Here is a 57,250-nt window from a genome sequence, read left to right on the forward strand (position 1 = left end):
TGACGTGGTGGACGACTGACCGGGCGCGACGGGGATCGGGGCGGCATGGATTCGTACGACGACGAGGCTGCGAAGGCGGGACCGCGGCCACCCGGGACGGGCATAGTCGGGCTCTCCCTTCCGTACCAGGTGGTGGCCTCCGTCGCGGTCGCGGTCATCGGGCTGCTGGCCTGCCTCCATGTGGGCATGGTGTTCCTGCACGTGGCCCCGTCCAACACGATCACCAAGCAGCACGGCAAGGCCGTCGACGCGTGGATCTATCCCGAGTTCGAACAGAACTGGAAGCTCTTCGCGCCCAACCCGCTCCAGCAGAACATCGCCGTCCAGGCGCGCGCCGAGGTCGAGTCCGGCTCCACGCGGACCGTCACCGGCTGGATCGACCTCTCCGCCCAGGACGGCGCGGCGATCCGCGGCAATCCGCTGCCCAGCCATGTCGATCAGAACGAGCTGCGCCGGGGCTGGGACTTCTTCGTCGGGTCGCACGACAACCAGAACCGCCCCAACGGTCTGCGCGGGCAGCTCTCCGAGAGCTATGTCCGCCGCATCACGATGCTGCGCCTCGCCGACATGGAGCTGGGCGGTTCCGTACAGCGCATTCAGCTCAGGTCGGCCACCAGCGCCGTCGCCTCCCCGCCCTGGAGCAAGGAGAAGGCCGGCACGCGTCCGGTCTACCGCGTCCTGCCCTGGTGGACGGTGAACGCCACGGATCTTCCCGGAGGCGTACGGAACGGCCGTACGGAGGCGGGCACATGAGCGAATCGGTCCAGCGTACGAACGTGGAGCGGCGGGCCGCTCTCGCCCTTCAGCGCGTCACCTCCACCGCCCTCGGCCGCTACCAGAGCGCCATCATCCGCATCGGGTTCGCCGGCACTTGGCTGCTCTTCCTGCTGCGCGAGCTGCCGCACCGCCGTGAGCTGTACGGGCCCGACGGGCCGTGGAGCTGGGACATGGCCCAGCAGCTCATCGCGAAGAACGGCGCCTTCACCGCGCTGATGTGGTCCGACAGCACGGTCTGGTTCGAGATCGTGTACGCCGTCGCCGTGCTCTCCAGCGCCCTGCTGCTGCTCGGCTGGCGGACCCGGACGATGTCCGTGCTCTTCATGGTCGGGGTGCTGTCGCTCCAGAACCGCTCGATCTTCATGGGCGACGGCGGCGACAACGTCATCCATCTGATGGCGATCTATCTCGTACTGACCCGGTGCGGTCAGGTCTGGTCGCTGGACGCCCGCCGCGCGGCACGTACCGCCGCCTCCGGTGCCGACGCCGCCGGCGCCGAGGGGGAGGGCGTTGTCGTACGGGACCGGATCGGTCCGGTGCTGTGGGCCGTTCTCGGGGTGCTCCTCCTTGTCGGGACCGTGCTCGACCAGGTCCGGGCCGAGAGCTGGCTGCTCGCCCTGTTCTGGGGGATGTGGGCCGCGCAGGGGCTGTGGTGGGCGGCGAACCGGTACGCGCCGGGCGGCGAGCCGCGCGCCCTGCTCGATGTCCTCGCCAACCTCGTCCACAACGCCGGGCTTCTTGTGATCATGGCCGAGGTCTGTCTCGTCTACGCCACCGCCGGCTGGTACAAGATCCAGGGCTCGCGCTGGCAGGACGGCACCGCGCTGTACTACCCGCTCAAGCTGGACTACTTCGCGCCCTGGCCCGGTCTCTCGGCGCTGCTCGCCTCCAGCGGTGTCATGGTGATGCTGCTCAGCTACGGCACGGTCATCGTGCAGGTCGCCTTCCCGTTCACGCTCTTCAACCGGCGCGTCAAGAACGTACTGCTGGTGGTGATGATGCTGGAGCACGCGGGCATCGCCGTACTGCTCGGGCTGCCGTTCTTCTCGCTGGCGATGATCGCCGCCGACGCGGTCTTCCTGCCGACGAACTTCCTGCGGTGGCTGGGCGCCAGGGTCGTCCTGCTGCGTGACCGGTCGCGCGATCTGCTGTTCTCCCGGGGCCGGCCGGACGGGCCGTCGAAGGAGCGGAGCGAGAGCCCTGACCAGCCACGTACTCTCGTGGGGTGAGCAGCGAGACACCGGCCGAGCAGCTGGAACCGGTCCAGTACGACGACGGCTTCGGCCAGCCGATCGGCGTCGGCCCGCACAGCGAGCCCTGGCCGACCGACGAGCGGTACGACCCCGAGCTGCTGGCCGCCGGTGACCGGCGCAATGTCGTCGACCGCTACCGGTACTGGACGCGCGAGGCGATCGTCGCCGATCTGGACACCCGGCGCCACGACTTCCATGTCGCGGTGGAGAACTGGAGCCACGATTTCAACATCGGCTCCGTCGTGCGTACGGCCAACGCCTTCCTCGCCAAGGAGATCCATATCGTCGGGCGGCGGCGCTGGAACCGGCGCGGTGCGATGGTCACCGACCGGTACCAGCACGTACGCCACCACGCGGACACGGCGGAGCTGACGGCCTGGGCGGCGGCCGAGGGGCTGCCGATCATCGGGATCGACAATCTGCCGGGCGCCGTGCCGCTGGAACGCACCGAACTGCCGCGCCGCTGTGTGCTGCTCTTCGGGCAGGAGGGGCCGGGGCTGACCGAGGAGGCGCGCGCGCACGCCACGATGGTGTGCTCGATCGCCCAGTTCGGCTCGACCCGGTCGATCAACGCGGGGGCGGCCGCCGCGATCGCCATGCACGCCTGGGTGCAGCGGTACGCGCGGATCGAGGCGCCGCCCGCGCCCTGACGTGCCGCCCCGATCAGCCCTGGCGGCGCACCTCCACGGTCCGGAAGCGGTTCGCCACGAAGGCCGCGTCGCACAGCGCCGCGTTCGCCGCGGGGTTGCCGCCGGAGCCGTGGAAGTCCGAGAAGGCCGCGGTCTGGTTCACATAGACCCCGCCGGTGAGATTCAGCGAGAGCTGCGCCGACTCCTCCAGACAGACCTCCTCGACCGCGCGCTCCGTCTCCTCCGAGGTCGTGTACGCGCCGACCGTCATCGCGCCCCGGTGGCGGACGGTGTGCCGCAGCAGCTCCAGCGCGTCCGCCGTGGAGTCCACGGCGACCGCGAACGACACCGGGCCGAAGCACTCGGAGAGATACGGCGCCTGGTCCTCGCCCTCGGCCGGGCTCTCCCAGAACTTGCGGGAGCCGTCGGCCTTCACGATCGCGGGCGTACGGACCACCGCGTCCGGGAAGTCCGGGGAGGCCACCTCGCGCGAGGGCAGCGCCAGCTCCCCGAGATCGCCCGCCGCGTCCAGCCGGGCCTTCACCGCGGGGTTGACCAGAGCGCCGAGCACACCGCTCGCGCGGGCGTCGTCGCCCAGCAGACCGCTCACCGAGGCCGCGAGATCGGCGACCACCTCGTCGTACGACTTCTCGCCCGCGTCCGTCGTGATGCCGTCCCGGGGGATCAGCAGATTCTGCGGGGTGGTGCACATCTGGCCGCTGTACAGCGACAGGGAGAAGGCGAGGTTGGCGAGCATGCCCTTGTAGTCGTCGGTGGAGTCGATGACGACCGTGTTGACGCCGGCTTTCTCCGTATAGACCTGCGCCTGGCGGGCGTGGGTCTCCAGCCAGTCACCGAAGGCGGTCGATCCCGTGTAGTCGATGATCTTGATCTCGGGGCGCGTGGCCAGGGACTTGGCGATGCCCTCGCCGGGACGCTCCACGGCCAGCGCCACCAGGTTCGGGTCGAAGCCCGCCGCCGCGAGCACCTCGCGGGCCACCCGCACCGTCAGGGCGAGCGGCAGCACCGCGCGCGGATGCGGCTTGACCAGGACCGGATTGCCGGTGGCCAGGGAGGCGAACAGGCCCGGATAGCCGTTCCAGGTCGGGAAGGTGTTGCAGCCGACCAGCAGCGCGATGCCGCGCGGCACGGTGGTGAAGGACTTCCGCAGCTCCAGCGGGTCCCGCTTGCCCTGTGGCTTGGACCAGTCGGCGACGTCGGGCGTACGGGTCTGCTCCCGGTACGCGTACGCCACGGCCTCCAGGCCGCGGTCCTGGGCGTGCGGGCCGCCCGCCTGGAACGCCATCATGAACGCCTGGCCGCTGGTGTGCATCACCGCGTGCGCGAACTCGTGCGTACGGGCGCTGATCCTGGCCAGGATCTCCAGACAGACCAGGGCGCGCGTCTCGGGTCCCGCGTCGCGCCAGGCGGCCATGCCCGCGCGCAGGGCGGGCAGCAGGATGTCCGGGTCCGCGTGCGGATACTCGATGCCCAGCGCCGGGCCGTACGGCGAGATCTCGCCGCCCGTCCAGCCGTCCGTGCCGGGCTGGTCCAGCTCGAAGCGGGTGGAACGCAGGGCCTGGAACGCGGCGAGCCCCTCGGCGGGCGCGCTCTCCCCGTACCCCTTGGGGTGCTCGGGGTGCGGGGACCAGTAGGCCCGGGTGCTGATCGTGTCGAGCGCCCGGTCGAGCGTGGGCCGGTGTTCTTCGGCGAGCTGCTGGGGGCTGAGCTGTGCGGCCATCACGGACCAACTCCTCGGTCGGGCTACGGGGGCAGGGATTGGGACGGGCGACATGAGCCGGTGGACAGAGTTAGAGTAACCGAACGGTCGGTCGGGGCAAGGGGGTCCGGCGAACCTGTGGACAACCCGGCCGCGGGCACCGGCCCGGGGCCTATACGGGAGGATTGCGTCCATGACAGCAATCGAGCCGGACCGCGTCATCGCGGTCGTCGGCACCGGCACGATGGGACAGGGCATAGCCCAGGTGGCGCTGGCCGCCGGCCATCCCGTACGGCTGTACGACGCCGTGCCCGGCCGGGCGGAGCAGGCCGCCACCGCCATCGCCGGGCGGCTCGGCCGGCTGGTCGACAAGGGCCGGCTCGACGCTGGGGCCCGGGACTCAGCGCTGGCCCGGCTGCGGCCGGCCACGGACCTCGCCGAGCTGTCCGACGCCGCGCTCGTGGCCGAAGCGGTCCTGGAGGATCTCGCCGTCAAGCGGGAGCTGTTCGCGGCGCTGGAGGACATCGTCGCCGACGACTGTCTGCTCGCCACCAACACCTCCTCCCTCTCCGTCACGGCCGTCGCGGGCGCGCTGCGCCTGCCCGGCCGGTTCGTCGGACTCCACTTCTTCAACCCGGCGCCCCTCCTGCCGCTCGTCGAGGTCGTCAGCGGCTCCGCGACCGACGAGGCGGCGGGCACGCGCGCGTGGAGCACGGCACGCGCCTGGGGCAGGAACCCGGTGCGCTGCGCCGACACCCCCGGCTTCGTCGTCAACCGCGTCGCGCGCCCCTTCTACGCCGAGGCGCTGCGCCTGTACGAGGAGCGGGTCGCCGACCCCGCCACGATCGACGCCGTCCTGCGCGAGTGCGGCGGCTTCCGGATGGGCCCCTTCGAACTGACCGACCTGATCGGCCAGGACGTCAACGAGGCGGTGACGCGCTCCGTCTGGGAGTCCTTCTTCCACTCCCCGAAGTTCACCCCCTCGCTCGCTCAGCGCAGACTGGTCGAGTCGGGACGGCTGGGCCGCAAGTCGGGCCGGGGCTGGTACGCGTACGGCGAGGGCGCGCCCCTGCCCGAACCGCACACCGCGCCGCCCCACGAGGCCCCCGACAGCGTGGGCGTCCACGCGGACCTCGGCCCCGCCGCCGTACTGCGGGAGATGATCGAGGAGGCGGGCATCAAGGTCACCCGGGACCGCGCCCCGCGCGCCTCCGACGGGTTTGTCGCGCTGCCCGGCGGTACCTCGCTCAGCCTCACCGATGGACGGACCGCCTCGGACGAGGTGTTCGGTCCGTCCATCCACTTCGATCTCGCCCTGGACTACCGCTCCTGTGCCCGGATCGCCCTCGCCCCGGGCGCCGACGCCGATCCGGCCGATGTGCGGTGGGCCATCGGACTCTTCCAGCGGCTCGGCAAGCGGGTCAGCGTCGTCGGGGAGACCCCGGGCATGATCGTCGGCCGTACGGTCGCCATGCTGATCGACTTCGCCCTCGACGCGGCGGGGCGCGGGGTGGCGACCGGCGCGGACATCGACACCGCGATGAAGCTCGGCGCGAACTACCCCGGCGGACCCGGTGAGTGGTGCGACCGGCTGGGTGCCCGATGGGCACGGAATCTCCTGGCCACCATGGACGGCGAGTACGGGGACGGGCGCTATGCCCCTTCCCGCGCCCTGGAACGCCGCACCCTCCTCGAACAGAAGCAGATACGCCCATGACCACCGCCAAGCGTGATACCTACACGCCGGACACCCTGCTCGCCGTCGCCGTCCGCGTCTTCAACGAGCGTGGCTACGACGGCACGTCCATGGAGCATCTCTCCAAGGCCGCCGGGATCTCCAAGTCGTCGATATACCACCATGTCGTCGGCAAGGAGGAGCTGCTGCGCCGAGCGGTCAGCCGTGCCCTGGACAGCCTTTTCGGGATCCTCGACGAGGAGGGGGCGAGCGGCGGGAGGGCGATCACCCGGGTCGAGTACGTGACCCGCCGCACGGTCGAGGTGCTGATGGCCGAGCTGCCCTATGTGACGCTGCTGCTGCGGGTCAGGGGCAATACACAGACCGAACGCTGGGCGATGGACCGGCGCAGGGAGTTCGACCAGCGGGTCGCCGATCTGCTCAAGGAGGCCGCCGCCGACGGCGATCTGCGGGCCGATATGGACATCAAGCTGGCGACCCGGCTGCTCTTCGGCATGGTCAACTCGCTGGTGGAGTGGTACCGCCCGCCGGCGGGCGGCGGCCCCGACCGTGAGCAGGTGGCGGAGACCGTCGTACGGATGGCCTTCGACGGGCTGCGCACCGCTGCTCCTCCCGCCGCCTCGGCGGAACCTCTGTAAGAGGCTTACAGGGCCTCCCCGGGGGATCCGGCGGTCCAGGGCCCCGGGTCCGTCTCCTCGAAGACCAGCAGCGTGCGCGTCGAGAGCACCTCGGGGATGGCCTGGAGCCGGGTCAGGACCAGTTCGCGCAGGGTCCGGTTGTCCGGGGTGTGCACCAGCAGGAGTACGTCGAAATCGCCGCTGACCAGCGCGATATGGGTGGCTCCCGGCAGCTGCTGGAGCTGCTCGCGCACGGTGCGCCAGGAGTTCTGCACGATCTTCAGGGTGATATAGGCGGAGGTGCCTTGACCTGCCCTTTCATGGTCGATCCTGGCGCTGAAGCCCCGGATCACCCCGTCGTCGATCAGCCGGTTGATCCGGGAGTAGGCGTTCGCGCGCGAGACATGGACCCGCTCGGCCACGGACCGTATCGAGGCGCGGCCGTCCGACTGGAGGATGCGCAGGATGTCCCGGTCGATGGCGTCCAGCGGACGCGGCGGAAGGCCCGGTTCGGGGCGCGGTGGAACGTACGGTTCCGGGCGAGGCGGAGGGCTTGCTTCCGGACGTGGCGGAAGCTCCGGTTCCTGTCCGCCTCCGCCCGTACCGTCCGGTGTGCTTCCGGTGCCCGCACCGGTGCTGTCGGCCATTTGTTCAGCTCGCATGTCTCCCCGACTCCCCACGATGGACGGCCTGCCTCCATCCCAGGCTGTGGAGAACCGTTTGTCCACAGGCTGAGGCCGTGTGTAGCCAAAATGCGCCGACGACCGAACAATCGGTAGGTGAGGCGTGCCGCATTCGGGCACCCCGTTCGCCGGCTCCCACGAGGAGGTGCACGCGTGAAGAAAAGCAGTACGCCGGTCCAGGAACCGCCCGGTGCCGAGGCCCGCCCGCGGGCCCTGGCCCAGTCCCCTTCTGCCGCCCCGGCATGGCGGCCGCGTACCGATCCCGCACCGCTGCTCCCCGACACCGAGCCGTACCGCGTGCTGGGTACGGACGTCGTGGGCGGCGCCGATCCCGCGCTGCTGTTGCGGCTCTACACCGGGATGGTCATGGGCCGCAGGTACAACGCGCAGGCCACGGCCCTCACCAAGCAGGGCCGACTCGCCGTCTATCCGTCCAGCACCGGCCAGGAAGCCTGCCAGGTGGCCGCCGCGCTGGCGCTGCGCGAGCGGGACTGGCTCTTCCCGAGCTACCGCGACACCCTCGCCGTCGTGGCGCGCGGCGTCGACCCCGTCCAGGTGCTGACGCTGCTGCGCGGCGACTGGCACACCGGCTACGACCCGTACACGCACCGGGTGGCCCCGCTGGCCACACCGCTGGCCACCCAGCTGCCGCACGCGGTCGGCCTGGCGCACGCGGCCCGGCTCAAGGGCGACGACGTGGTCGCGCTCGCCCTGGTGGGGGACGGCGGGACCAGCGAGGGCGATTTCCACGAGGCGCTGAACTTCGCCGCCGTATGGCGGGCCCCGGTCGTCTTCCTCGTACAGAACAACGGCTTCGCGATCTCCGTACCGCTCGCCAAGCAGAGCGCGGCTCCCTCGCTGGCCCACAAGGCCGTCGGGTACGGGATGCCGGGCCGCCTGGTCGACGGGAACGACGCGGTCGCGGTGCACTCGGTGCTCACGCGGGCCATGGCGCGGGCCGCGCGGGGCGAGGGTCCGACGCTGGTCGAGGCCGTGACGTACCGGGTGGAAGCCCATACGAACGCCGACGACGCCACGCGCTACCGGGACGACCAGGAGGTCGAGGCCTGGCGGGCGCACGACCCGATCGTGCTGCTGGAGCGCGAGCTGACCGGCCGGGGGATACTCGACGCGACCGGTGTCGCGGAGGCCGCGGAGGCCGCCGAGCGGATGGCCGCGCGGTTGCGCGAGCGCATGAACGCCGAGCCGGCGCTCGATCCCATGGACCTCTTCTCGCGGGTCTACGCGGAACAGACCTCGCAACTGCGCGAGCAGGCCGACCAGCTCCGCACCGAGCTGGCCGCGGCGGACGCCGAAGGGCCGGGTGAGGAGCGATGACGGCCACCACGGGGATGACCACCGCCCCCGGTCCTGTCGGGGCGAAGCCCGCCACCATGGCGCAGGCCCTGCGGCGCGCGATGCGGGACGCGATGGCAGAGGACCCGACGGTCCATGTCCTCGGTGAGGACGTCGGCACGCTCGGCGGGGTCTTCCGGATCACCGACGGGCTCGCCGCCGAGTTCGGGGACGCGCGCTGTACGGACACGCCGCTCGCCGAGGCGGGCATCCTGGGGGCGGCCGTCGGCATGGCCATGTACGGGCTGCGGCCGGTCGTGGAGATGCAGTTCGACGCCTTCGCCTATCCGTCGTTCGAGCAGTTGATCAGCCATGTGGCGAAGACACGCAACCGGACGCGCGGCGCGATGACCCTGCCGATCACGGTGCGGGTGCCGTACGGCGGCGGGATCGGCGGCGTCGAGCACCACAGCGACTCCTCCGAGGCGTACTACATGGCGACGCCCGGCCTCCATGTCGTCACCCCCGCGACGGTCGAGGACGCGTACGGGCTGCTGCGGGCCGCGATCGCCTCCGACGACCCGGTGGTCTTCCTGGAACCGAAGCGCCTCTACTGGTCGAAGGCGCCCTGGTCACCCGAGGCGCCGGCCGAGGTCGAGCCGATCGGACGGGCCGTCGTGCGGCGCCGGGGCAGCAGTGCCACGCTGATCACCTACGGCCCCTCCGTGCCGGTCTGTCTGGAGGCGGCGGAGGCGGCCCGCGCCGAGGGCTGGGAGCTGGAGGTCGTCGATCTGCGCTCGCTGGTGCCGTTCGACGACGAGACGGTCGCCGCTTCCGTACGGCGCACCGGCCGCGCGGTCGTCGTCCACGAGTCCACGGGCTTCGGCGGCCCCGGCGGGGAGATCGCCGCGCGGATCACCGAACGGTGCTTCCACCATCTGGAGGCGCCGGTGCTGCGGGTGGCGGGATTCGACATTCCGTATCCGCCGCCCATGCTGGAGAGGCACCATCTTCCGGGAGTCGACCGGGTGCTGGACGCGGTCGCGCGGCTCCAGTGGGAGACGGAGAGCTGATGGCCCAGGTGCTGGAATTCAAACTGCCGGACCTTGGTGAGGGGTTGACCGAGGCGGAGATCGTCCGCTGGCTGGTGGCGGTGGGGGACGTCGTCACCGTCGATCAGCCGGTGGTCGAGGTCGAGACGGCCAAGGCCATGATCGAGGTGCCCTGCCCCTACGGGGGCGTGGTGACGGCGCGCTACGGCGAGGAGGGGACGGAGCTGCCGGTCGGGGCACTGCTGCTGACGGTGGCGGTGGGGGCGGAGGCAGTTTCTCCGGGCTCTCCGGGCTCTCCGGGTCCTTCGGGTCCTTCGGGTCCTTCGGGTTCGGCTCAGCCGGGGTCGGTGGGGTCGGGGTCGGGTTCGGCCGCGCCCGCGGTCCGGCCGGCCCCTGCCCCGGCCGCCGCTCCCGTTGGATCCGGGACCGCTTCTGGCGGTGGCTCTGGCAATGTGCTGGTCGGGTACGGTACGGGCGCGCCGATGGCCCGCAGGCGCCGCGTCCGGCGGTCGGCGCCGGTCGCCCTCGCGGCCGGTCCGGTGAACGGTACGGCCGCCACCGGGGCCGTACCGGTCGTATCGCCGCTGGTGCGGAGGCTGGCCCGGGAACACGGTGTCGATCTGTGGGAGCTGACCGGCTCGGGGCGGGACGGGCTGATCCTGCGCGGAGACGTGGAGCAGGCGATACAGGCGGTACAGGAGATACGGCAGGGTGTTTCCGCGACGCGGGCGCCGGCTGCTCCTGTGGCCCCGACGCCCGCCGCTCCCGTGGTCCCGACGCCCGCCGCGGCCGCGGCCGCGCCCGCGGCGCAGGCCGGGGCCGTCAGGGTGCCGCTGCGGGGCGTCCTGGGCGCGGTGGCGGACAAGCTCGCCCGCAGTCACCACGAGATCCCGGCCGCGACCTGCTGGGTCGACGCGGACGCCACGGAGCTGCTGGCCGCCCGTACGGCGATGAACACGGCCGCCGGCCCGAAGATCTCGCTCCTCGCCCTGCTCGCCCGGATCTGCACGGCGGCGCTGGCCCGGCACCCCGAACTGAACGCGGCCGTGGACCTGGCGGCCAGGGAGATCGTGCGGCTGCCCGAGGTCCATCTCGGTTTCGCCGCGCAGACCGAGAGGGGGCTGGTCGTCCCCGTCGTACGGAACGCGCACACCCGCTCCGCCGAGTCGCTGACCGCCGAGTTCGCACGGCTGACGGAGGCGGGCAGGTCCGGGAGGCTGACCCCGACGGAGCTGATCGGCGGGACGTTCACGCTCAACAACTACGGTGTGTTCGGCGTCGACGGCTCCACCCCGCTCATCAACCACCCCGAGGCGGCGATGCTCGGAGTCGGCCGGATCATCCCCAAACCCTGGGTCCACCAAGGCGAACTGGCCGTGCGTCAGGTCGTACAGCTGTCGCTCACCTTCGACCACCGGGTCTGCGACGGCGGGACGGCGGGCGGGTTCCTGCGATACGTGGCGGACCTCGTCGAACAGCCGGCGCTGCTGCTGCGCACGCTGTAGGGGGCGGTAGACGAGCACCGGGCGGAGGACAGCGGGAACAGGGCACCTCGCGTGCTCCGCCCGCGCGCCCACGGCCCATACTTCAGCCATGACCGCGTATGACGCCATCGTGCTCGCCGGAGGTGCCGCCAAGCGACTTGGAGGGGCCGACAAACCAGGGGTACGTGTCGGTGGGCGGGCCCTGCTCGACCGGGTGCTGGCGGCCTGCGAGGGCGCGGCGCTCACCGTCGTCGTGGGCGGCAGGCGGCCCACCGCGCGCCCGGTGCGCTGGGCGCGGGAGGAGCCGCCCGGCGGCGGGCCGCTCGCCGCGCTGGACGCGGGGGTACGGAGCCTGGGCGCCGACACCGGGACGGTGCTCGTCCTCTCGGCGGACCTGCCGTTCCTGGGCCGGCCGACGGTGGACCGGCTGATCGGGGCGCTGGACTCCACCGGCAGGGAGGCGGCGCTGCTCACCGACGCGGACGGCCGCGACCAGCCGCTGGTGGCCGCCTACCGCGCCGAGCCGCTGCGCCGTGAAATCGCCCTCCTCGCCACCGAATACGGCAGCCTCGCGGGGCTGCCGCTGCGTCTGCTGTCACAGGAACTCGATCTCGCCCGGGTCGACGCGGACCCGCTCGCCTCTTTCGACTGCGACACCTGGGAGGACATCTCCACGGCTCGGGCCCGCATCAGAGAGCATGGAACCGTGCTGGACGAATGGATCACTGCGGTCAAGGACGAACTCGGCATCGACCTGGAGGTCGACACCGGCCTCCTGCTCGACCTCGCCCGCGACGCCGCGCACGGAGTCGCCCGGCCCGCCGCGCCCCTGACGACCTTTCTGGTCGGTTACGCGGCGGCCGGGGCCGGGGGCGACGGCCCCGAAGCCGTCGCCGAAGCGGCCCGCAAGGCGGCGGCGCTCGCCGTGCGCTGGGCCGAGGAGACCACGGCGGGGACATCGGCGGAGACCACGGCGGGGACAGCGGGCGGTCCGGCGGGCGGGACGCAGGACGGAGCATCGGGCGGTAGGGCAGACGGTCCGGCGGGCGGTCCGGCGGGCGGGACGCAGGACGGAGCATCGGGCGGTAGGGCAGACGGTCCGGCGGGCGGTCCGGCGGGTGGGACGCAGGACGGAGCATCGGGCGGTAGGGCAGACGGTCCGGCGGGTGGGACGCAGGACGGAGCATCGGGCGGTAGGGCAGACGGTCCGGCGGGCGGTCCGGCGGGCGGGGCAGCGGACGGTACGGCGCGGGGCCCCGGCGGCGGCAAGGAGGCCGACGCCGGATGACCGCCCATGACCGCGAGGTCGACGGGGTCGAGGATGCCCTGGCGCTGGTCGGCGATGCCCCGAACTCCCCAGGCGGCTCCCCGGGCTCCCCATCGGACGGCGCGCCGGGCCCGGCCCGTACCCAAGGACAGCTGCGCGCCGATGTCCGGAGCGCCGGTGCGGCACCTCGCGGCGACGGTTCCGCCGTGTCCTGGGCCGATGCCCGCGCGCTCGCGGAAGGTGCCGGGCGCGCGGCCGCCCCGGACCCGGCCGCGCGCGCCCGTCGGGTGGCCCTCGGAGCGGCTCTGGGGGAGGCGCTCGCCGAGCCGCTGGCCGCGCTGACCGATCTGCCGTCCTTCGACACCTCCGCCATGGACGGCTGGGCGGTCTCGGGCCCCGGCCCCTGGTCCGTGCGGGACGCCGGGACCACGCCGCCCGTTCTCGCCGGGCACGCGGGCGCGGCGCCGCTGCCGGACGGGGCGGCGGTACGTATCGCGACCGGCGCCCGGGTCCCGCCCGGCACGACCGCCGTGGTCCGCAGCGAGCACGCCCGTACGGACAGCGCCCACCGGCTCCACGCCGAGCGCGCGGTCGTCCCCGGCCAGGACATCAGGCCGCGCGGCCAGGAGTGCCATACCGGCGACCGGCTGCTGCCCGCCGGTTCCCTGGTGACGCCCGCGGTGCTGGGCCTGGCGGCGGCGGCCGGTTACGACACGCTGCTCACCGTCCCGCGTCCGCGCGTCGAGGTGCTGGTCCTCGGCGACGAGCTGCTCGCCGAGGGGCTCCCCCACGACGGGCTGATCCGCGATGCCCTGGGCCCGATGATCGGGCCCTGGCTGCGCGCGCTGGGCGCCGAGGTCGTCGCCACCCGTCGGCTCGGCGACGACGCCGACGCCGTCCACCGCGCGGTCACCGGCTCCGGGGCGGATCTCGTCCTCACCACCGGAGGGACGGCCGCGGGCCCCGTCGACCATGTGCATCCCGTCCTCGCGAAGGCGGGCGCCGAACTGCTGGTGGACGGGGTCGCCGTACGGCCCGGTCATCCCATGCTGCTGGCGCGGCTGGCGTCCGGGCGTCATCTGGTGGGGCTGCCCGGCAATCCGCTCGCCGCGGTCTCCGGGCTGCTGACGCTCGCCGAACCCCTGCTGCGCGCGCTGGCGGGGCTGCCCCCCCGGGCTCCGTACTACGCGCCGCTGCGGGGTGAGGCGCAGGGGCACCCGTACGACACTCGGCTGGTCCCCTTCGTGCACCGCGACGACGGTCTCGTACCGTTGCGGTTCCATGGTCCGGCGATGCTGCGCGGGATCGCCGCGGCGGACGGGCTGGCGGTGGTGACGCCGGGGGGCGCGCGGGCCGGGGACGTACTCGAAGTGCTTGACCTGCCGTGGACCGCCTCGGCCGATGGAGTGTGTTTCACGTGAAACTTCCCGGGCGTGACGCGATGGCCAGGAACGCCGACGAACTGTTGGTCTCCGCCCGCGTGAAACTGCCACGCCGTGCGTCCCTGGGGCCGACGCACCAGGTCAGCAGGCGGCTGCTGATGGCCGCGTTCGTGCTGGCGCTGACGGTGTTCCTGGTCTACATCGACCGGGACGGCTATCACGACAACGCCGATGACTCGGTCGACCTGCTCGACTCCATCTACTACGCGACGGTCACGCTCTCCACCACGGGGTACGGCGACATCGTCCCGTACAGCGACACCGCGCGGTTGATCAACATCGTGCTCATCACGCCGCTGCGCGTCATGTTTCTCATCATCCTGGTCGGCACCACTCTCGAAGTGCTCGCGGAGCGCACCCGGGAGGAGTGGCGGCTGAACCGCTGGAGGTCCAACTTGCGTGACCACACCGTCATCGTCGGCTACGGCACCAAGGGACGCTCGGCGATGCAGACCCTCTGCGCCACCGGGCTCGACAAGGACCAGATCGTCATCGTCGACCCGTCCGACAAGGTCATAGAGGCGGCCAACGCCGAAGGGCTCGTCGGGGTGCTCGGTGACGCGACCCGCAGCGATGTGCTGGTACGCGCCGAGTTGCAGCGGGCCCGGCAGATCGTCATCGCCACCCAGCGCGACGACACGGCGGTGCTGGTGGCGCTGACCGCGCGTCAGCTCAACCGGAGCGCGAAGATCGTCGCCGCGGTACGCGAGGAGGAGAACGCGCCGTTGCTGCGCCAGTCGGGGGCGGACGCGGTCATCACCAGCGCCAGCGCCGCCGGACGGCTGCTCGGTCTCTCCGTGCTCAGCCCGAGCGCCGGTACGGTCATGGAGGACCTGATCCAGCAGGGCAGCGGCCTCGATCTGATCGAACGGCCCGTCATAAAGTCCGAGGTCGGGCGCAGTGTGCGGGAGACGGACGACCTGGTGGTGAGCGTGTTGCGCGGGCACCGGCTGCTCGGTTACGACGACCCGGCGGCCAGCCCGCTCCAGCTGACGGACCGGCTGATCACGATCATCCGGGCCAACCCGGCCGACGCGGGGACGCGGGCCGACGGCTGAGGCATTGAGGCCTGCGGCTGAGGGTTCGCGGGCCGCCGCTGGTGGTTCGGCCGGGTCTTCGGCCGGGTTCCGGGCAGGGGCCCGCGTCTTTCCGTACAGACCCGGCACGTTCCCGTACGAGAGACGGCGACCACTACGAGTGGGGAACGGGTAGGGGCGGAAGTGGAGGCAACGGTCAGCACTCCGGGGGGGAAGGGCCCGGGTACGGCCAGGCCGAAGGATCCGCCGAAGCACAAGAAGGACTGACGCAGGTGACCGCACCGAACGTCACAGCGTGCGAACGTCGGACGACCGGTTCACGGTGTGGCAGCACGGGCCACGGAGCCTCTGGAGCGCGGCGGAAGCCGCATACGCGCGGCGGACGCTGCACGACCGGCCCGGAGCCGAACGGTTCGGCCCGACCGTGACAGCCACGGGTGGGACTCCGTGGCGGGACACCCTGATCAGCCCGTCCCCATGGCCGGCTGATCTGTACGACGCCCCGCCTGTGAGCTTCCCCCCGTGGCGCCGGGCGGGGCTTCCACATGAGTAGCTTGGGGCCATGAAGGCAATCACGATCACAGAGCCCGGCGGACCCGACGCACTCGTATGGGCCGAGGTGCCCGATCCCGTACCCGGCGAGGGGGAGGTGCTCGTCGAGGTGGTGGCGAGCGCGGTCAACCGCGCCGATCTGCTTCAGCGGCAGGGCTTCTACGACCCGCCGCCCGGTGCCTCCCCGTACCCCGGGCTGGAGTGCGCGGGACGGATCGCCGCGCTCGGGCCCGGGGTGCTCGGCTGGGCGGTCGGCGACGAGGTGTGCGCGCTGCTGGCGGGTGGGGGGTACGCGGAGAAGGTGGCCGTCCCCGCGGGGCAGCTGCTGCCCGTGCCGAAGGGCGTGGACCTGGCGACCGCGGCGGCGCTGCCCGAGGTCGTCTGTACGGTCTGGTCCAACGTCTTCATGGTTTCCCATCTGCGTCCCGGCGAGACCGTGCTCATCCACGGCGGCGCGAGCGGCATCGGCACGATGGCGATCCAGCTCGCCAAGGCGGTCGGCGCGCGCGTCGCCGTCACCGCGGGCGGCCCCGAGAAGCTGGCGCGCTGCGCCGAGCTGGGTGCGGACATCCTGATCGACTACCGCGAGCAGGACTTCGTCGAGGAGATCTTCAGGGCCACCGACGGCGCGGGCGCCGATGTCATCCTCGACATCGTCGGCGCCAAGTATCTGGAGCGGAACGTGAAGGCGCTGGCCGTGAACGGCCGGATCGCCGTGATCGGCCTCCAGGGCGGCGCGAAGGGCGAACTCAACCTCGGCGCCCTGCTCGCCAAGCGCGGCGCCCTCACCGCGACCTCGCTGCGCGCCCGCCCGCTCGTGGAGAAGACGGCGATCGTCGCGGCCGTACGGGAACACGTCTGGCCGCTCCTCGAAGCCGGTCGGGTCCGCCCGATCGTGGACCGGACGCTGCCGCTGCCCGAGGCGGCGGAGGCCCACCGCGCCCTGGAGGCCGGGGCGCACTTCGGCAAGCTGCTGCTGCTCACGCCGACAGAGGGCCGAGCGGCGGCCGAGTGACGGTACGGCCGAGGCCCGGCGCGTCCGCGAGGAGTGCCGGGCCTCGGCCGTAACCACCGCACAGTGACCTACAGATACGGGCCCGAGCGGATCGCCCCGTGTCCGTGGTCGCTCTCGTCCTCCTGGATCGAGCCGGGCGGAAGCGCGCGGCGCATCTGCTCCAGCTGGGCCCTGGCGGCCATCTGCTGGGCGAACAGCGCCGTCTGGATCCCGTGGAAGAGACCCTCCAGCCAGCCCACCAGCTGGGCCTGCGCGATCCGCAGCTCCGCCTCGGAGGGGATCGCCTCATCGGTGAAGGGGAGCGAGAGCCGTTCCAGCTCCTCGACGAGTTCGGGGGCGAGCCCGTCCTCCAGTTCCTTCACCGAACCGGCGTGGATCTCCTTGAGCCGGACCCGGCTCGCCTCGTCCAGAGGGGCCGCCCGCACCTCTTCCAGCAGCTGCTTGATCATGCTGCCGATCCGCATGACCTTGGCGGGCTGTTCCACCATCTCCGTCACCGGGATCTCGCGCGGCTGGTCGTCGGTTCCACCGCCACCGAGCGCCATTCCGTCCTGTCCCACCACCAGGACATGAGGACTTTCCTGCGACCGTTCGTTCCTCGGCATCTCCATACGGCCCATTGTCTCCCACCGGGTCGGGGCCGCGTGGTGTGCCCCCGCACGAAGCCGGTGGTCCACCGGTCTCCGTGCGGGGACACCGCCGGGTCACGCGGTCGCCCTGCGCCCCAGCGTCCGGTGCGAGCGGGTCACCAGGGCCGCCAGGAGCGCCGCTCCCAGCGGCACGGCGACCAGCAGCGCGCCCAGCGTGGACCAGGGCACGACGATCGGTACGTACGGGATCTCCACAGCGCCGAGGCTCTGGTCGAGGCTCTCCCGGTACCAGCCCATTTCCTGGTTGCGCTCGGTCATCCGCAGCCCGATCGCGGGCAGCACCCCGGCCGCCGAGCCGAGCACCACCCCCATCACGGCCACCACACCGCACTGGAATCCGCTGAGCGTCCTGCGGACCCGTGCCGGGGCGCCCACGGCGGCGAGTGTCTTGAGGTCGGCCTCGGCGTCCGCCTGGGCGAGGCCGGTGGCGATCCCGGCCGCGCCGATCGTGATCAGTCCGGCGAAGATCATCAGGGCCAGCAGGACGATGCCGTACACGCTCTCGTACCCCTTCTCGATCTCGATTATCGGGTCGGATCCGATGTTGGCGATCTCGTCGTCCAGCTTCTGCCGCTGGGCGTCACTGGGCAGCTCGGCGGTGGTGAAGTACGACCCGAGCGGAGTGGTGCCGACACCGGCGGCCTTGGCGGCGCTCGGCGGGATGACCATGGAGAGGCCGTACGCCCGGGGATCCCCCGGGACCGGGTATGCGGCGAACGACTTGATCTCGCCCGGCGGTTCCTGGCCCTTCTCGATGGCCTTGTCCGCCTTCTCGGTGTCGGTGATCAGCCGGATGCCGATCTTTCCGTCGGTGTCGATGTTCCGCTTGTCGAACGCGACGACCCGCCCGGCCGCGAGAGCCTTTCGCGCCTCCGGGTCGTCGATGCCGAGGACCGTCAGGATCTTCTCGTCACCGACCAGCACACCACCGTTCACATAGCTGAAGACGGTCTCCTCCTTGCACCGCCAGTCCTTGACGAGCTTCTGGCGCTCGGCCTTGGAGAACTTCTCGGTGGCGGCCTCGCCCGGGCCGAGGTTCCACAGCGGGCACTGGTGGGCCTTGGGCACGACGACTTCGTACCGTCCGCAGCCGTCGCCCTCCGTGTACATCGAGCAGGTGGGCTTTCCGACGGAGATACGGTCCACATCGGCCCGCACCTCGACGGGCAGCGTCCTGCCCAAGGCCGCGCGGAGGGCGGAGACCTCCTGTCCGACGGACTCGGTGACCAGGGCGGAGCCAGTACCGTGCGGCAGCTGCGCTTCGTAGCCGGCCCGCCGCTGGACGTCGTAGCTGGTGGCGTACGTGGAGACCGCCACCGTCCCCGCGACGGCGGCCAGCACCGCCGCCACGGCGGGGGCCGTGCGTCCCCGGTTGCGTACGGCGTCCCGCAGGGCCAGCCGGGGCGAGAGCGGCAGCCAGCGGCCGACCCGGCCGAACAGGCCCACGAGGGCCGGGGTCATCGCGACCACGCCCAGCTCGGCGAGGGCGCTGCCGCCCGCGACGATCACGAACCGATCGGTCACCGTCGACCCGTACAGGGCGATGACCGCGCCGATGACGAACGCGACGAGCCCCACGACCGGCAGCACCCTGTTGCTGCCGCGCACCCCGCGGCGGCCGGTGAGCGAGGCCAGCACGGTCTGGCGGGAGGCGGTGACGGCCGGGACGATCGCGGCCAGCAGACCGGTGAGGACGGCGAGCAGCGCGATCCCGATCAGTTCCAGCGGCCTGAAGACGATGCCGTCGAAGCGCTGGGCGAGATAGCCCTCCAGCAGGGGCCGCAGCGCGATGGTGAGCGCGATGCCCAGCACCGTACCGATCACGGCGGAGGCGATACCGATCACCAGACCGCCGGAGAGCACGATGGCGCGGATATGGCTTCTGGCCCCGCCGTTGGCACCGACCAGACCGAGCTGACGGCGCGAACTCCGGGCGCCGACCGCGAAGGCGGGGCCCGCCAGCAGGCAGATCTCCAGCATGGTGAGGCCGACGATCGTGGCGATCGCGGCCAGTTCGGCGGCCCTGGCCCCGGAACTCTGCGTCGAGCCGTTCCAGTCCTTGTGCCGGAACAGCGGCACATCGGCGTCGGCGGGCGGGTTCAGGATGACGGCCCGTGAGACCACGCTGATGCCGCGGGTGTTGATCTTCTGGACCATGTTCCACGTGAAACCACCGGAGACGCTCACCAGATACGACGTCTGCCGCCCCATGGAGAAGAGCCCGTCGGCTTTCATCGCCGCTTCGAGCGGCGCCAGGAACGCGCCGGGCACCGCGTTGACCTGGTTGGTGTCGAGGGCGCTGGGCAGTTCGTACGAACCGACGATCCGGTAGTCCCTGTCCAGCCCCCGGGCGGTGAGCTTCGATCCCACCTTCAGCCCGCCGCTCTCCAGGAAGTGCGTGGTCGCCGCGACCTCGCCGCCCCTCTCGGGGAAGCGGCCGCTCTGGAGACGCATGATGCCCCGGGCCGCCGGGTCGGCGGCCTTCAGCTCACGGATCTCGGTGAGCAGCAGCCCGTGCTCGGTCCTGAGCTTTCCGTACGACGTGTTGTCCGCCAGGACGGTGGCGCCCGGCGGGAAGGACTTCTCGATCTCACCGGGGCCCTCGGGCCACTCGCCGTCGCCCTTACTGCCCGCCGGCAGGTAGTTGTCACCGGCCGGGTCCTGGAGGAGGGGCGCCCCGCCGTACGAGGCGTCCGTGAACCGGGCGTCGGCCCGGCCGATATCCCGGTCGAGGGTCTCCTCGGCGGAGAGCGACGCGCTGCGGATCGTCAGATCCATGGCGCTCACCCCGAGGATGGGCAGCGCGATCATGGACAGGACGAGGAAGCTGCGCCCCTTGTTGCGCCAGGCGTCGCGGCGGGCGATCCGTATCGCGGCCCGCCAGGAGTGGAACCAGGTCCTCACAGCTCGGCCGCCTGGCTGGTCAGCAGGGAGTCCGCCTGGCTGCGCACGGTCTGGTCGACGACCGCGCCGTCCCGCAGGAAGACCACCCGGTCCGCCCAGGCCGCGAAGCGCGGCTCGTGGGTGACGAGGATCCCGGCGGCGCCCGCGTCACAGCGGCTGCGCAGCAGGGCGAGCACGGACTCACCGGTCTCGGAGTCCAGGGCGCCGGTCGGCTCGTCCGCGAGGACGAGCCTGCGGTCGCCGACGAGCGCCCGGCAGATCGCCACCCGCTGCTGCTGGCCGCCGGACATCTCGTCGGGGAAGCGGTCGGCGAGCTGGTCGAGCCCCATCTCCGTCAGCGCGGCCAGCGCCTCGACCCTCGCCTTGCGCGCGGAGGTGCCGTCCAGCTCGCGGGGGAGCGCGATGTTCTCGGCGGCGGTGAGCGCGGGGATCAGGTTGTAGTCCTGGAAGACATAGCCGATGCTGCGGCGGCGCATGGCGGCGAGCAGCTTGGGGGAGGCGTGGGTGATGTCGGTGTCCTCGACGATCACCTGGCCCGAGGTGGGGGCGTCGAGCCCGCCCGCGATGGTCAGCAGCGTGGACTTCCCGGAGCCCGAGGGGCCCATGACGGCGACGAGTTCGCCGGGGTACACGTTCAGATCGACCCCGCGCAGGGCGTGCACCTCGGTGGCACCGTTGCCATGGACGCGGCTCAGATTCTGGATTTGCAGGACGGGCTTTTGAGACCCCGGTGCCCCTTGGGGCTGGGGTGAAGGTCGCGGCGTGCTGGGCATGGGTGTCCCCTTGAAGTCGTACGCGGATGCGCGGAAGCGAGTGGGGACGGCGCGGGACGCGTAGCGGTCGGCGCTGTCCGGCCCGGCGGAGCGGCGGGCGGGGGTGAAACCGGTGGCATGCCGGTCGGAGATCGGCTGTCGGCGCGAGCGAGCCGTGAGCACGAGATACGGAGCGGCGGGGCGCGGAAGCCTCCGTACGGAAGCGTCCGTACGGAACCGCGCGGTGAAGCGGTGAAGCCTGGTTACAGGTGAAGCGGTGAAGCCTGGTTACGGAGGTACGGAGGTACGGAGGTACGGAGGTACGGAGGTACGGAGGTACGGAGGTACAGAGGTACAGAGGTACAGAGGTACAGAGCTACGGGGTCGCCTCACCCACCCCTACATCGGAGGCCAGGTCTCCGGAGGACGCGGCCCTGGACGGGGCGCCGTCCGGAGCCGGCAGGGGTGCCATCGAGAGCCGGATCAACCGGGCCTCGCAGTGGTCGAGCCAGCGCGCCTCGGCCTCCGTCTGGAAGATCAGCTGTTCCAGTACGAGCAGCCAGGCCACCTCGTCCCGGTTGACCGGTACGGACTCCAGGGCCTGGGCCTTGAGCCGGGTGTAGTCCTGCATCGCCTTGATGGTGTGGCGCCGCTGCGACTGGATGACCTCCCGGATGTCGACCCCCGGCGCACCCACCGCCATGGCGAGCTTGATCGCCAGTTCGTCCCGGGGCGGGCTGGCGCGGTCGACGGGGGTGCGGTACCACGCCCGCAGCTCCGCGCGGCCCGCGTGCGTGATGACGTACAGCGTGTGCCCCGCGCTGTCCTCGCCCTCCTGTACGACCATGCCGTCGCGCTCCAGACGGTTCAGGGTCGTGTACACCTGACCGACGTTGAGCGGCCAGGTGGAACCGGTGCGGGACTCGAACTCCGTACGGAGCTGAGCGCCGTAGCGAGGGCCGCGCTCCAGGAGGGCGAGAAGCCCGTGGCGAATCGACATACTCAGTATGTTGGCGGATGGAAGCCATTGTCCGCAAGCGACCTGAGGTTGACGTTGTGGGTCCCCCGTGAGGATGACGGGGGCGACAACGGTGCGGAACGAGGAGCTCAGCCGCGTCTGAGACGCAGCCCGAGGAACCCGAGCCCGAGGCCGATCAGCGTCATCCCGACGCCCACGGTGAGCACGGGAACGGCCCGCGAGGCCGTGGTGGTGACCGCCCTCGCGCCGGGTTCACGGGCGGCGTCGGGCGGCGGGGGCCGGTCCGCCACGGGCTCCCGCGACCACTCCTCGGGGGCGGCGGGCTCCTCGTCGGACAGCGCCCGCTCCTCGTCGGTCCCGTCCGCCCCGGAGGCGTCGACGGGCGACGCGGTGCCGGTGGGGGAGGCCGAGGGGGACGGCGACGGAGAGGCGGACGGGGACGGCGCGGCGGGCGGGGCCGCGCCCACGGAGGGGGACCCGTCGGGACGTACCGAAGGGGGCGGCGCCGTACCGCCGTCCGGGGCGTCCGACGCCTCGGGGTCCGCCGTCCCGGCATCCGGCTCGGGCCGCCCCGGCCGCAGCCGCCCCTCCCCGGCGGGACGGCCCGCGAGCGAGGCCGTGGGCTCGGGGGGTACGGGCGCGACGGGGGCCGCCGCGGGGAGGGGCGGGGCGGACTCGGCACCCGGCAGCGACTCCTCACCCGCCACGGCCGGCGAGGCCAGCAGCAGGGACGCGACCGCGAGCGCGCAAGAGGTGCGGAGCGTGGGTGTCACGGGCCCAGCGTCACACGCGGCGACAGCTCCGGCATCCCGGATGGACCGGACGTACACGTACGGGGAAGGTACGGGAAACGTACGGGGAAAACGTACGAGGAGCACGGGCCCGAACCCGGGCCCGAAGCCGGCCCGAAGTCGGCCCGAACCCGGGCCCGAAGCCGGCCCGAAGTCGGCCCGAAGCCGGCCCGAAGCCGGCCCGAAGCCGGGCCCGCAGCCGGCCCGCAGCCGGGCCCGAGAACCCGGGCCCGAAGCTGGCCCGAACCCGGGCCCGAGAACCCGGGCCCAAAGCCGGGCCGGAGAACCCGGGCCCGAAGCCGGGCCGAAGCCGGGCCGAAGCCGGGCCGAAGCCGGGCCCGAAGCCGGCCCAAAGCCGGGCCGGAGAACCCGGGCCCGGGTACGGACTACTCCGGGTCGCCCGTGGAGATCGTCAGCTCGAACTGCTGGTCCTTGGGCGTGATGGCGGTGCCCTCGCTCGGGTATTGCTCGATCACCGTGTCCTCGGCGTACTGCCCGCTGTTGACCGACTTCGTCTTCCAGGTCCAGCCCGCCGCCCGCAGGCACGCCTTCACCGAGATGACGTCCTTGTAGCGCAGATCCGGCGTGTCCACCTTGGCCGGGTCGCTGTCCTCGATGGCGTCGGTGCACTTCGACGCGTCGATCGTGCGGTTCCGCTCGGGGTCGCGGTGGCCCGCCACGGCGGGTGCGCTGGTGGTCGGGCCGGGCTGGGCGTCGTTGGTCGTGGTCCTGTCGCTGTTCATCGTGAGCGCGGTGATCAGACCGCCGATCGCCAGCAGCGCGACCACGATCGAGCCGACGACGACCGGTGTGTTCCGCGCGCCGCCGGGTCCGCCCCGGCCGGAACTGTGGGGCGGCTGCGGCGCCATGGTGTAGGGCGGCGGGGTCGGGTAGCCGGGGGCCGCCTGCGGATATCCGTACCCGGGATGCTGCATCGGGACGGAGCCCTGCACCGGACCGGGGGGGTGTGTCGGGGCCGCCGGGGCCATCGGCGCCATCGAGCCCATCGGGGCCGGTGTCGGCGGCCCGTACGGGCCCGGCCGGTACGGCGTCCCAAGGCTCTGCGGTGGTGCCTGGCCCGCCCCGTCCACCGGCGGGAAGACCGCCGATCCCACGCCCGCGCCGCTGTTCGTCGGCGCGCCCTGGACGATCACCGGGGCGCCGGTCCGCCCGGCGGTCAGCACGCGCGCGCACTCGTCGCGCATCGCGTCCGCGCCGGGGAACCGTTCGTTCGGGTTCTTCCTCAGCGCCCGCGCGACCAGCGCGTCCATCGCCGGGGTGATCGAGCGGTTGACGCTGGACGGCGCGACGGGCTCCTCCTGCACGTGCGCGTACGCGATCGACAGCGGCGAGTCCGCGTCGAACGGCAGCCGGCCGGTCAGCAGCTGGAAGAGCATGATGCCGACGGAGTACAGGTCGGAGCGCGCGTCGACGCCGCGCCCGAGCGCCTGCTCGGGCGACAGGTACTGCGGCGTACCGACGACCATGCCGGTCTGCGTCATGGACGTGACACCCGACTGCATGGCGCGGGCGATGCCGAAGTCCATGACCTTGACCACGCCGCGCTTGGTCATCATCACATTGCCGGGCTTGATGTCCCGGTGGACGAGACCCATCTCATGGCTGGCCTCCAGCGCGGCCAGCACGTCGGACGTCACCTTGAGCGCCTTGTCGGCGGGCATGGCGCCGTACCGCGCGATGTCGGCCCGGAGCACCGAGCCGAGCGGCTGCCCCTCGACGTACTCCATGACGATGTACGGCATCAGCGCGCCGGACCCCTCGGCGGAGCCGCCTTCGTCGAACGTGTCCTCGCCGGTGTCGAAGACCGAGACGATGTTGGTGTGCGACAGCTTGGCAACAGCTTGCGCCTCACGCCGGAAGCGCTCGCGGAAGGACTGTTCGCGGCCCAGCTCCGTGTGGAGTGTCTTGATCGCGACCTGCCGGTCGAGCGCCGAGTCGTACGCCAGGTATACGGACGCCATCCCGCCTTCGCCGAGCAGGTCCCGGAGCTGGTACCGGCCGCCTGCGACTGAACGGCCCGCGTAGCGGCCCTGTGCGCCGTTCTGGCTCATGACTGTGCTTCCCCCTCGGCACCGCTGGACAGGGGTGATATCCACGCGGTTCTGACGTCATACTGACGCGATGTGATCCCGTGGCGCGATCCGATCCCGCCATTCCGGCCAAGTCTGCCCCAGGGCGCGGACACGTCAAGCCGGGTGCCCGATCCGTGACCGTACGCAGGGCAAGGGTCTCGGAAGCGTTACAGGAAACTCATCGAATTTGCACGGGTGCCACGGCAGCGGGTTTCATGGCCGGTCCATCCTGGACCGGCGTGTCACACAGAGGCTGTAGCGTGATGTGGCATAGCCACCCCCGAGACATCCCCTGAGACACACAGACCACCCGCCGACCGCGCGCGCGGTCATCATGCGGACAGAAACGACGGCGAGGACTGATGGCACCCGAACCCGAAGCAGGCGGCGGAGTGTCGGATGCGGCGGACTCCTGGGGCGACAACGGCATGGTCGGCGGGACGGTCGGCGACGGCCGCTACCGGCTCACGCACCGCCTCGGCCGCGGCGGTATGGCCGAGGTGCTCGCGGCGGAGGATGTACGGCTCGGGCGCATCGTCGCGGTCAAGCTGCTCCGCGCCGATCTCGCCGAGGACCCGATCTCCAAGGCGCGCTTCACCCGTGAGGCCCAGTCGGTCGCGGGTCTGAACCACCACGCGGTCGTCGCGGTGTACGACTCCGGCGAAGACACGATCAACGGCCAGACCGTTCCGTACATCGTCATGGAGCTGGTCGAGGGCCGTACCATCCGTGACCTGCTGATCAGTGCGGAGCCGCCGCCGCCCGAGCAGGCGCTGATCATCGTCTCCGGGGTGCTGGAGGCGCTCGCCTACTCGCACCAGCACGGCATCGTGCACCGTGACATCAAGCCGGCCAACGTGATCATCACGGACACGGGCGCCGTCAAGGTCATGGACTTCGGCATCGCGCGCGCCCTGCACGGCGCGCAGTCGACGATGACCCAGACCGGCATGGTCATGGGCACGCCGCAGTACCTCTCGCCCGAGCAGGCGCTCGGCAAGGCTGTCGACCACCGCAGCGACCTGTACGCCACGGGCTGTCTGCTGTACGAACTCCTCGCGCTGCGCCCGCCGTTCACCGGCGAGACCCCGCTCTCGGTGGTCTACCAGCACGTTCAGGACATTCCCGTGCCGCCCTCCGAGGCGTCGGACGGCGCCCCGCCGGAGCTGGACGGGCTGGTCATGCGCTCGCTCGCGAAGGAGCCGGACGACCGGTTCCAGAGCGCCGAGGAGATGCGCGGGCTCGTTCAGTACGGGCTCCAGATGCTCCAGCAGCAGGGCGGCTACACCGGTACGTGGAACACCGGCCCGGTCGAGACCTCGCACGCCGGGGGCTACACCCCCGCGATGGGCATCGCCGCGACGACGGCCATGGGCCACCCGCCGCACAGCGACACCTCGCAGGGCCCGATCCTGCCGCCGATGAACCCGAACGACGGTGGGTACAACGGCGGTTACACCGGCGGGTACGACGACGGCCACAAGCGCGGCGGTGGCGGCCGCGGCAAGATGGTCCTCTTCGCCGTGCTCGCGGTGATCGCGATCGTGGCGGGCGTGGCGTTCGCGGTCAGCAACCTGAGCGACTCGACCGCGAACACCGACAAGAACAAGGAGAAGCAGACCACCAGCCCGACCGCGACGAAGGAGAGCGAGAGCCCGTCGGCCTCCCCCTCGGAGCCCACCGAGCAGGCCACCGAGCCGGACTACTCCGGCAGCGGTGGCGGCGGTGGCGGCCAGCAGCCGTACACCCCCCGCGAGAACTTCCCGACGTACCAGCAGTCGGAGCCGACGAACCCCACGAACGAGCCGAGCGCGCCGGTCGAGACCGGCACGACGGGCGACACCGGTACGGACGCGGGCACCACGGCGGGCACCAGCACGGGTACTGGTACGGACGCGGGCACCAGCACGGGTACTGGTACGGACGCGGGCACCAGCACGGGTACTGGTACGGACGCGGGCACCAGCACGGGTACCGGTACGGACGCGGGCACGGGTACGGACGCGGGCGCCGGCACGAACACGGGCACCGGCTGACCCGGTCGCCCCGGGGTGGCGGGCCCGGCGCCCGTCACCCCGCGAACGCCTCGCGCACCCTCTCGTACTCCCCCGTCCACCACACGGCCAGGGCCGACACCGCGGCGAACAGCGGGTCGGCCCTGCGGTCGTCCAGCTGGTAACGCCAGCGCAGTATCCAGAAGTCGTTCAGACGCTCCCACCACACCCGGTGCACCGCCGCCGCCAGCTCCGAGGCGTGGACGCCCGCCGCCAGCCGGTAGGCGCGCGCGTAGGCCCGTACCTTCGCGAGGTCCAGCTCGCCGGTCGGCCGTACGAAGAAGATCGCCGCGGCCCGGACCGCCTCCTCGGCGCGCGGCTGGACGCCGAGTCGGTCCCAGTCGACGATCGCGGCGGGCCGGGTGCCCCGGTAGAGCAGGTTCAGCGGGTGGAAGTCCCCGTGGACCCAGCCCGTGGCGGTCTCGGCGCCCGGCGGCGGCCTGCGGTCGGCATGGCGCTCCAGCAGCGTCCGGCGCTCCGCGAGCCGGTGCTCGGCCAGCGTGTCGAAGGGGTCGCCCCGGGGGCGGTCACGGGCCAGGACCAGCAGCTCGTCGATGAGGAGCGCGGTGTCGGCGGGGTCCGCGCTGGTGTACGCGAGGGTGGCGGGGGCGGGCCCCATCGCCTGCTCCAGGGAGACGTGGACGAGCCCGAGGAGCGTGCCCAGGCCGTGCGAGGTGGTGACCGTCAGCCGGGCGCCGTCGCGGTGGTGGCCCTCGATCCACGGGTACAGCGCGTAGCAGCGCCCGCCGATGACCGAGACCGTGGAGCCGTTCGCGTCCTCGACGGCGGGCGCGACCGGCACGCCGAGCCGCTGGAGCCGCCGGATCGCGCGGTGCTGGCGGGCGACGGCCACGTGGTCGCCGTCCAGATGGTGCTTGAGGAAGTAGGAACCGCGGCTGGTGCGCAGCCGGTATCCGTGGTTGAGCAGCCCCTGCGCGACGGGTACGCAGGACACCACCTCGCCCGCGTCGCGGTAGTGCCGGAGCAGCGCGCCCAGCGGGGGTTTCGCCGCGCGACCACCGGTGTGGATGGGGAGGCTGGGGTGCGGGAGAAGGCCGGTACGGCGGATACGCGCGGGGGCATGGGCGGGCGGAGGAATAACGGCAGTCGCGGCGGGCGCAACGAGTTCATATGAGCGCAGCACTTGCCAGATGTTAGATCACGCTATGTGTTGACTCCGTCGCTCATGGGCGTAGTCGAGTGTGTGTACGGCGATAAAGCGGGACTCAAGCCGCATAAAGACGGGTTCGAATGGCTGACCGTCTACGAGAATCGGACAAGAATCAAACTGTTTGATTTCTTGTGCGGACGGATCGATGATCTCCGCCGTGCCGGTGAGCTGTACCGACCAGAGCGTGCCGTCGCCGCTGCCGAAGTTGTCCACGCCGTACGTCACGACGCCTCCGCCGCAGGTCCGGCCGAGCCCCGCGTGCATCCGCAGCAGGAGCGCGCCGTCGGCCACGACATGGCGGGCGGGCGCCATGAAGGGCAGGGCCCGCAGGCTCGTCGCCACGCGTCCGTGCGAAACGCGGTGCAGCAGCTCGAATGCGCGGAGTTCCTCGGTGGACATGCCTCCACTCTGGGTCACGGAACCCGTCGCCGACAGGGGAGGCGGCCCTTGAAGCAAGTGACATTGGTCCCGATTGGGTCCGATACGACCACGGTACGGAGGCGGCGGTACGGAGGCGGCGGTACGGCAAGGGGCCCGGTGACCGGTGCCTCTCCGCGTCGGCCCGGTGCCTCTCCGCGCCGGCCCGACGCCTCTCCGCTTCCGCTCAGCGCTTCTCCGCCTGGATCCGCGCCACGAAGGCCGCCGCCTGCGACCGCCGTTCCATCCCCAGCTTCGAGAGCAGGCTGGAGACATAGTTCTTGATCGTCTTCTCGGCGAGGTGCAGCTGCTCGCCGATCGCCCGGTTGGTCATGCCCTCGCCGATCAGATCGAGGATCCTGCGCTCCTGGTCCGTCAGCTTGGCCAGCCGGTCGTCACCCTTGGGATCCTTGCCGTTGCGCAGTCGCTCCAGCACCCGGGCCGTCGCCACCGGGTCGAGCAGCGAGCGGCCCGCCGCCACGTCCCGTACCGCCGTCAGCAGTTCGTTGCCGCGGATCGCCTTGAGCACGTACCCCGAGGCGCCGGCCATGATCGCGTCGAAGAGCGCCTCGTCGTCGGCGTACGACGTCAGCATCAGACATCTGATGCTCTCGTCGCGCGACCGGATCTCCCGGCAGACCTCGACCCCGCTGCCGTCCGGCAGCCGGACGTCGAGCACGGCGACATCGGGGCGGGTCGCGGGGATCCTGGCCATCGCGTCTGCCGCCGTACCGGCTTCCCCGACGACTTCGATGTCGTCCTCGACGGAGAGCAGTTCGAAGACACCCCTGCGGACGACTTCATGGTCGTCAAGGAGAAATACCGTGATTTTTCTATCTTCACGCACGGAACGCAGTCTCACACACTCACCCCTTCCCTGCCGAAGATCAGCGGGATAACGTGCCGTTGTTCCGGCGTGCTGCGAGGCTGTGACCAGTGGTTGTTCCAGACTTTGCCGATTTACTTGGAAATCCAAGCAAAATTGCAGGTCAAATAGGGGTTTCGCAGGAATGCGGACTACTGGGTAACGTGCTTGTGACAGAGCGTTCGTCGGGGCGACCTGTCACGCCTGTTCCCGGCCCGTAGGCACCCACCCCGTGCACACGGCCGGAACGGGCGAGCCGCACTGGTTCCCGGCGGATCCCGGGGGCCGGAAAGACGGAGGAGCACGGACGTGACCGTGGAGAGCAGTGCCGCTCGTAAACCGCGACGCAGCGCCGGCGCCAAGCGCGCGAGCGCGAGGAAGACGCCGCAGCCGCCGAGCTCCGAGCCGCAGCTCGTACAGCTGCTGAGCCCCGAGGGCGAGCGGGTCGAGCACCCGGACTATTCGATCGATCTCACCCCGGAGGAGCTGCGCGGGCTCTACCGGGACATGGTGCTGACCCGCCGCTTCGACGCCGAGGCCACGGCGCTCCAGCGCCAGGGCGAGCTGGGCCTGTGGGCCTCGCTGCTCGGCCAGGAGGCGGCCCAGATCGGTTCGGGCCGCGCGCTGCGCGACGACGACTATGTCTTCCCGACCTACCGGGAGCACGGCGTGGCCTGGTGCCGCGGGGTCGACCCGACCAACCTGCTGGGCATGTTCCGCGGGGTGAACCACGGTGGCTGGGACCCCGCCACCAACAACTTCCACCTCTATACGATCGTCATCGGCTCGCAGACCCTGCACGCCACCGGCTACGCGATGGGCATCACCAAGGACGGCGCGGACTCCGCCGTCATCGCGTACTTCGGGGACGGCGCCTCCAGCCAGGGCGATGTGGCCGAGTCGTTCACCTTCGCGGCGGTCTACAACGCGCCGGTGGTCTTCTTCTGCCAGAACAACCAGTGGGCCATCTCCGAGCCGACCGAGCGCCAGACCCGCGTCCCGCTCTACCAGCGTGCGCAGGGGTACGGCTTCCCCGGTGTCCGGGTCGACGGCAACGACGTCCTGGCCTGCCTGGCCGTGACCCGCGCCGCGCTGGACATGGCCCGCCGGGGCGAGGGGCCCGTGCTGGTCGAGGCGTTCACGTACCGCATGGGCGCGCACACCACCTCCGACGACCCGACCAAGTACCGCGCCGACGAGGTGACGGAGTCCTGGCAGGCCAAGGACCCGATCCTGCGGCTGCGCAGATACCTGGAGCGCGAGGGCCACGCCGACGCGGCGTTCTTCGCGGAGCTGGACGAGGAGAGCGAAACCCTCGGAAAGCGGGTACGTGACGTGGTGCGGGCGATGCCGCAGCCGGACAGCATGGCGATCTTCGACCATGTCTACGCGGACGGCCACGCGCTGGTGGACGAGGAGCGGGCACAGTTCGCGGCGTACCAGGCGTCGTTCGAGGACGCGGGCGCCGGCTTCGAAGCCGAGGGGGGCAAGTAACCATGAGCACGCAGAAACTGCCCATCGCACGGGCGATCAACGAGTCGCTGCGCAAGGCGCTGGAGACCGACCCGAAAGTCCTGGTCATGGGCGAGGACGTCGGAAAGCTCGGCGGGGTCTTCCGGGTCACCGACGGGCTCCAGAAGGACTTCGGCGAGGACCGCGTCATCGACACCCCGCTCGCCGAGTCGGGCATCGTCGGGACGGCCATCGGGCTGGCGCTGCGGGGCTACCGGCCGGTGGTGGAGATCCAGTTCGACGGTTTCGTCTTCCCGGCGTACGACCAGATCGTCACCCAGCTCGCCAAGATGCACGCCCGCTCGCTGGGCAGGATCAAGATGCCGGTGGTGATCCGCATTCCGTACGGCGGCGGCATCGGCGCGGTCGAGCACCACAGCGAGTCGCCGGAGGCGCTGTTCGCGCATGTGGCCGGGCTGAAGATCGTATCGCCGTCGAACGCGTCGGACGCGTACTGGATGATGCAGCAGGCCATCCAGAGCGACGACCCGGTGATCTTCTTCGAGCCGAAGCGGCGCTACTGGGACAAGGGCGAGGTCAACACCGAGTCGATCCCGGGGCCGCTGCACGGCGCGCGGGTGGCGCGGGAGGGCACGGACCTGACGCTGGTGGCGTACGGGCCGATGGTGAAGGTCTGCCTGGAGGCGGCCGCCGCCGCGGCCGAGGAGGGCAAGTCGCTGGAGGTCCTGGACCTGCGGTCGATGTCCCCCATCGACTTCGACGCGATCCGGACCTCGGTGGAGAAGACCCGCCGGCTGGTGGTCGTGCACGAGGCGCCGGTCTTCTTCGGCTCGGGCGCGGAGATCGCCGCTCGCGTCACGGAGCGGTGCTTCTACCACTTGGAGGCCCCGGTGCTGAGGGTCGGCGGCTACCACGCGCCGTATCCGCCGGCCCGGCTGGAGGACGAGTACCTCCCGGGCCTGGACAGGGTGCTCGACGCCGTCGACCGCTCGCTCGCGTACTAGGAGTGTCGTGACCATGACAGATACTGAAGTCTCCACGCGCTACCGCGAGTTCAAGATGCCCGATGTGGGCGAGGGGCTGACCGAGGCCGAGATCCTCACCTGGTACGTGAAGCCGGGCGACTCCGTGACGGACGGGCAGGTGGTGTGCGAGGTCGAGACGGCGAAGGCCGCCGTCGAACTCCCCATCCCGTACGACGGGGTCGTCCACGAGCTGCGCTTCGGGGCGGGCACGACGGTCGACGTCGGCGCGACCATCATCACGGTGGACGTGGCCCCGGGGACCGGGGCGCCGGAACCCGAGCCGGCCGCCCCGGCTCCTGCCCCTGCCGCGGCTCCGACCCGTACCCCCGTCCTGGTCGGATACGGGGTGGCCGAGGCGTCCACGAAGAGGCGCCCCCGCAGGCCGGGACCGGGCACGGCGGCCGTGCCCGTACAGCCGCTGAACGGGCATGCGCCGCAGGTACCGGTACCAGTACCGGCAGCCGTGCCCGCCGCTGCTCCCGCCGGGCGGCCGCTCGCCAAGCCGCCCGTACGGAAACTGGCCAAGGACCTGGGGGTGGACCTGGCGACCGTCACCCCGACGGGCCCGGACGGGATCATCACCCGCGAGGACGTCCACGCGGCGACCGCCCCGGCTCCGGTGGCGCCGGTCCCGGTGGCGGCCCCGGCACCGGCCCTCGCGCCGGTCTCCTCCGACGCGGCCCGGGAGACCCGTATCCCCGTCAAGGGCGTACGGAAGGCCACGGCGTCGGCCATGGTCGGCAGCGCCTTCACCGCGCCGCACGTCACGGAGTTCATCACCGTGGACGTGACCCGCACGATGAAGCTGGTCGAGGAGCTGAAGTCCGACAAGGACATGGCGGGCCTGCGCGTCAACCCGCTGCTCCTCATCGCCAAGGCGCTGCTGGTCGCGGTCCGCCGCAACCCCGAGGTCAACGCGGCCTGGGACGAGGCCAACCAGGAGATCGTGCTCAAGCACTATGTGAACCTGGGCATCGCGGCGGCCACCCCGCGCGGTCTGATCGTCCCGAACATCAAGGACGCGCATACCAAGGCCCTGCCCCAACTCGCCGCGGAACTGGCCGAACTGGTCGCCACGGCCCGCGAGGGCAGGACCACCCCCGCCGCCATGCAGGGCGGCACGGTGACCATCACCAACGTCGGTGTCTTCGGCGTCGACACGGGCACGCCCATCATCAACCCGGGCGAGTCCGCGATCCTGGCGATCGGCGCGATCAAGCCCCAGCCCTGGGTCCACAAGGGCAGGATCAAGCCGCGCCAGGTCACCACCCTCGCCCTCTCCTTCGACCACCGCCTGATCGACGGCGCGCTGGGCTCCCAGTTCCTGGCGGACATCGCCGCCATCCTGGAACAGCCCAAACGCCTGATCACCTGGGCCTGATCACCTGGGCCTGATCACCTGGGCCTGATCACCTGGGCCCGATCACCTGGGCCCGAGCGAGTCACGGCCCCCCGGCCCACCCGGGCGGGGGGCCGGGGGCGTGCGGGGACGCGCCGCCTCACCCCCGGACCACCGCCCAGACCACCTTGCCGACGCCGGTACGGTCGGCGACGCCCCACGATTCGGCCAGCGCCGCCACGATGACGAGCCCGCGCCCGTCACACGCCCCGGCATCCGCCTCCCGCGCCTCGGGCCGTACGGCACACGCGTCGTGCACCTCGATCCGCACGCCACCGCCGGGCACGGCCAGGAACCGCGTCTCGACCTCCCGCCCCGGTGGCACATGGGCATGCCGTACGGCATTGGTGACCAGCTCCGAGACGACCAGCACCGCCGAGTCCTCCAGCGCGGACAGCCCCCAGGCCGCCAGCGCCTTGCGCAACTCCGCCCGCGCCGCCCCCACACACCGGGCATGCCGCTTCCACCGCAGCACCACGGGAACGTGACTCACCGGGCCACCCTCACACCGTGGATCCGACGCGGCCCCGCCCCCACACCGTGCGCGGCAAGCCACGCTTCCCGCCGCCGCATTCTCCTGCGCTGTTGCTCCACCCGTTCCCACCGCTCGAACTCCGCCTTCCCGACAAGGCGCAGGGTCGGCGCGCCGAGGATCAGCAGACCGGTGACAAGCGGTCGGCGGGGAGCGGAGACCGGAGGAAACGCCCTTGCCGAGGCGTAGTGAGAGGGAGGTCTGACCGAGACCAAAGGCTGTCGGGCCCGTTTCATCAGACGGGCGATAAAGTGCGGCATGTTGACGCTCCTTCAATGCGCGTTGACCATGCCCCGGGGCGCCTGAGACCGCCGCCGGGGTCTTTTGCTGTGCCTACTCGCCGCCGCACGACGGTGCGCGCACGCGTGAATAGGGCCTCCCGCATCAGGATCTGACGGGTCGACAGCGCCAGCATGGCCCCGCCCAACGCATTCTGCAAGACTTCATTTTATGGTCCTCATTTTCGATAACTCGAACATATGGATTGCGTTGCGAATCGAGCGCAAAAGTGCTTCTATTTCGAGTACCGGAGTGCTCCATACTGGAGCGGGAATAGGGGGTGGCGCATGGTGGAGGGATCCACCGGATCGACCGTTCCGCGCCGACAACTCGGCCGTTACTTACGCGATCTGCGCAACAAGGCACGCCTCACGGTGCGTGCGGCAGCCCGGAATCTCGAATGGTCCGAGGCGAAGATGTGGCGTATCGAGACAGGGCAGTCGTCGCTGCGCAGCCACGACGTCGAAACCATGTGCAAGGTCTACGACGCGCCAGCCGATCTCACCCAGGCGCTGATGGGTCTGGCCAAGGAGACCAAGGCGAAGGGCTGGTGGCACTCGTACGGGGATGTGATCCCCCAGGAGTTCGACCTCTTCATCGGGCTTGAGGAAGCCGCCTCGGACATCAACTGGTACGAAAACGAGTTGATTCCCGGACTCCTCCAGATCGAGGACTATGCACGGATCATCATCCGGACGCACAACCACGAAGAATCGGAAGACGAGGTCGAGAAGCGCGTTCGGCTGCGACTCACTCGGCAGGCGCTCCTGACGCGGAGCGTCGATCCGGCCACCCTGAATGTCGGACTCAGCGAGGCGGTACTGCGCCGCCCGGTCGGCGGGCCTGCCGTGATGGCGGGGCAGCTCAAACATCTGCTGGATGTCTGTGAGCTGCCCAACGTCACCCTCAGGGTGGTGCCCTTCAGCGCTGGCCTGCACCTGGGCGTCATGTCAGGGCCGTTCGGCATCCTGCGTTTTCCGCGTAACCGCGACGGCACGGAGTCCGAACCTCCCACCGTCTACTCGGATGGCTATACGGGAGATCTCTATCTCGACAAGCCGAACGAAGTAGACGTCTACGACAACGCGTTCAAGAACATCTGGGACACCGCACTCAACGAACAGGAATCCCGCAACCTCATCATCGAAACGGTAGGGAGTTATGAACAAGGTTGATCTGACAGGCATGGCGTGGATCAAGTCCAGCCGTAGTAACGGACAGTCGGCTTGCGTGGAAGCAGCCCTCGGAGCCGAGGGCATAGTTCCCGTACGGGACAGCAAGGTCACGCAAGGGCACATCCTCACCTTCGGCCCCGGCGCGTGGTCGGAGTTCGTCACAGGCGTGAAGCAGTCAGCGGGTCCCCTCGCGGACTGACATCGCTACCGGCCTCTTCCGCCCCTTCAGCGAAGCCCCACCTGGTCCGCCGACAGGGTGGGTTCTTCGCACATCAGTTCCGCGTCAAACTCGGTCATCAGCCGACTCCTCGTACCGCCCGGCGCGTAGCGGTACGGGGACGGACGCGGGTCCAACAGCTCATTGGAGACCGGCATCCCGCCCCACGTCGTCACCCCGCACGGTGAGACTCCGCTCCGCATCGACATCCACCCCATCGACGCCAACCCCGCCAAGGGTGAGCCCGCTCACCAGCACTTCGACTTCCGCTTCCTCTTCCGCACCACCGCCGACATCGGCGAACTCCAGGCCGAAGAAGTCTCCGACGCTGCCTGGCGAACGGTCGGCGCCCTCCACGACGAGAGGTTGGGCCAGCGCGTCGCCCAAGCACCGCGTTGACCTCAAGACCGGCCGCACCTGCGCCTGCGACCTCCGACGCGCGCGGGGGTGGCCTCCCAGTCCGCCCAGCGACAGGCCGCCAAGAGTGCCCTTCGTCACCTGATGCGGTGATCATTGCCATGGAAAGCGACACGATGGACCGTGCCAACGGGACACGGGCTGGAGCAACCGCCGCCCCCTAAAGCGACACGACCTGCATGGGACACGGTCTCTGCGTGACAACCGGCTGGAAACACCATGACCTTGGCCACGAAGGCGCAACCGGTAGCAGACAAGCGCGAGACGGAAAGCCCCCGGCCCGGCGGGCGGTCGGCGTCGGCCTGGCGGTCCGCGTCGGCGTGTGCGCCTGTGCCTGTGCTGTCACGGGAACGCGGTGAGCAGCGCGCCGATGGTGAGGGCGACAAGGCCGGTTCTGGTCGTCGTCAAGGGGGGCTCCGATCGCGTGGGGGTTTCTTCACGGAACGACCCGGTGGACATAAAAGATGTCATGAAAGAGGTGAATAGGTGTTCAATTGACCAAAAGGACTTAAACCTCAAGATGAGAGGTGGTGCGCGAGGATGCCCGGAAGGCTGTGTGAAAGGCCAAAGGCCACATGAGGGTTATATGGGTGGGGATGGGCGGGCATGCGAAAGGGCCGCTCGGGCACCGGTGGGTTCGGTGCTCCTGAGCGGCCCTTTCGTGGTGGGCGGAGGCGCGGCCCGATCAGTCGCGCTGCGCGGCCGAGGGGAGCGAGCGGAGCTGCATCGTCTTGGCCGTGGTCGTGCCGAAGCCGTAGTCGAGCATCTTCGCCGCGTCCTTGTAGCGGTCCGTGCCGCTCAGGACGACGCCGATGAGCGTCTTGCCGCCGCGGGTCGCGGCGAAGACCAGGCAGGGGCCGGCGGGGGTGGTGGTGCCGGTCTTTATGCCGATGGCGCCGGTGTAGGAGCCGAGCAGCTTGTTGGTGTTGTACCAGGTGTACGTACGGTTGCCGCCCTTGGTGGTCGGCGCCGTGCCCTTGTACGAGGTGGCCTTGACGACCGTACGGAAGTTGGTGTCCTTCATGGCGTACTGGGCGATCTTCGCCAGGTCGCGCGGGGTGGTGTAGTTGTCCTTGCTGGTCGATACACCGTCGAACGAGTCGAACTTGGTGTTGGTGAGCTTGAGTTCCTTGGCCTTGGCGTTCATCTTCGCGATGAACGACTTGGTGCGGGCCGCGTTCGTGGAACCGGTGCCGAACGCGTCGGCGAGGGCGTACGCCGCGTCGCAACCGGAGGGCAGCAGGGTCCCGTACAGCAGCTGGCGTACGGTCAGCTTGTCGCCGGTCTGCAGATCAGCGGTGCTGCTGCCCTGCTTGGTGACGTAGTCGCGGTACGCCTGCTTGACCGTCACCTTGCGGTTGAGGTCGACGCCCTTGGTGCTGAGCACCACGGCGGCCGTCATGATCTTCGTCGTACTGGCCATCGGACGGCGGGTGTCGGCCGCCTTGCCGAAGACGGTCGCGCCGGTCGCGTCGTTCAGCAGGAACGCGCCCTTGCCCGTGACGGTCGGGGCGGTGGCCGCCTGGGCGGGTGCGGCCAGGACGGGAACCGACAGCAGCGCGCCGGCGGTGAGGGCGACCACGGCGGCTTTGCGCACGCCCGGGAGGCTGGTTGTCAAAGGAAACTCCGAGTTCACAAATGCGTTGAAATGCCACGAAATCGGACTGCTTTCGGGGGCTTCCGCACCACATGTGGAAGGGCCCCGATGCAAGACCTCCGTGTGTGGCGAATGGTTGCACGGATCGGCGGATCGGTTTTGACGCGAGGTCCGGAGGGAAGGCCGCGCTGTTCCGTCCGGGGCGTATCGGCGTGCGGGGCGGGATCGGGAGAATCAGGGGGTATTGGGGGTGCGTGGGGGGTTTATCTCCCTGTCCTCACGCTTGCGAGGGAATCAGGGCCTCCGGGCTGGTTCGCAGGGGATTCGGTGGGTGATTCTGGGGTCGCGACGTCGCACCACGACGGAGGCAGTCGGCCAACCGCCCCCGTCCAAGCCGTACTTCTTGGTTCCTGGAGGAAAAGACATGGCAAGCTTCCGTACAGCCCGTGCTTTCGCCGCTGTCGCCGCGCTGCCCCTCGGCGCGGCTCTCTTCACGGGGGTCGCCCAGGCGGACGACCACGCCTTCGCCGATGACGGCTCGAACGCGTCCGTGGCCACGATCAGCGGCAGCGGGGTGCGCGGTGACAACTTCGGCAACTCGACGACCACGCAGCAGGTGGCGACCGGGGCCGGAGCGTCGAACCAGAGCAACAGCGCGAGCGTCGTCGGCTCCGGCCCCGCGTCGATCGACCAGTCCAACCACAACATCACGGTGACGTACGTCCCCTTCTGGTGGTGATGTTCGGCCCCCGGGGGAGGGCGGGACTGAGGGGTGAGTGACATACGCGTCCTGCGCGGCGGCGCCTGAGGGTGCCGTCGCGCAGGACGTTTCTCGCGTGGTCGCGTGGTCCGGCACCAGGGGCGGTTGCCGTCCGTCAACAGGTGGTGACCGCTGTCCGCTCCCCCCGGGGACGACCCTGACGGGCTCCCCCATGGCCCATCCACCTTCAGGAGGTGGGGAGAGCCCCTCTCCTACGCCCTGAGGCGGAGACGGCTTCGGGACCTGTGGGCGATCCCCGGGGCGGGCCTCACTTCTAGCGTGGAGCCATGACCACGCCTGTCTGCACGAGCGCTTCCACAGCCGCCCAGCCGGCCGCGTACCCGCCGCACTCCGCGCACCCGTCGCGCGCCGCCGGGCACTCCGCGCACCCGGCACACCCCGCCGGGCACTCCGCGCACCCGTCGCGCGCCGCCGCTCACCCGTCGCACCCCGCCGGGCACTCCGGGCTCCCCTCGCATCTCGCCGGGCCCTCCGGGCACCCGGCACACACCGCTGGGCACCCCTCGCACTCCGCGTACCCCTCGTTCTCCTCGTACGTCAGAGCGCGCGGCCCCGTGCTGCTGCGGGCCGCCCGCTCGCTCACCGCCAACCCGTGCGACGCCGAGGACCTGCTCCAGACCGCGCTGACCAAGACGTACGTCGCCTGGGAGCGCATCGAGGACCACCGCGCCCTGGACGGCTATGTCCGCCGCGCCCTGTTGAACACCCGCACCTCGCAGTGGCGCAAGCGCAAGGTCGACGAGTTCGCCTGTGAGGAGCTGCCCGAGCCGACGGGTGTGCCGGTGCCCGACCCCGCGGAGCGGCAGGTGCTGCACGACGCGATGTGGCGCGCGGTGATGCGGCTGCCGGACCGCCAGCGGGCCATGGTCGTACTGCGGTACTACGAGGATCTCAGCGAGGTCCAGACGGCCGAGGTCCTCGGGGTGTCGGTCGGTACGGTCAAGAGCGCGGTCTCCCGGGCCCTCGGAAAGCTCCGTGACGATCCGGGGCTGGCGCCGTCCGCGGCCGCCGATATCCGCTGATGTTTCCCCCGACCTCGGGCGCGGAAGAATCGGAGTTCCGGAATTGATGGCCTCCAGCTAGTGACATACCGCTGGGTATGCAAGCAGAATCACCGGAAACTACCCTCGCGTAATGGCGCGCAGATTGGGGAGCACCGGTGCGGAGCACGATGCAAGATGTACCTCTGCTGATCTCCAGGATTCTGACCCACGGGTCGACCATCCACGGGAAGTCGCAGGTCACGACCTGGACCGGCGAGAGTGAGCCACAGCGTCGCAGCTTCGCCGAGATCGGGTCCCGGGCCGCACAGCTCGCGCACGCTCTGCGGGACCTCGGCATCGGGGAGGGCGATGCGACAGGGACCCTGATGTGGAACAACGCCGAGCATGTCGAGGCGTATCTCGCGATCCCCTCGATGGGCGCGGTCCTGCACACTCTCAACCTTCGGCTCCCGCCCGAGCAGTTGGTCTGGATCGTCAACCACGCGGCCAACCGTGTGATCATCGCGAACGGTTCGGTGCTTCCGCTGCTCGCTCCGCTCCTCCCGCGCCTGCCGACCGTCGAGCACGTCGTCGTCACCGGTCCGGGCGACCGCGCCCCGCTGGCCGGGGCGGCCGTACAGGTGCATGAGTACGAGGAGCTGACCTCCGGCCGCCCCACCACCTTCGACTGGCCCCAGCTGGACGAACGGGCCGCGGCGGCCCTGTGCTACACCTCCGGCACCACCGGCGACCCCAAGGGCGTCGTCTACTCCCACCGCTCCGTCTATCTGCACTCCATGCAGGTCAACATGGCCGAGTCGATGGGGCTGACGGACAAGGACACCACCCTGGTCGTCGTCCCGCAGTTCCATGTGAACGCCTGGGGCCTGCCCCACGCCACCTTTATGACCGGCGTGAACATGCTGATGCCCGACCGTTTCCTCCAGCCGGGCCCGCTCGCCGAGATGATCGAGAGCGAGCGCCCCTCGCACGCCGCCGCCGTCCCGACCATATGGCAGGGGCTGCTCGCCGAGGTCTCCGCCCGCCCGCGCGACCTGACCTCCCTGCACAGCGTCACGATCGGCGGCGCGGCCTGTCCGCCCGCGCTGATGGAGGCGTACGACAAGCTGGGTGTACGGCTCTGCCAGGCATGGGGCATGACGGAGATGTCGCCGCTGGGCACGACGTCCAACCCGCCCGGCGGGCTCTCCGACGAGGAGGGCTGGCCGTACCGCGTCAAGCAGGGACGTTTCCCCGCCGCCGTCGAAGCGCGGCTGATCGGGCCCGACGGCAGCGTCCTGCCGTGGGACGGCGAGTCGGCCGGTGAGCTGGAGGTACGCGGCCCCTGGGTGGCCGCGGCGTACTACGGTGGCGCGCACACCAGCGTCGAGGAGCAACTGGTCAGGCCGGACGAGAAGTTCAGCGAGGACGGCTGGCTGCGGACCGGTGATGTCGGCAACATCAGTTCCGAGGGCTACCTCACGCTGACCGACCGCGCCAAGGACGTCATCAAGTCCGGCGGCGAGTGGATCTCCAGCGTGGACCTGGAGAACGCGCTGATGGCCCACCCGGAGGTCGCGGAGGCCGCCGTCGTCGCCGTACCGGACGACCGGTGGGGGGAGAGGCCGCTCGCGACGGTCGTCCTCAAGGAGGGCGCGACGGCGGACTACGCGGCGCTGAAGGCGTTTCTCGCCCGGACGGTCGCCAAGTGGCAGCTGCCGGAACGGTGGGCGGTGATCCAGGAGGTGCCGAAGACGAGCGTCGGGAAGTTCGACAAGAAGGTGATCCGCAAGCGGTACGCGGACGGCGAGCTGGACGTCACGAAGGTGTAGCCGGAGCGAAGGTGCAGCCGGAGGGAAGACGTAGCCGGAGGGTGGGGGCGGCCGGAGGGAAGACGTAGCCGGAGGGTGGGGGCGGCCCGCCGCCCCCACCGCCCTTCCGCGACGGCCTTCAGTTCGTGCCGATCTTCGAGAGCAGATCCACGATCCGCTCCTGCACCTCGGGCGTGGTCGAGCGCTCGGCGAGGAACAGCACGGTCTCACCGGAGGCGAGCCGGGGCCGGTCCTCCTCGCCGATCCCGGCCGAGGTGTAGATCACCAACGGCGTACGGCTCAACTGTCCGTTGGACCGCAGCCAGTCGATGATCCCCGCGCGCCGCCGCCGTACCTGCATCAGGTCCATGACCACCAGGTTCGGCCGCAACTGCGCGGCGAGACCGACCGCCTCGTTGTCGGTGGCCGCCCGCGCGACCTGCATCGCGCGCCGCTCCAGCGTCTCCGTCAGGGCGAGGGCGATCTCCTCGTGCTCCTCTATCAGCAGGACACGCGGCGGATGCTGCTCGCTGTCGCGCGGCGCGAGCGCCTTGAGCAGTACGGCAGGATCGGCGCCGTACGCCTCCTCGCGCGCCGCCTGCCCCAGCCCCGCCGTCACCAGGACGGGAAGCTCGGCGGCGACCGCGGCCTCGCGCAGCGACTGGAGCGCGGTACGGGTGATGGGACCGGTCAGCGGGTCGACGAACAGGGCCGCAGGGAACGCGGCGATCTGGGCCGCGACCTCCTCGCGCGAGTGCACGACGACCGGGCGGTAGCCGCGGTCGCTCAGCGCCTGCTCGGTGGCGGAGTCCGGCGCGGGCCAGACCAGCAGCCTGCGCGGGTTGTCGAGGGGCTCCGGGGGCAGCTCGTCGTCGACGGGCCGGGGCTGCGGCCGGTTGGCGACCTCGACCGCGCCCCCGGGGCCGTCCAGCGGCTCGGGGCCCTCGGCGCCCTCGTCCGGCGCCCCTATCGCGTACGACCGTCCCTCGGGCGGCGCGGCGGGCAGCCGCAGGCCGCCGCCCTGGGTGGGCATCGCGGGCGCCTTGGCCTGCGGCTCGGGGCGCTGGGTGCCGTCCGGCGGGGTGCCGAGCTTGCGGCGCCGTCCGGAACCGAGCGACTGCGGCTGCGCGCCGGCCGCCGCCGGGGTCTTCGCGGGGGCGGTCCCCTGCGGGAGGTACTGCGTGAAGGGCACCCCCTGCCCGAGCGTGCGCACGCTGAACCCGCGGGCCTGCGTGGAGTCCGGCGGTACGGGCACGGGCTCGGCCGTCGGCTCGGGCAGGGGCGCGGGCTCCGCCGGGGGCGCGGGGGCCGGCGCGGGCGCCCCCGGGGCGACGGGCGCTTCCTCGGGGAGCGGCTGGGCGGGCGGGAGCGGCTGATGGGCGCCGCGCCGGGAGTTCGGTACGGAGGACTCCACCGAGGACTCCGAGGTGGCGACCGAGGCCGCGGAGACCGCTGCCGGTACGGGTACGGGCGCGGGCTCGGGCACCGGCTGGGCGGCCGGGGCAGGGACCGGAGCGGGCGTTTGTACGGGCTCGGGGGCCGGGTCGTCCGGCCAGCCGGGCGGGCCGCTCATCATGCCGAAGCCCGCGGCCGTCGTGGGGGTACCGGCGGGCGGCGGGCTCCCCCAGCTGTTCGTGTCGTCCACGAAGGGGCCCGACTGTCCTGGCTGCCCGGCCAGGGTCCCGGCCCGACGCCCCTGGGGCTGGGGCGAAGGCTGAGGCAGGGGATGCGGCTGCGGCGGGGTGTGGTCGGCGTCCGGTTCCGTCCGTACGAGGTCATGGCGGACCGGCAGCGAGGCGTCCGGCGTCGGGCCCGACGCCGGCACGGACTCGGCGGCGCGGTCGGCGCCGGCGGGCGGCAGCGCGAACGGGCTGCGGGCGTTCTCCGGCTCGGGCGGCACCGGAACGTGCCGCTCCTGCGCCGGCGCGAGCGCCCTGCGCGCCCGCCGCCCCCCGGGCTGGCCGACGGCCTGAGCGGGGACGGAGACCGTGGCCACGGGCGCGGGATCCGGCAGCGGCGAAGGCGCGACGGAGGTCGGGGCGGGGGCCGGGACCGGGGCAGAGGCAGGGGCAGGCTCGGGAGCGGCTTCGGCGTCCGCGCCGGGCTCGGGCATCGGTACGGGCGTGGGCATCGGAACGGACGGCGACGGCGGGGCCGTCCCCGACCCCGCAGCAGGACCGGCCGCCGAAGGACCGGCCGAGGGCCCGGCTGCCGAAGAACCGGCCGCCGAGGGACCCGCCACCGAGGGGCCCGCTGTGGGCCCGACCGTCGGGGAGCCCGCAGCCGAGGGTCCGGCGACCGAGGGTCCGGCGACCGAGGGTCCGGCGACCGAAGGCCCGGCCGCCAGTGCCGGAAGCGCCCGCTGCTCGGCACGCCGTGCCCGGCGCCCCGTCCCGGCCGCCGAGGGGTCCACCGGCACGCCCTGCGGCGGCACGGCCTGGCCGAGCGCCGCGCGCCCGGTCGGATGCGCGCCCTCGGCGGCGGTCACGACCGAGCCCTCGGAGGGCGCGGGGACGGGCACGGCACCGGACTCGGCGGTCGCGTCCTCCGCCGGGCTGGGCCGCCCGCGCCGGCGCCCCGTACCGCCACTGCCGGGGGCGGAGCCGCCGCCCGTGCTCGTACCGGCGCCCGGGGTCGGCGCGCCCACCAGGGCGGAGCCGCCGCCCAGGGTCACGGCGCTGTCCCAGCCGCCGCTCCCGACGCCGCTCAGGCCCAGGCTGTCGTCCTCCGGCGGGACCTGGTCCAGTGGGGCGTCCGCGTCGGCCGCGCTGCGGGCCCTGCGCCGTCCGGTGGGGCCCGGGGTGTCCCGTACCTCCTCGGCCGTAGCGGCCCGCATGCCCGCCGGGGCGCCCGCGGGAACACCCGCCGGAACGTCCTCGGGCCCCTCCAGGAACGCGTCCGTGGACGCTCGCCGCGCGCGCCGCCTGCCGCCGCTCGTGGTCCCGGGACCGGGACCGGCACTCGGGCCGGGTCCCAGCTGCGGCTGTCCCGCCACCGGCACCCGGTGGGGCGACGGAACCGTCCCCGAGCCCTCGCCCAGCGGCAGTTCCAGGACGTACGCGCTGCCGCTCATGCCCGGCACCTCATGCGTCTGGAGCACCCCGCCGTGCGCCCGTACGATCCCGCGCACGATCGGCTCGTGCACCGCGTCCCCGCCCGAGAACGGCCCGCGCACCTCTATCCGTACGACATCACCGCGCTGCGCCGCCGCCACCACGATCGTCGAGTCGACATAGCCACCGGCCGGCAGCTGCCTGGCCCGGCCCGTCGAGTCGACCCCGGCCACATCGGCGACCAGATGCGCGAGCGCCGTCGCCAGCCGGGCCGCGTCGACCTCGGCCTCGATCGGCGGGGCGTGCACGGCGAACTGCGCGCGGCCGGGGCCGATCAGCTCGATCGCGCCCTCGACGCCCGCCGCGACGACCCCGTCGAGCAGGACGGTCGTCTTGGTGAGCCGCTCCGCCCCTATGTCCAGCCGCTGATAGCCGAGGACGTTGTCCACGAGCGTCGTCATCCGGGAGTACCCGGCGGAGAGGTGGTGCAGGATCTGGTTGGCCTCGGGCCACAGCTGCCCGGCGGGGTCGGCGGCGAGTGTGGTCAGCTCGTCGCGCAGCTCCAGCAGGGGGCCGCGCAGGGAGTCCCCGAGGACGGCGGTCAGCTGGGAGTGACGCCCGGCCAGCCCGTCGTACCGCTCCGTCAGTTCCTCGATCTCCGCCGCGTACCGGTCGCTGCGGTCCGCCAGCTCCGCCGCGTGCCGCTCCTCGGCCTCGGCGAGTTCGGCGCCGAGGCGCTCGGTCGTCTCCGTCAGCTCGGCGGTGAGGCGCTCGGTGGTCTCCGTCAGCTCGGCGGTGAGCCGCTTCGTCGTCCCGGCCAGCTCCGCCGCGTGGCGCTCCTCGGTCTCGGCCAGCTCGGTGGCGTGCTGATCGGCCAGTTCGTCGTACGGACGCCGGTCGGTGAAGGTCATCACGGCGCCGACGAGCTGATCGCCGTCCCGTACGGGCGAGGTCGTCAGATCGACCGGCACCTGCTCGCCGCTCTTCGCCCACAGCACCTGCCCGCGCACCCGGTGCTTACGGCCCGACCTGAGCGTGTCCGCGAGCGGGGAGTCGGAGTACTGGAACGTCTCGCCGTCCGCCCGCGAGTGCATGACCAGTGTATGCAGCTCACGGCCGCCCAGATCGCTGGCGCGGAAGCCCAGGATCTGCGCGGCGGCGGGGTTGACGAGGACGACCCGGCCGTCCGTGTCCGTACCGACGACACCCTCGGAGGCGGCGCGCAGGATCATCTCGGTCTGCCGCTGCGAACGGGCCAGCTCGGCCTCGGTGTCCATGGTCCCGGACAGATCCCGTACGACGAGCATCAGCAGCTCGTCACCGGTGTAGCTGTGCGAGTCGTTGTACGCGTCCCGGCCGTCCTCCAGGCTGGCGCTGGTGACCTCGGCGGGGAACTCGCCGCCGTCCGTCCGCCGCGCGATCATCCGGGTCGGCTTCGTACGCCCGAGGGGATCGGCCGACGCGGGCCGGCGCATCGAACCGGGGATCAGCTTGGAGTCGAAATCGGGCAGCAGATCGAGCAGCCCACGGCCGACCAGCGCCGTGCCCGGGGTCTCGAACATCTCCAGGGCAATGGTGTTGGCGTTGACGACCGTGCCGTTGGCGTTGACGAGCACCAAGCCGTCGGGGAGTGCGTCGAGTATCGCCGCGAGGCGAGCAGCGCCCCGGGATGGCCTGCTGCTCACGACGACGCTTCCTCCCTGAACCACTGCGTTTGCGGACCGCCGGACCCATCTTGCCTGCCGGGCCGCGAGCCTGTCACGGAAGGGAGTCTAAAGGCTGGGAGGTTGCCCGCGGCGGCGGAAGACCGGGAGTGACCGGGGAACACCCCGGTCGTGCCCGCTCCCGACCGGGTGAGGTCACTACGGATGCCCGTAACTGTGTCTCAACTCATGAGGTGACGGAGGGCAGTACGGGCTCCAGAGCCCGCCAACGGGAGATCTCGCATCCGTTCTTCCGGTCGAAGACGGCGTTGACGCGCTTCCCCTGCCAGGTCCCGGTGATCCGGGCGGTGGCAGTCCCGCCGTACTGCATGGTGCACAGGCTCCCCCCGGCCACCGGCGCGAACGGATCCCGCCCCCCGCCCCCCAACTCCGCCAGCCGCGCACAGGCGGCCCCCGCACTCGGATGCGACCCCCCGACCGGCGAGCACTTCAGCGTGTACGTACTGCCACCCGCGACCCGGACGGTGAGCGAATCCCCGGGCGCGAACCCGGTGACCAGCAGAGCGGCGGAGACAGCGGTGAGCAGCGGAACGAGACGGCGGAGAGCCATGGGACCTCTTGGGTGACGGACGTACGAGACAGCCGTACGTCGAGGAGCGGACGTGTACGTCGAACCAGAAGCTGTACGGGGAACCGGGGCCTGCACGGGGGAACCGGGGCCTGCACGAGCGCCGGGTCCCGGAGATTCGGGCCCCGGAGATTCGGGTCCCGGGCGGGACGTTCCCGCCCCGGAAGTCCGGGCCCCGAAACCCGACCCCGGAACGTTCCCGTCCCGGAGCCAGGGGCCCGGCCCCCCCCGCCCCCTGCTAACGCCCACCGGCCTCCCGCGTTGCGCCCGGGATGTGCTTTGCCCTGGGGGCCACCTGCCTAGTACGGTGAGCAGCGATTGGTGACACCCCGCTTGGTTGTGTCATCATCTGCACACACAATCCGCGCCCGCGCGGATGTGTGCTGGAGGCGTCGCCTAGTCCGGTCTATGGCGCCGCACTGCTAATGCGGTTTGGGTCTTAAAGCCCATCGAGGGTTCAAATCCCTCCGCCTCCGCCGCCCCACCCGAAGCCCCGGCCCACCAGCCGGGGCTTCACCCGTTCAGGTGTTTCCGCAGGTCAGTCATGGTCCGGCCAATGGATTTCACCTGACGGCGCAGGTCATGTAATGTTGTTCTCGCAACGCCGACAGGGCAGAAAAGCCCCAGAAGGTCAAGCACTCGTAGCTTAACGGATAGAGCATCTGACTACGGATCAGAAGGTTGCAGGTTCGAATCCTGCCGAGTGCACAGCAGGCAAGAGGCCCTCAGGAGAGATCCTGAGGGCCTCTGTCGTATGTCGTGACGGCAGTGATTGACGGCAACCGCTACGAAGGCCGCTGCCGGACAGATCAGACGGCTACGAGGACACCGGCCGCGCCGTCGTCATCGCCTACTCGGACGGTGAGGTGCGCAGACAGTTCAACGTCTGCTTCACCGCCCGTGTGGTCGGGGGCCGGCTCGCGATCTCGGACGAGTCCACGGAACTGCGGTTCGTCCGGCCGGAGGGGATCGATCAACTGCCGATGCACCACACGCAGCGGCTACGGCTTCGGCACTTTCTGGAACACCGTGAGCGGCCGTACCTCGGCTGATGCCGTGCATCCGCGTCGCGGCAACGGTGACGGAGGCTCTCCGGGATCATCTCGGAGAGCCTTTCATGCAGACCGCTGACATCAATACGGCAGAACCCTGGAAGGGCCGGAAGAGCCCTCCTGATTTCCCTTCGAGGCCGGGGCGTCAGTGTGGGACCCGGGGATCATTCTTCCAGGTGGCTATAGGTGATACGAAACGTTTTTCCTGCCCACGGGATGCAAACCTCGGGGTCACTGGCACGCGCCGTTCTGTGCGGGCCTTACCCAGGGAGTTTCAGACATGGCCAACTATCTCGATGCCACATTGCATTTCGGCGGAGACGCATACCGCTTCTTCGCCGGGTACAGCACGGGGGTGGTGACCATCTCTGACGGCGAACCGCACGAGGACACGATCTACATCGAACCGACTCCGCTGTCCAAATTCCAGGAACTGGCCAGCCGTAAAGTCGATTTCACCCGTGTTGACGCGGTCATCCCGGTTACAGATGTCGATGACCAGTTCTGGGCCTTCTCCGGATATCAGTTCACGTATATCTCGGCGCGGGGAACGGGGACCTTGTACGCGGCCCTGCCCATCGATGTGTGCAAGTGCCTGAAAGAAGCCGGGTTCCACCACGTCGACGCGTTCATCCCGATCCCGGGGCATGCTCACCACTTCTGGGTGTTCTCCGGGCGTAAGTGGGCGCGCGTCGAGTTCCCCGACATGCACCCGGACTACAGCAAGCTCCATGGAGAGGTCCGTGATTTCGAGGAATGGGGTGAGCTGTACAGCAAGACCACGTGGGCCAGGATTGATGCAGTGCTTCCGGTCCCCGACCAGCAGCCGCACCAGTTCTGGGTGTTCCACGGAAATGAGTGGGTCCGGATCATCCTCGGCGATGACCCGAACGACCCGAGCCGGACAAAGGTCCGTAATGGGCCGAGCTCGGTCGAGAAGGGATGGAAGACCTTGGCCTCCTTCTAGGGCGCGTATCGGGGCGTGACCAATCTGCGGGAGTTTCGGGAATGGGGTCGGATGTCTTCCGCAGTGTCCGCATCGCTTCCCCCTCAACTGCGTTTTATCCGCTGTCCGTACGTGGCCCACCAGTCGCTGAACGGGTTTTCCTCTGCCGGTGTGGTGACCTCCATGGTCTGGTCCTCTCTCTCATGACCACCCGTTGCCGGGCTGCGCAATGCTCCCGGGGGCGGTAGCCGGCGGTCAAGAGTTCGTTGTTGACGGAGCGGAAAATCGTCGGCGCTTCTCGAATATGTTCGAGATGATGGCCGGTGCCGGTGGTCGGCGGTTGGCTGCTGGGTTTGTGATTATTTCTTCGGGTTATATGATTCGTGAATCGTGAACGATGTGATTTTTTGGAATTAATTGACAAAGTGGAGGTAATGAACCTATTCGAGTGATGAGCCTTCCGTGCCGGGGGTGGCGCTGGTTACCGTTCTTGTCAAGCACGGTCCGCGAATTCCTCCGTGTGAAAGCTCGCTTCGTGCGAAGGCTCGTGCGAAAGCGCGGAGGAATTAAAGGGAAGGGGAATGAAATGTTCAGCTTGGGGAAGACCGCGGTTGCGCTCGGGGCTTCGGCGCTGGTGCTGGGGGGATGGATGGCGCCCGCGAGTCAGGCGGCCGTTGAGGCGGCGCCGGCGGCACAGACGTACTCGCTCTACAACGAGGCGGTCGGGCAGATGCTCGACTCGAACTCCTTCGGGGGCAACGCCATCACCTGGGCGCCCAACGGGTCGGGGTACCAGCGCTGGACCGAGACGCCTGTCACGGGCGGGGTGCAGCTCAGGGACGCGGCCCGGGGCAGGTGCCTCCAGGCTCCCTCGTCCACGGGGGAGCCGGTGGCCATGGCGGTGTGCAATCAGTTCACCCCGTCCCAGCGGTGGAAGCTGGTGGTGGAGGGTGACGACACCCTGATCGCGCGCGCCTCGAACACGGGTGAGGTCATCGCGGCCACGGGGGACAACAGCCAGGTGAGGCTGGAGACGAAGACCAACAGCCGGTTCCAGAGGTGGCTTGTCGCGCCGTGAGGTGTGTGGTGAGGCGTGTCGTGAGAGACGCGTTGCGGTGAGCGGGTGCTTCGTCCGGTAGCCGCCATCTCTGCGGCTGCTTCTGCTGCGTTGCCTTCGCCCTGCCGGGTCTCCCCCCCGGTCTCCCCCTGGCGGGGCGAAGGTGCTGGAGCCCTGTCGGCCGAGTGGGTGGTTTCGCGTGTCTTCGGGGGGCCTGGTCTGTTGCACAGGGGGTGACTACATTCCGTTTTCTGCGGCGCACTGCTGCCGCTGCCCTGTTTCTGACCGCTGTCGCCGTCCCCACGGTGCCCTCGATGTCTTCGGCGACCGCCGTGGTCCGTCCGGCTGATGTGCTTGAACCGGCTCTGCCCGTCGAGGCGTTCCCGGGACAGGTGAAGGAGGCCTGCGAGGTGTGGAAGGAGCTGAATTGGCCGGAGGCCGATCGGGCCCGGGACTATCCGGTGGCGAATACGAACCTCGTCATCCGGGGCAGTAACCGTTACGGCAACCGCAGCGGCGATCTGCCCCAGGCCGGTCGTTATCGCGAGTACGACGTCAACCCGCGCCTGCCTGGTCGGCACCGCGACGCCGAGCGGCTCGTCCGGGACCCCGGGACGCGTGTGGTCTGGTACACGGACGATCACTACGACAACTTCCGGGAGATTTCCTCCGGCTGCTCCTGAGGCCCATCGCCCGCCCCGCCCAGCGCTCGGCGCAAGGTCTGGAGAAGGTCGGCCTCGGGGAAGGCCCGTGGGATCTCCCGGCAGGCATGTTCGCTGAGGAGTTCCAGCGCTTCGGGCGGGGCGTTGTGCATCACGCCAGGGGGGCGCCCGGCCCGGGGCGTCAGGCCGAGGGGAGGTTGGTCGGGGGGCGTTGGGCGGGGCGGGGTTGGAGGTGGGGGACCACGAGGATCTGGTACTCGTCCTCGTAGACGATCCTGCCGGGGTCCGGGGAGCGCACCATGCGGCACTCGACGTCGTGTGCCGCGAGGATGTCCAGGTAGCGGTCCACGCGCTTGATCAGTTCCTCGGCGGAGGACTTGAACCAGGCGACCGCGCCGGGGTTCACCTCGGGGTCGTACGCGTAGGGGTCGACGGCCGACGGGTCGGGGTAGTGGGCGTCGTACCAGTCGTTGCCCTCCCGCCAGATCCGCCGCTCCTCGTCGGTCAGGAGGCCGTCCCGCTCCAGGCCGTTGGCCAGGGCGAAGACGCCGGGGAAGTGGCCGAGCGGGCTCTGGACCGTGCCCTGGAACCGTATGAACTGCGTATCCATCCGGATCGCCTCCGCGTCGCCTCGCTGCCGGTGGCCGCTCGCGGGGCCGCTTACGGCGGTCATTCTGCCAGCCGTTCGATCATCGAAGAGTAGGTTGGGTGCCTATGGCATGGCGCTGCGAAGGGCTTCGGTGGGCGGACGCCGCGCCCGTACTGGTGTGGCGGCGGGCCGGTGGCGGGGAGCGGCGGGAGAGCGTCCTGCGGTACGGGCGTGAGCTGGGGTTCCGCGCGATCGGGGCGCGGGGGTGTGTCGGGGCCCGGGGCAACGTGTGCCCCCTGGGGGCGCCGGTCGCCGCGCGGAGTACGGGCGCGCGGTGCCGTGAGTGCGCGCGGCTGGAGCGGGCGCACTCGGTGGCCGCCGACACCGTCGCCGATGATCCCCGCACCTATCGCGTCTATCTCGCGTGGTTCGGGCCCGGGATGGTCAAGGTCGGGATCACCGCCGAACAGCGCGGCCCCGCGCGGCTGTTGGAGCAGGGCGCGGTAGCGTTCAGCTGGCTGGGGCGCGGCCCGCTGATGGCCGCGCGCCGGACCGAGGAGCTGCTGCGCAGCGCGCTGGGCGTGCCGGACCGTATCCCGTATGCCCGGAAGCGGGCCGTCAGGGCCGTACTGCCGGCGCGGGAGGAACGCATCCGCGAGATCGAACTTCTGTACGGGCGGGTGGTCGCCCTGGAGGGGCGCGGCTGGCCGGAGTCGCTGGAGCGGATCGCGTTCGAGGCGGTGGACCACGCCGGGGTGTTCGGGGTGGCGGCGCTGGCGGGGACGGCCTCGGGTGTGGTGAGCGAGCTGGTCGACGGCGGGTGCGTCAGCGGTCGGCTGATCGCGGCGGCCGGGCCCGATCTGTATCTCGAACCCGGGGACGGTTCGGGGGACAGAGGGCCGGTCGTTCTCGACACGCGGCTCATCCGGGGGTGGGAGCTGGCCGGGGCCGCCGTCGGGCTCGGGATCACCGTTCCCGTACGACCCGCCCCCACGTATCCCCTGGGGGACGCGGACGGCGGCGGTGTGCAGGACGGGCTTTTCTGAAGGGGGTTTTCAGGGCTCCTGAGGTGGGCTGCCTGGGGGGAGTCTGGGGGGCTTCGCGCGGTTTCTGTGCGGTGCCTGTGTGTTTTCTCAGGGAAATCACAGGAAGTGGAAAGCCGACTCTCAGGGGACTTCCCCAGTGTGGGCACCATGACCATCACCTCGCCCCGCGGGCGCACCGAAATGCTCAGGCCGGACGGGAGCCCCGTCCGTGTGCTCGTCGTCGACGACGAGGCCTCGCTCACCGAGCTGCTGTCCATGGCTCTGCGGTACGAGGGGTGGGAGGTCCGCAGCGCGGGCGACGGCGCCGGGGCCACGCGTGCGGCGCGGGAGTTCCGGCCGGACGCGGTGGTGCTGGACGTGATGCTGCCCGACATGGACGGGCTGGCGGTGCTGGGCCGGCTGCGGCGCGATCTGCCGCAGGTGCCCGTCCTCTTCCTCACCGCGAAGGACTCCGTGGAGGACCGGATCGCCGGACTGACCGCGGGCGGTGACGACTATGTCACCAAGCCGTTCAGCCTGGAGGAGGTCGTGGCCCGGCTGCGCGGGCTGATCCGGCGGTCCGGCGCGGCCACCGTACAGAGCGAGTCGATGCTGGTCGTCGGGGATCTGACGCTGGACGAGGACAGCCACGACGTCACCCGGGCCGGGCAGTCCATCCATCTGACCGCGACCGAGTTCGAGCTGCTGCGCTACCTGATGCGCAATCCGCGCCGGGTGCTCAGCAAGGCGCAGATCCTCGACCGGGTGTGGTCGTACGACTTCGGAGGCCAGGCCAACGTCGTCGAGCTGTACATCTCCTATCTGCGCCGGAAGATCGACGCGGGCCGCCCGCCGATGATCCACACCCGGCGGGGCGCGGGCTATCTGATCAAGCCCGGTGAGCAGCCCGGCGACACCCTCCGATGAGCGGTACGAGGGGTACGGACACGGGCATCGGCGGGGCCGGGCGGCGCTGGTCGCTGCGGACCCGGCTGGTTGTGTCGGCGGTCGTGCTGATCGCGGTCGTGGCGTCGGTGATCGGGGCGGTCACGACGATCGTCTTCCGGTCCAACCTGTACAACCAGCTGGATGACCAGGTGTACTCCATCGCCAAGCGCGCGGCCGGGCCGCCGAACGGTGCCCCTGAGGGACCGTTCGGGCAGATGGACGGCGAGAACCCGCTGAAGATCGCCCTGGGTGGCGGTGCGCCGGTCAACACCGTCGGTGCCGAGGTGACGGACGGCAAGATCAGCCAGGCGCTGCGCAGCACCGACACGGAGAACGGCACGACAGGCCCGAGGGTCGCGCCGAAAACGCTCAGCGCGGCACAGGAGGCGGCCCTCGCCACCGTCCCGCACAGGGAGAAGACGACCACCACGGTCACTCTGCCCGGCCTCGGCGACTACCGGGTCGAGTACATCAGCGGCTTCCGCGGCGACTTCCTCATCGGTGTCCCTCTTACCGATGTGCAGGAGAACCTGAGGACCCTGGTGATCGTGGAGATCTGTGTCACCCTCGCCGGGCTGACCGCCGCCGGGATCGCCGGTGGCGCCCTGGTCGGGGTCGCGCTGCGACCGCTCAGGCGGGTCGCCAACACCGCGACCCGGGTCTCCGAACTTCCGCTGCACAGTGGCGAGGTGGCCCCGCTGGTACGGGTCCCGGACGCGGAGGCCGATCCCCGCACCGAGGTCGGGCAGGTCGGCGCGGCGCTCAACCGGATGCTGGGACATGTCGGCTCGGCGCTCGCCGCGAGGCAGCAGAGCGAGACACGCGTACGGCAGTTCGTCGCGGACGCCGGCCATGAACTGCGCACCCCCCTGGCCTCGATCCGCGGGTACGCCGAGCTGACCCGGCGCGGCCGCGAGGACACCGGCCCCGACACCCGGTACGCGCTCGGCCGTATCGAGGCCGAGGCGGAGCGGATGACGGGCCTGGTCGAGGACCTGCTGCTGCTGGCGCGGCTCGACGCGGGACGCCCGCTCTCGTACGAGAACACCGATCTCTCCCCACTGGTCGTGGACGCCGTGAGCGATGCCCATGCCGCGGGGCAGGACCACCACTGGCGCCTTGAGCTGCCGGAACCGGACGGACCCGAGGTTTCTGTACGCGGCGACGCGCCCCGTCTCCACCAGGTGCTCGTCAATCTGCTCGCCAACGCCCGTACGCACACCCCGCCCGGCACCACCGTCATCGCACGCGTCCGCCGGGTCGCCGGGCCGGACGGCGGTGGGGTCCAGGTCGGCCGCTCCTCCGTGCTGCTCGAAGTGCAGGACGACGGTCCGGGCATTCCTCCTTCGCTCCTTCCCCATGTCTTCGAACGCTTCGCGCGCGGTGACGCGTCGCGCTCCCGCGCGGCCGGCTCCACCGGTCTCGGGCTCGCGATCGTCCAGGCGGTCGTGACCGCCCACGGCGGCACCGTGAGTGTGGAGAGCGTGCCCGGCCGGACGGTCTTCTCCGTATGCCTCCCGGCCGCGCCTCCGTCCGCAGCCGTCTTCGGAACCGAGGCCGACGCGGACGCGGAGGACACGGCTGCCTTCCCACAGCCACAGCCACAGTCCCAGCCCCGGGCACAGTCCCAGCCGTAGTCGCAGTCGCAGTCGCAGTCCCCGGCGCAGCCCAGGCGCGGCCCCAGGCGCGGCCCCAGGCGTAGTCCCAGTCCCAGTCGTAGTCGCAGCCCCGGGCGCGATCACCGGCCCAGCCTCCGTACTCCTCGCAGGCCCCGTACGCCTCACAGGAACCACAGACACCGCAGGTCCCGCAGGGGTCCGGGGTGGACGGGCACGACGGTCCCGAATCACAGACTGGCCACAGGCTCACCACACGGCCATGACAGCGCGGGTCGCGAATCTCGAATCATGCGAACCGACACTTCATGGGGCACTCTCCCGGCCCGGGAGCATCTCCCGGTCGAGGTGACCGATGCCCCCGTGCTTGACGTGACGATCCCCGTCTACAACGAGGAGCAGGACCTCGAACCATGTGTGCGGCGCCTGCACGACCATCTCGCCCGCACCTTCCCCTACAGCTTCCGCATCACGATCGCCGACAACGCGAGCACCGACCGCACACCCGATGTGGCCGCCCGGCTCGACTCGTCGATTCCCGAGGTGCGGTCCTACCGCCTGGAGGAGAAGGGCCGTGGCAGGGCGCTCCGCACGGTCTGGTCGCATTCCGACTCACCCGTCCTGGCCTATATGGACGTGGACCTGTCCACCGACCTCAACGCGCTGCTGCCGCTGGTGGCACCGCTGATCTCGGGCCACTCCGATCTGGCGATCGGGTCGCGGCTGTCCCGCTCGTCGCGGGTCGTGCGCGGTACGAAGCGCGAGTTCATCTCGCGGGCCTACAACCTCATTCTCAAGTCCTCTCTGTCCGCTCGGTTCAGCGACGCGCAGTGCGGCTTCAAGGCCATACGCAGGGACGTCGCGCAGCGGCTGCTGCCGATGGTCGAGGACACCGGCTGGTTCTTCGACACGGAAATGCTCGTCCTCGCCGAACGCGCCGGACTGCGGATCCACGAGGTGCCGGTCGACTGGGTCGATGACCCGAACAGCACGGTGCACATCGTCAAGACTGCGACTGAGGATCTCAAGGGCGTCTGGCGGGTGGGGAGGGCGTTGGCGGTGGGCGCCCTGCCTTTGGACCGGCTGTCGAGGCCCTTCGGGGATGACCCGAGGGATCGCCGGATCGGGGGAGTTCCGCGCGGTCTCGCGCGGCAACTTGTCGGCTTCTGTGTCGTGGGCGCCCTGTCCACGCTCTTCTATCTTCTCCTCTACTCCGGCTTCAGGTCCATGGCGGGGCCACAACTCGCCAATGCGTTTGCGCTGCTGATTTCCGCGGTAGCCAACACCGCCGCCAACCGGAGGCTCACCTTCGGGGTACGAGGACGGGACCGCGCCGTCCGCCACCAGGCCCAGGGACTGGTCGTCTTCGCGATCGGCCTGGCCCTGACCAGCGGCTCCCTGGCCGCCCTGGACGCGGCCTCCGGCGCACCCTCCCACTCCACCGAACTCGCCGTACTCATCACCGCCAACCTCGCCGCGACCGTGCTGCGCTTCCTCCTGCTACGCGCCTGGGTCTTCCCGGAGCAGCGCATGGAGAGCGCGCACGGCGCGGACTGTACGGAAAACGGCGGTACGGAAAACGGCGGTACGGACCGTACGGAAAACACCGGCCACCTCCGGCCGGGCTACCGGACGCCGCCGCCCGCCGTCCACAGCAACGGCAACGCCCACAGCAACAGCAACGCCCACAGCAACGGCAGTGACGACGACAACGCCGCCCTCTACTCAAGGAACGCCCGATGACCATCACCCTCCAGCCCGACGGGGCTCTGCCGGCGGCGGACAGCCAGGACCGCCCCCTCGCCGTGGGCCGCGCCGCGCGCTTCTGGCGCGGCAGGCCCGAGGACGCGGCCTGGGTGCGCCCGGCGCTCCTCGCGCTGATCCTTGCCACCGGGCTGCTCCAGCTCTGGAATCTGAGCGCTTCCGGTTACGCCAACTCCTTCTACTCCGCGGCCGTCCAGGCAGGCAGCGAGAGCTGGAAGGCGTTCTTCTTCGGCTCCTCCGACGCCGCGAACTCCATCACCGTCGACAAGCCCCCGGCCGCCCTCTGGCCGATGGCCCTCTCCGTACGCCTCTTCGGTCTCGGCTCGTGGCAGATCCTGGTGCCCGAGGTGCTGATGGGGCTCGGTACGGTCGCGGTGCTGTACGCGGCCGTACGCCGTCGCTTCAGCGCCGTCGCCGGGCTGACCGCGGGCCTGGTGCTCGCGCTGACGCCGGTCGCGGCGCTGATGTTCCGCTTCAACAACCCGGACGCGCTGCTCGCGCTGCTGATGACCGTCACCGTCTACTGCGTGCTCCGCGCGCTGGAGGCCGGGCGGACCAAGTGGCTGGTGTGGGCGGGTGTCGCGGTCGGCTTCGCCTTTCTGACGAAGACGCTCCAGGCGTTCCTGATCCTGCCTCCGCTGGCGCTGGTGTACGCGGTCTGCGCGCCCACCACCCTCCGTCGCAGGCTCGGCCAGCTCGCCCTGTCGGCCGGTGCCATGGTGGCCTCGGCCGGCTGGTGGGTCGCGATCGTGGAGCTGTGGCCCGCGTCCTCACGTCCGTACATCGGTGGTTCGCAGAACAACTCCTTCCTTGAGCTGACCTTCGGCTACAACGGCCTCGGTCGGATCAACGGCAACGAGACCGGCAGCGTCGGCGGGGGCGGGGGCGGCGGTAGCACCGGTCAGTGGGGCGCGACCGGCATCGGCCGGATGTTCAACTCGGAGATCGGCGGCCAGATCTCGTGGCTGCTGCCCGCCGCGCTGCTGCTGCTCGTCGCCGGGCTCGTCATCACCCGCAGGGCCACCCGTACGGACACGGCGCGCTCCGCGTTCCTCGTGTGGGGCAGCGCGATGCTGATGACGATGGCCGTCTTCAGCTTCATGGCCGGCATCTTCCACCAGTACTACACGGTGGCGCTGGCCCCCTACATCGCCGCCGTCATCGGCATGGGCGTGGCGGTGCTCTGGGAGGAGCGGAGCAACATCCTGGCGTCGGTGACGCTCGCGGTGGTCACCGGCTCCACGGCGGTCTGGGCGTACGTCCTGCTCGCCCGCACCCCGGACTACCTGCCCTGGCTGCGCTGGGCGGTCCTGATCGGCGGCCTGTTCGCGGCGGCGGGTCTGCTGCTCGTCGGCAAGCTG

Annotated in this window: 45 protein-coding genes, 2 tRNA genes and 2 pseudogenes (1 of these 49 running past the window's edge); 33 read left to right on the top strand and 16 right to left on the bottom strand. The window is 70.9% G+C overall.

Annotated elements, in window-relative coordinates; translation table 11 throughout:
• Window positions 1–45: 45 nt before the first annotated feature.
• Genes ACIP8W_RS22335 through ACIP8W_RS22345 form a run of 3 tightly spaced genes read left to right on the top strand, consistent with a single transcriptional unit; the run spans window position 46 to window position 2,680 of the window.
• Window positions 46–753 (top strand): DUF5819 family protein, encoded by a 708-nt coding sequence (locus ACIP8W_RS22335; protein WP_401954817.1) that lies wholly within the window; start codon window positions 46–48, stop codon window positions 751–753.
• Window positions 750–2,006 (top strand): HTTM domain-containing protein, encoded by a 1,257-nt coding sequence (locus tag ACIP8W_RS22340; protein WP_401954814.1) that lies wholly within the window; start codon window positions 750–752, stop codon window positions 2,004–2,006. Before ACIP8W_RS22335 ends, ACIP8W_RS22340 begins: the two co-directional genes overlap by 4 nt.
• The gene (locus ACIP8W_RS22345; RefSeq protein ID WP_401954811.1) at window positions 2,003–2,680 is read left to right on the top strand and encodes a TrmH family RNA methyltransferase; all 678 of its coding nucleotides are present in this window, start codon (window positions 2,003–2,005) and stop codon (window positions 2,678–2,680) included. Before ACIP8W_RS22340 ends, ACIP8W_RS22345 begins: the two co-directional genes overlap by 4 nt.
• A 13-nt stretch (window positions 2,681–2,693) precedes the next feature.
• On the opposite strand, the gene paaN is transcribed toward ACIP8W_RS22345, so the two are convergent.
• Entirely contained in the window at window positions 2,694–4,400 is a 1,707-nt protein-coding gene (paaN, locus tag ACIP8W_RS22350) for a phenylacetic acid degradation protein PaaN (protein ID WP_401954808.1), read from the bottom strand.
• 172 nt (window positions 4,401–4,572) lie between these two features.
• Here paaN and ACIP8W_RS22355 point away from each other — a divergent pair, with 172 nt between their 5' ends.
• Together ACIP8W_RS22355 and ACIP8W_RS22360 are read left to right on the top strand one after the other, a co-directional pair.
• Window positions 4,573–6,096, top strand: a complete 1,524-nt coding sequence (locus tag ACIP8W_RS22355) for a 3-hydroxyacyl-CoA dehydrogenase (RefSeq protein ID WP_401954806.1) — start codon at window positions 4,573–4,575, stop codon at window positions 6,094–6,096.
• Window positions 6,093–6,713, top strand: a complete 621-nt coding sequence (locus tag ACIP8W_RS22360) for a TetR/AcrR family transcriptional regulator (protein WP_401954803.1) — start codon at window positions 6,093–6,095, stop codon at window positions 6,711–6,713. The genes ACIP8W_RS22355 and ACIP8W_RS22360 overlap by 4 nt, the downstream gene beginning before the upstream one ends.
• Window positions 6,714–6,718: 5 nt before the next feature.
• Here the strand turns inward: ACIP8W_RS22360 and ACIP8W_RS22365 are convergent, their stop codons facing one another.
• Entirely contained in the window at window positions 6,719–7,354 is a 636-nt protein-coding gene (locus ACIP8W_RS22365; RefSeq protein ID WP_401954801.1) for an Lrp/AsnC family transcriptional regulator, read from the bottom strand.
• 174 nt (window positions 7,355–7,528) lie between these two features.
• Between ACIP8W_RS22365 and pdhA (ACIP8W_RS22370) the strand changes: the two genes are divergently transcribed.
• The 7 genes and pseudogenes from pdhA (ACIP8W_RS22370) to ACIP8W_RS22400 all read left to right on the top strand — a co-directional run bounded on the left by pdhA (ACIP8W_RS22370) (window position 7,529) and on the right by ACIP8W_RS22400 (window position 16,520).
• Window positions 7,529–8,713 carry a pyruvate dehydrogenase (acetyl-transferring) E1 component subunit alpha gene (pdhA, locus tag ACIP8W_RS22370; RefSeq protein ID WP_401954798.1) on the top strand — a complete coding sequence of 395 codons (1,185 nt, stop codon included), beginning with the start codon at window positions 7,529–7,531 and terminating at the stop codon, window positions 8,711–8,713.
• A complete protein-coding gene (locus ACIP8W_RS22375) occupies window positions 8,710–9,744 on the top strand; it encodes an alpha-ketoacid dehydrogenase subunit beta (RefSeq protein ID WP_401954795.1) in 1,035 nt (344 codons plus the stop codon). Before pdhA (ACIP8W_RS22370) ends, ACIP8W_RS22375 begins: the two co-directional genes overlap by 4 nt.
• A complete protein-coding gene (locus ACIP8W_RS22380; protein ID WP_402204303.1) occupies window positions 9,744–11,228 on the top strand; it encodes a dihydrolipoamide acetyltransferase family protein in 1,485 nt (494 codons plus the stop codon). The genes ACIP8W_RS22375 and ACIP8W_RS22380 overlap by 1 nt, the downstream gene beginning before the upstream one ends.
• 88 nt (window positions 11,229–11,316) lie before the next feature.
• Window positions 11,317–12,183: pseudogene (locus ACIP8W_RS22385) on the top strand (NTP transferase domain-containing protein); the annotation flags it as partial.
• A gap of 308 nt (window positions 12,184–12,491) precedes the next feature.
• A complete protein-coding gene (locus ACIP8W_RS22390; RefSeq protein ID WP_402204305.1) occupies window positions 12,492–13,895 on the top strand; it encodes a molybdopterin molybdotransferase MoeA in 1,404 nt (467 codons plus the stop codon).
• A 20-nt stretch (window positions 13,896–13,915) separates the two neighbouring features.
• Window positions 13,916–14,974: a potassium channel family protein gene (locus ACIP8W_RS22395; RefSeq protein ID WP_401955005.1), complete on the top strand. Its 1,059-nt coding sequence runs from the start codon at window positions 13,916–13,918 to the stop codon at window positions 14,972–14,974.
• Window positions 14,975–15,515: 541 nt separating this feature from the next.
• Entirely contained in the window at window positions 15,516–16,520 is a 1,005-nt protein-coding gene (locus ACIP8W_RS22400) for an NAD(P)H-quinone oxidoreductase (RefSeq protein WP_402204307.1), read from the top strand.
• Window positions 16,521–16,588: 68 nt separating this feature from the next.
• Here ACIP8W_RS22400 and ACIP8W_RS22405 read toward each other — a convergent pair whose 3' ends face one another.
• The 6 genes from ACIP8W_RS22405 to ACIP8W_RS22430 all read right to left on the bottom strand — a co-directional run bounded on the left by ACIP8W_RS22405 (window position 16,589) and on the right by ACIP8W_RS22430 (window position 24,668).
• On the bottom strand, window positions 16,589–17,131 hold the full coding sequence (locus ACIP8W_RS22405; protein WP_401954781.1) for a bacterial proteasome activator family protein: 543 nt from the start codon (window positions 17,129–17,131) through the stop codon (window positions 16,589–16,591).
• A gap of 93 nt (window positions 17,132–17,224) precedes the next feature.
• Window positions 17,225–20,074 (bottom strand): FtsX-like permease family protein, encoded by a 2,850-nt coding sequence (locus ACIP8W_RS22410; RefSeq protein ID WP_401954779.1) that lies wholly within the window; start codon window positions 20,072–20,074, stop codon window positions 17,225–17,227.
• The gene (locus ACIP8W_RS22415) at window positions 20,071–20,847 is read right to left on the bottom strand and encodes an ABC transporter ATP-binding protein (RefSeq protein ID WP_401954776.1); all 777 of its coding nucleotides are present in this window, start codon (window positions 20,845–20,847) and stop codon (window positions 20,071–20,073) included. Before ACIP8W_RS22415 ends, ACIP8W_RS22410 begins: the two co-directional genes overlap by 4 nt.
• A gap of 355 nt (window positions 20,848–21,202) precedes the next feature.
• A complete protein-coding gene (locus ACIP8W_RS22420; RefSeq protein WP_401954773.1) occupies window positions 21,203–21,826 on the bottom strand; it encodes a PadR family transcriptional regulator in 624 nt (207 codons plus the stop codon).
• A 107-nt stretch (window positions 21,827–21,933) separates the two neighbouring features.
• Window positions 21,934–22,578, bottom strand: coding sequence for a hypothetical protein (locus tag ACIP8W_RS22425; protein WP_401954770.1), 645 nt, complete (start codon window positions 22,576–22,578; stop codon window positions 21,934–21,936).
• A gap of 404 nt (window positions 22,579–22,982) precedes the next feature.
• Window positions 22,983–24,668: a protein kinase gene (locus tag ACIP8W_RS22430; RefSeq protein ID WP_401954767.1), complete on the bottom strand. Its 1,686-nt coding sequence runs from the start codon at window positions 24,666–24,668 to the stop codon at window positions 22,983–22,985.
• A 383-nt stretch (window positions 24,669–25,051) separates the two neighbouring features.
• Between ACIP8W_RS22430 and ACIP8W_RS22435 the strand changes: the two genes are divergently transcribed.
• A complete protein-coding gene (locus ACIP8W_RS22435; protein ID WP_402204310.1) occupies window positions 25,052–26,725 on the top strand; it encodes a protein kinase in 1,674 nt (557 codons plus the stop codon).
• A 34-nt stretch (window positions 26,726–26,759) separates the two neighbouring features.
• On the opposite strand, the gene ACIP8W_RS22440 is transcribed toward ACIP8W_RS22435, so the two are convergent.
• The 3 genes from ACIP8W_RS22440 to ACIP8W_RS22450 form a co-directional block, all read right to left on the bottom strand.
• A complete protein-coding gene (locus ACIP8W_RS22440; protein ID WP_401955003.1) occupies window positions 26,760–27,773 on the bottom strand; it encodes a phosphotransferase in 1,014 nt (337 codons plus the stop codon).
• A gap of 129 nt (window positions 27,774–27,902) precedes the next feature.
• Window positions 27,903–28,313 (bottom strand): pyridoxamine 5'-phosphate oxidase family protein, encoded by a 411-nt coding sequence (locus ACIP8W_RS22445; RefSeq protein WP_401954762.1) that lies wholly within the window; start codon window positions 28,311–28,313, stop codon window positions 27,903–27,905.
• A gap of 205 nt (window positions 28,314–28,518) precedes the next feature.
• The gene (locus ACIP8W_RS22450; protein WP_401954759.1) at window positions 28,519–29,178 is read right to left on the bottom strand and encodes a response regulator; all 660 of its coding nucleotides are present in this window, start codon (window positions 29,176–29,178) and stop codon (window positions 28,519–28,521) included.
• A 327-nt stretch (window positions 29,179–29,505) separates the two neighbouring features.
• Between ACIP8W_RS22450 and pdhA (ACIP8W_RS22455) the strand changes: the two genes are divergently transcribed.
• The 3 genes from pdhA (ACIP8W_RS22455) to ACIP8W_RS22465 are packed head-to-tail and all read left to right on the top strand — an operon-like array spanning window position 29,506 to window position 33,075.
• Window positions 29,506–30,690, top strand: a complete 1,185-nt coding sequence (gene pdhA, locus ACIP8W_RS22455) for a pyruvate dehydrogenase (acetyl-transferring) E1 component subunit alpha (protein ID WP_401954756.1) — start codon at window positions 29,506–29,508, stop codon at window positions 30,688–30,690.
• A gap of 2 nt (window positions 30,691–30,692) precedes the next feature.
• The gene (locus ACIP8W_RS22460; RefSeq protein ID WP_401954754.1) at window positions 30,693–31,673 is read left to right on the top strand and encodes an alpha-ketoacid dehydrogenase subunit beta; all 981 of its coding nucleotides are present in this window, start codon (window positions 30,693–30,695) and stop codon (window positions 31,671–31,673) included.
• A 13-nt stretch (window positions 31,674–31,686) separates the two neighbouring features.
• Entirely contained in the window at window positions 31,687–33,075 is a 1,389-nt protein-coding gene (locus tag ACIP8W_RS22465) for a dihydrolipoamide acetyltransferase family protein (RefSeq protein ID WP_401954751.1), read from the top strand.
• A gap of 118 nt (window positions 33,076–33,193) precedes the next feature.
• Here ACIP8W_RS22465 and ACIP8W_RS22470 read toward each other — a convergent pair whose 3' ends face one another.
• Entirely contained in the window at window positions 33,194–33,586 is a 393-nt protein-coding gene (locus tag ACIP8W_RS22470; RefSeq protein ID WP_401954748.1) for an ATP-binding protein, read from the bottom strand.
• Between the two features lie 605 nt (window positions 33,587–34,191).
• Between ACIP8W_RS22470 and ACIP8W_RS22475 the strand changes: the two genes are divergently transcribed.
• From ACIP8W_RS22475 to ACIP8W_RS22485, 3 genes are all read left to right on the top strand, one after another.
• Window positions 34,192–35,079, top strand: a complete 888-nt coding sequence (locus ACIP8W_RS22475; protein WP_402204314.1) for a helix-turn-helix domain-containing protein — start codon at window positions 34,192–34,194, stop codon at window positions 35,077–35,079.
• Entirely contained in the window at window positions 35,066–35,278 is a 213-nt protein-coding gene (locus ACIP8W_RS22480; protein WP_401954743.1) for a DUF397 domain-containing protein, read from the top strand. The genes ACIP8W_RS22475 and ACIP8W_RS22480 overlap by 14 nt, the downstream gene beginning before the upstream one ends.
• A 162-nt stretch (window positions 35,279–35,440) precedes the next feature.
• On the top strand, window positions 35,441–35,695 hold the full coding sequence (locus ACIP8W_RS22485) for a hypothetical protein (protein ID WP_402204316.1): 255 nt from the start codon (window positions 35,441–35,443) through the stop codon (window positions 35,693–35,695).
• A gap of 703 nt (window positions 35,696–36,398) precedes the next feature.
• Here ACIP8W_RS22485 and ACIP8W_RS22490 read toward each other — a convergent pair.
• A complete protein-coding gene (locus ACIP8W_RS22490) occupies window positions 36,399–37,331 on the bottom strand; it encodes a D-alanyl-D-alanine carboxypeptidase family protein (protein ID WP_401954737.1) in 933 nt (310 codons plus the stop codon).
• 403 nt (window positions 37,332–37,734) lie between these two features.
• On the opposite strand from ACIP8W_RS22490, the gene ACIP8W_RS22495 reads away from it, so the two are divergent.
• From ACIP8W_RS22495 to ACIP8W_RS22505, 3 genes are all read left to right on the top strand, one after another.
• Window positions 37,735–38,049 (top strand): hypothetical protein, encoded by a 315-nt coding sequence (locus ACIP8W_RS22495; protein WP_401954734.1) that lies wholly within the window; start codon window positions 37,735–37,737, stop codon window positions 38,047–38,049.
• Between the two features lie 596 nt (window positions 38,050–38,645).
• Complete coding sequence (locus ACIP8W_RS22500) at window positions 38,646–39,113, top strand: SigE family RNA polymerase sigma factor (RefSeq protein ID WP_402147322.1); 468 nt, start codon at window positions 38,646–38,648, stop codon at window positions 39,111–39,113.
• Window positions 39,114–39,250: 137 nt separating this feature from the next.
• Window positions 39,251–40,906 carry a long-chain fatty acid--CoA ligase gene (locus ACIP8W_RS22505; protein WP_402204318.1) on the top strand — a complete coding sequence of 552 codons (1,656 nt, stop codon included), beginning with the start codon at window positions 39,251–39,253 and terminating at the stop codon, window positions 40,904–40,906.
• A gap of 118 nt (window positions 40,907–41,024) precedes the next feature.
• Here ACIP8W_RS22505 and ACIP8W_RS22510 read toward each other — a convergent pair whose 3' ends face one another.
• Window positions 41,025–45,623 (bottom strand): PAS domain-containing protein, encoded by a 4,599-nt coding sequence (locus ACIP8W_RS22510; RefSeq protein ID WP_402204320.1) that lies wholly within the window; start codon window positions 45,621–45,623, stop codon window positions 41,025–41,027.
• A 205-nt stretch (window positions 45,624–45,828) separates the two neighbouring features.
• A complete protein-coding gene (locus ACIP8W_RS22515) occupies window positions 45,829–46,212 on the bottom strand; it encodes an SSI family serine proteinase inhibitor (RefSeq protein WP_402204322.1) in 384 nt (127 codons plus the stop codon).
• A gap of 403 nt (window positions 46,213–46,615) precedes the next feature.
• Between ACIP8W_RS22515 and ACIP8W_RS22520 the strand changes: the two genes are divergently transcribed.
• The 6 genes and pseudogenes from ACIP8W_RS22520 (at window position 46,616) to ACIP8W_RS22545 (ending at window position 49,968) form a co-directional block, all read left to right on the top strand.
• Window positions 46,616–46,706: transfer RNA gene (locus ACIP8W_RS22520), tRNA-Ser, on the top strand.
• A 159-nt stretch (window positions 46,707–46,865) separates the two neighbouring features.
• Window positions 46,866–46,938 (top strand) — tRNA-Arg (locus ACIP8W_RS22525).
• A 134-nt stretch (window positions 46,939–47,072) separates the two neighbouring features.
• Window positions 47,073–47,282: pseudogene (locus ACIP8W_RS22530) on the top strand (DNA mismatch repair protein MutT); the annotation flags it as partial.
• A gap of 280 nt (window positions 47,283–47,562) precedes the next feature.
• Entirely contained in the window at window positions 47,563–48,249 is a 687-nt protein-coding gene (locus ACIP8W_RS22535; protein ID WP_402204324.1) for a hypothetical protein, read from the top strand.
• Window positions 48,250–48,814: 565 nt separating this feature from the next.
• Complete coding sequence (locus ACIP8W_RS22540; protein ID WP_401954719.1) at window positions 48,815–49,306, top strand: RICIN domain-containing protein; 492 nt, start codon at window positions 48,815–48,817, stop codon at window positions 49,304–49,306.
• A gap of 293 nt (window positions 49,307–49,599) precedes the next feature.
• The gene (locus ACIP8W_RS22545; RefSeq protein WP_401954717.1) at window positions 49,600–49,968 is read left to right on the top strand and encodes a ribonuclease domain-containing protein; all 369 of its coding nucleotides are present in this window, start codon (window positions 49,600–49,602) and stop codon (window positions 49,966–49,968) included.
• Window positions 49,969–50,128: 160 nt separating this feature from the next.
• Here ACIP8W_RS22545 and ACIP8W_RS22550 read toward each other — a convergent pair whose 3' ends face one another.
• Window positions 50,129–50,557, bottom strand: a complete 429-nt coding sequence (locus ACIP8W_RS22550; protein WP_401955001.1) for a hypothetical protein — start codon at window positions 50,555–50,557, stop codon at window positions 50,129–50,131.
• Window positions 50,558–50,661: 104 nt separating this feature from the next.
• On the opposite strand from ACIP8W_RS22550, the gene ACIP8W_RS22555 reads away from it, so the two are divergent.
• The 5 genes from ACIP8W_RS22555 to ACIP8W_RS22575 all read left to right on the top strand — a co-directional run.
• Window positions 50,662–51,582 carry a DUF2797 domain-containing protein gene (locus tag ACIP8W_RS22555; RefSeq protein WP_401954999.1) on the top strand — a complete coding sequence of 307 codons (921 nt, stop codon included), beginning with the start codon at window positions 50,662–50,664 and terminating at the stop codon, window positions 51,580–51,582.
• A gap of 147 nt (window positions 51,583–51,729) precedes the next feature.
• On the top strand, window positions 51,730–52,488 hold the full coding sequence (locus ACIP8W_RS22560; protein WP_401954714.1) for a response regulator transcription factor: 759 nt from the start codon (window positions 51,730–51,732) through the stop codon (window positions 52,486–52,488).
• Window positions 52,485–54,146 (top strand): sensor histidine kinase, encoded by a 1,662-nt coding sequence (locus ACIP8W_RS22565; RefSeq protein WP_401954711.1) that lies wholly within the window; start codon window positions 52,485–52,487, stop codon window positions 54,144–54,146. The genes ACIP8W_RS22560 and ACIP8W_RS22565 overlap by 4 nt, the downstream gene beginning before the upstream one ends.
• 270 nt (window positions 54,147–54,416) lie before the next feature.
• Window positions 54,417–55,868 (top strand): glycosyltransferase, encoded by a 1,452-nt coding sequence (locus tag ACIP8W_RS22570; RefSeq protein ID WP_402147231.1) that lies wholly within the window; start codon window positions 54,417–54,419, stop codon window positions 55,866–55,868.
• On the top strand, window positions 55,865–57,250 hold the 5' portion of the coding sequence (locus ACIP8W_RS22575) for a glycosyltransferase family 39 protein (RefSeq protein ID WP_402204327.1). The gene runs 828 nt beyond the window's last position; only the first 1,386 of its 2,214 coding nucleotides appear in the window; it begins with the start codon at window positions 55,865–55,867; its stop codon lies off the right edge, out of view. Before ACIP8W_RS22570 ends, ACIP8W_RS22575 begins: the two co-directional genes overlap by 4 nt.

This window comes from Streptomyces sp. NPDC088554 (assembly GCF_044752945.1).
Taxonomy (GTDB): domain Bacteria; phylum Actinomycetota; class Actinomycetes; order Streptomycetales; family Streptomycetaceae; genus Streptomyces.

Bases quoted from the DNA above. Each gene is read 5' to 3' on its own strand.
- ACIP8W_RS22335 (WP_401954817.1), top strand. From the start codon at position 46: ATGGATTCGTACGACGACGAGGCTGCGAAGGCGGGACCGCGGCCACCC.
- ACIP8W_RS22340 (WP_401954814.1), top strand. From the start codon at position 750: ATGAGCGAATCGGTCCAGCGTACGAACGTGGAGCGGCGGGCCGCTCTC.
- paaN (WP_401954808.1), bottom strand. From the start codon at position 4,400: ATGGCCGCACAGCTCAGCCCCCAGCAGCTCGCCGAAGAACACCGGCCC.
- ACIP8W_RS22355 (WP_401954806.1), top strand. From the start codon at position 4,573: ATGACAGCAATCGAGCCGGACCGCGTCATCGCGGTCGTCGGCACCGGC.
- ACIP8W_RS22360 (WP_401954803.1), top strand. From the start codon at position 6,093: ATGACCACCGCCAAGCGTGATACCTACACGCCGGACACCCTGCTCGCC.
- ACIP8W_RS22365 (WP_401954801.1), bottom strand. From the start codon at position 7,354: ATGCGAGCTGAACAAATGGCCGACAGCACCGGTGCGGGCACCGGAAGC.
- ACIP8W_RS22375 (WP_401954795.1), top strand. From the start codon at position 8,710: ATGACGGCCACCACGGGGATGACCACCGCCCCCGGTCCTGTCGGGGCG.
- ACIP8W_RS22380 (WP_402204303.1), top strand. From the start codon at position 9,744: ATGGCCCAGGTGCTGGAATTCAAACTGCCGGACCTTGGTGAGGGGTTG.
- ACIP8W_RS22390 (WP_402204305.1), top strand. From the start codon at position 12,492: ATGACCGCCCATGACCGCGAGGTCGACGGGGTCGAGGATGCCCTGGCG.
- ACIP8W_RS22395 (WP_401955005.1), top strand. From the start codon at position 13,916: ATGGCCAGGAACGCCGACGAACTGTTGGTCTCCGCCCGCGTGAAACTG.
- ACIP8W_RS22400 (WP_402204307.1), top strand. From the start codon at position 15,516: ATGAAGGCAATCACGATCACAGAGCCCGGCGGACCCGACGCACTCGTA.
- ACIP8W_RS22405 (WP_401954781.1), bottom strand. From the start codon at position 17,131: ATGGAGATGCCGAGGAACGAACGGTCGCAGGAAAGTCCTCATGTCCTG.
- ACIP8W_RS22415 (WP_401954776.1), bottom strand. From the start codon at position 20,847: ATGCCCAGCACGCCGCGACCTTCACCCCAGCCCCAAGGGGCACCGGGG.
- ACIP8W_RS22420 (WP_401954773.1), bottom strand. From the start codon at position 21,826: ATGTCGATTCGCCACGGGCTTCTCGCCCTCCTGGAGCGCGGCCCTCGC.
- ACIP8W_RS22430 (WP_401954767.1), bottom strand. From the start codon at position 24,668: ATGAGCCAGAACGGCGCACAGGGCCGCTACGCGGGCCGTTCAGTCGCA.
- ACIP8W_RS22435 (WP_402204310.1), top strand. From the start codon at position 25,052: ATGGCACCCGAACCCGAAGCAGGCGGCGGAGTGTCGGATGCGGCGGAC.
- ACIP8W_RS22445 (WP_401954762.1), bottom strand. From the start codon at position 28,313: ATGTCCACCGAGGAACTCCGCGCATTCGAGCTGCTGCACCGCGTTTCG.
- ACIP8W_RS22460 (WP_401954754.1), top strand. From the start codon at position 30,693: ATGAGCACGCAGAAACTGCCCATCGCACGGGCGATCAACGAGTCGCTG.
- ACIP8W_RS22465 (WP_401954751.1), top strand. From the start codon at position 31,687: ATGACAGATACTGAAGTCTCCACGCGCTACCGCGAGTTCAAGATGCCC.
- ACIP8W_RS22475 (WP_402204314.1), top strand. From the start codon at position 34,192: ATGGTGGAGGGATCCACCGGATCGACCGTTCCGCGCCGACAACTCGGC.
- ACIP8W_RS22480 (WP_401954743.1), top strand. From the start codon at position 35,066: ATGAACAAGGTTGATCTGACAGGCATGGCGTGGATCAAGTCCAGCCGT.
- ACIP8W_RS22495 (WP_401954734.1), top strand. From the start codon at position 37,735: ATGGCAAGCTTCCGTACAGCCCGTGCTTTCGCCGCTGTCGCCGCGCTG.
- ACIP8W_RS22515 (WP_402204322.1), bottom strand. From the start codon at position 46,212: ATGGCTCTCCGCCGTCTCGTTCCGCTGCTCACCGCTGTCTCCGCCGCT.
- ACIP8W_RS22535 (WP_402204324.1), top strand. From the start codon at position 47,563: ATGGCCAACTATCTCGATGCCACATTGCATTTCGGCGGAGACGCATAC.
- ACIP8W_RS22540 (WP_401954719.1), top strand. From the start codon at position 48,815: ATGTTCAGCTTGGGGAAGACCGCGGTTGCGCTCGGGGCTTCGGCGCTG.
- ACIP8W_RS22545 (WP_401954717.1), top strand. From the start codon at position 49,600: ATGTCTTCGGCGACCGCCGTGGTCCGTCCGGCTGATGTGCTTGAACCG.
- ACIP8W_RS22550 (WP_401955001.1), bottom strand. From the start codon at position 50,557: ATGGATACGCAGTTCATACGGTTCCAGGGCACGGTCCAGAGCCCGCTC.
- ACIP8W_RS22555 (WP_401954999.1), top strand. From the start codon at position 50,662: ATGGCATGGCGCTGCGAAGGGCTTCGGTGGGCGGACGCCGCGCCCGTA.
- ACIP8W_RS22560 (WP_401954714.1), top strand. From the start codon at position 51,730: ATGACCATCACCTCGCCCCGCGGGCGCACCGAAATGCTCAGGCCGGAC.
- ACIP8W_RS22565 (WP_401954711.1), top strand. From the start codon at position 52,485: ATGAGCGGTACGAGGGGTACGGACACGGGCATCGGCGGGGCCGGGCGG.
- ACIP8W_RS22570 (WP_402147231.1), top strand. From the start codon at position 54,417: ATGCGAACCGACACTTCATGGGGCACTCTCCCGGCCCGGGAGCATCTC.